Annotated in this window: 46 protein-coding genes, 1 pseudogene and 1 riboswitch; of the genes and pseudogenes, 29 read left to right on the forward strand and 18 right to left on the reverse strand. The window is 40.7% G+C overall.

The window, feature by feature from the left end; all coding sequences use genetic code 11:
• The first annotated feature begins 81 nt into the window (after positions 1 to 81).
• Positions 82 to 172: riboswitch (TPP riboswitch) on the forward strand.
• 77 nt (positions 173 to 249) lie between these two features.
• From BKK47_RS00495 to BKK47_RS00530, 8 genes are read left to right on the forward strand one after another with little or no spacing between them, the layout of a single operon-like run.
• Positions 250 to 984, forward strand: a complete 735-nt coding sequence (locus BKK47_RS00495; protein WP_077492997.1) for an ABC transporter ATP-binding protein — start codon at positions 250 to 252, stop codon at positions 982 to 984.
• Positions 981 to 1733: an ABC transporter permease gene (locus BKK47_RS00500; RefSeq protein WP_077492998.1), complete on the forward strand. Its 753-nt coding sequence runs from the start codon at positions 981 to 983 to the stop codon at positions 1731 to 1733. Before BKK47_RS00495 ends, BKK47_RS00500 begins: the two co-directional genes overlap by 4 nt.
• Positions 1734 to 1745: 12 nt before the next feature.
• Positions 1746 to 2690, forward strand: coding sequence for an ABC transporter substrate-binding protein (locus BKK47_RS00505; RefSeq protein WP_077492999.1), 945 nt, complete (start codon positions 1746 to 1748; stop codon positions 2688 to 2690).
• 9 nt (positions 2691 to 2699) lie between these two features.
• Positions 2700 to 3347: a thiaminase II gene (tenA, locus tag BKK47_RS00510; protein WP_077493000.1), complete on the forward strand. Its 648-nt coding sequence runs from the start codon at positions 2700 to 2702 to the stop codon at positions 3345 to 3347.
• Positions 3348 to 3368: 21 nt separating this feature from the next.
• On the forward strand, positions 3369 to 4160 hold the full coding sequence (gene thiM, locus BKK47_RS00515; protein ID WP_077493001.1) for a hydroxyethylthiazole kinase: 792 nt from the start codon (positions 3369 to 3371) through the stop codon (positions 4158 to 4160).
• Entirely contained in the window at positions 4153 to 4968 is an 816-nt protein-coding gene (gene thiD / locus BKK47_RS00520) for a bifunctional hydroxymethylpyrimidine kinase/phosphomethylpyrimidine kinase (RefSeq protein ID WP_077493002.1), read from the forward strand. The genes thiM and thiD overlap by 8 nt, the downstream gene beginning before the upstream one ends.
• 14 nt (positions 4969 to 4982) lie before the next feature.
• Positions 4983 to 5651 (forward strand): thiamine phosphate synthase, encoded by a 669-nt coding sequence (thiE, locus tag BKK47_RS00525; RefSeq protein ID WP_077493003.1) that lies wholly within the window; start codon positions 4983 to 4985, stop codon positions 5649 to 5651.
• Positions 5652 to 5682: 31 nt separating this feature from the next.
• Positions 5683 to 6990, forward strand: a complete 1308-nt coding sequence (locus BKK47_RS00530) for an MFS transporter (protein WP_143529554.1) — start codon at positions 5683 to 5685, stop codon at positions 6988 to 6990.
• A gap of 88 nt (positions 6991 to 7078) precedes the next feature.
• Here the strand turns inward: BKK47_RS00530 and BKK47_RS00535 are convergent, their stop codons facing one another.
• A complete protein-coding gene (locus BKK47_RS00535; protein WP_077493005.1) occupies positions 7079 to 8473 on the reverse strand; it encodes an MATE family efflux transporter in 1395 nt (464 codons plus the stop codon).
• Between the two features lie 41 nt (positions 8474 to 8514).
• Between BKK47_RS00535 and BKK47_RS00540 the strand changes: the two genes are divergently transcribed.
• A complete protein-coding gene (locus BKK47_RS00540) occupies positions 8515 to 9126 on the forward strand; it encodes a riboflavin synthase subunit alpha (RefSeq protein WP_077493006.1) in 612 nt (203 codons plus the stop codon).
• Positions 9127 to 9351: 225 nt separating this feature from the next.
• On the opposite strand, the gene BKK47_RS00545 is transcribed toward BKK47_RS00540, so the two are convergent.
• Positions 9352 to 9957 (reverse strand): DedA family protein, encoded by a 606-nt coding sequence (locus BKK47_RS00545; RefSeq protein WP_077493007.1) that lies wholly within the window; start codon positions 9955 to 9957, stop codon positions 9352 to 9354.
• Between the two features lie 211 nt (positions 9958 to 10168).
• Here BKK47_RS00545 and rplY point away from each other — a divergent pair, with 211 nt between their 5' ends.
• The 10 genes and pseudogenes from rplY to tnpA form a co-directional block, all read left to right on the forward strand.
• Positions 10169 to 10456 (forward strand): 50S ribosomal protein L25, encoded by a 288-nt coding sequence (rplY, locus tag BKK47_RS00550; protein ID WP_077493008.1) that lies wholly within the window; start codon positions 10169 to 10171, stop codon positions 10454 to 10456.
• Between the two features lie 67 nt (positions 10457 to 10523).
• Positions 10524 to 11318, forward strand: coding sequence for a tRNA pseudouridine(38-40) synthase TruA (gene truA, locus BKK47_RS00555; RefSeq protein WP_077493038.1), 795 nt, complete (start codon positions 10524 to 10526; stop codon positions 11316 to 11318).
• Between the two features lie 84 nt (positions 11319 to 11402).
• Complete coding sequence (accD, locus tag BKK47_RS00560) at positions 11403 to 12323, forward strand: acetyl-CoA carboxylase, carboxyltransferase subunit beta (RefSeq protein ID WP_077493009.1); 921 nt, start codon at positions 11403 to 11405, stop codon at positions 12321 to 12323.
• Position 12324: 1 nt separating this feature from the next.
• Positions 12325 to 13629 carry a bifunctional tetrahydrofolate synthase/dihydrofolate synthase gene (folC, locus tag BKK47_RS00565; RefSeq protein WP_077493039.1) on the forward strand — a complete coding sequence of 435 codons (1305 nt, stop codon included), beginning with the start codon at positions 12325 to 12327 and terminating at the stop codon, positions 13627 to 13629.
• Positions 13611 to 13955, forward strand: coding sequence for a hypothetical protein (locus tag BKK47_RS00570; RefSeq protein WP_143529556.1), 345 nt, complete (start codon positions 13611 to 13613; stop codon positions 13953 to 13955). The genes folC and BKK47_RS00570 overlap by 19 nt, the downstream gene beginning before the upstream one ends.
• A gap of 89 nt (positions 13956 to 14044) precedes the next feature.
• The gene (locus BKK47_RS12755; protein ID WP_279626152.1) at positions 14045 to 14173 is read left to right on the forward strand and encodes a hypothetical protein; all 129 of its coding nucleotides are present in this window, start codon (positions 14045 to 14047) and stop codon (positions 14171 to 14173) included.
• A 128-nt stretch (positions 14174 to 14301) separates the two neighbouring features.
• Complete coding sequence (locus BKK47_RS12760) at positions 14302 to 15162, forward strand: hypothetical protein (RefSeq protein ID WP_077493011.1); 861 nt, start codon at positions 14302 to 14304, stop codon at positions 15160 to 15162.
• Positions 15159 to 15731: a hypothetical protein gene (locus BKK47_RS12765; RefSeq protein WP_077493012.1), complete on the forward strand. Its 573-nt coding sequence runs from the start codon at positions 15159 to 15161 to the stop codon at positions 15729 to 15731. The genes BKK47_RS12760 and BKK47_RS12765 overlap by 4 nt, the downstream gene beginning before the upstream one ends.
• A gap of 155 nt (positions 15732 to 15886) precedes the next feature.
• Entirely contained in the window at positions 15887 to 16201 is a 315-nt protein-coding gene (locus tag BKK47_RS00590; protein WP_077493013.1) for a YadA-like family protein, read from the forward strand.
• A 191-nt stretch (positions 16202 to 16392) separates the two neighbouring features.
• Positions 16393 to 16853 (forward strand): annotated as a pseudogene (tnpA, locus tag BKK47_RS00595) (IS200/IS605 family transposase); the annotation flags it as partial.
• 116 nt (positions 16854 to 16969) lie between these two features.
• On the opposite strand, the gene matP reads toward tnpA, so the two are convergent.
• The gene (gene matP / locus BKK47_RS00600) at positions 16970 to 17416 is read right to left on the reverse strand and encodes a macrodomain Ter protein MatP (RefSeq protein WP_077493014.1); all 447 of its coding nucleotides are present in this window, start codon (positions 17414 to 17416) and stop codon (positions 16970 to 16972) included.
• A gap of 128 nt (positions 17417 to 17544) precedes the next feature.
• On the opposite strand from matP, the gene BKK47_RS00605 reads away from it, so the two are divergent.
• Complete coding sequence (locus tag BKK47_RS00605) at positions 17545 to 19305, forward strand: AAA family ATPase (protein WP_077493015.1); 1761 nt, start codon at positions 17545 to 17547, stop codon at positions 19303 to 19305.
• Between the two features lie 183 nt (positions 19306 to 19488).
• Positions 19489 to 20022 (forward strand): bifunctional 3-hydroxydecanoyl-ACP dehydratase/trans-2-decenoyl-ACP isomerase, encoded by a 534-nt coding sequence (gene fabA / locus BKK47_RS00610; protein ID WP_077493016.1) that lies wholly within the window; start codon positions 19489 to 19491, stop codon positions 20020 to 20022.
• A 111-nt stretch (positions 20023 to 20133) separates the two neighbouring features.
• On the opposite strand, the gene ybaK is transcribed toward fabA, so the two are convergent.
• A complete protein-coding gene (ybaK, locus tag BKK47_RS00615; protein ID WP_077493017.1) occupies positions 20134 to 20613 on the reverse strand; it encodes a Cys-tRNA(Pro) deacylase in 480 nt (159 codons plus the stop codon).
• Between the two features lie 57 nt (positions 20614 to 20670).
• Here ybaK and BKK47_RS00620 point away from each other — a divergent pair, with 57 nt between their 5' ends.
• From BKK47_RS00620 to BKK47_RS00630, 3 genes are read left to right on the forward strand one after another with little or no spacing between them, the layout of a single operon-like run.
• Positions 20671 to 21645 (forward strand): oxidoreductase, encoded by a 975-nt coding sequence (locus BKK47_RS00620; RefSeq protein WP_077493018.1) that lies wholly within the window; start codon positions 20671 to 20673, stop codon positions 21643 to 21645.
• A complete protein-coding gene (locus BKK47_RS00625; protein WP_077493019.1) occupies positions 21639 to 22934 on the forward strand; it encodes an NCS2 family permease in 1296 nt (431 codons plus the stop codon). The genes BKK47_RS00620 and BKK47_RS00625 overlap by 7 nt, the downstream gene beginning before the upstream one ends.
• 57 nt (positions 22935 to 22991) lie before the next feature.
• A complete protein-coding gene (locus BKK47_RS00630; protein WP_077493020.1) occupies positions 22992 to 23348 on the forward strand; it encodes a DsrE/DsrF/TusD sulfur relay family protein in 357 nt (118 codons plus the stop codon).
• 32 nt (positions 23349 to 23380) lie between these two features.
• Here BKK47_RS00630 and BKK47_RS00635 read toward each other — a convergent pair whose 3' ends face one another.
• Both BKK47_RS00635 and BKK47_RS00640 read right to left on the reverse strand, forming a co-directional pair.
• A complete protein-coding gene (locus BKK47_RS00635; RefSeq protein WP_077493021.1) occupies positions 23381 to 23575 on the reverse strand; it encodes a YnbE family lipoprotein in 195 nt (64 codons plus the stop codon).
• Positions 23559 to 26294, reverse strand: coding sequence for a YdbH family protein (locus BKK47_RS00640; protein ID WP_077493022.1), 2736 nt, complete (start codon positions 26292 to 26294; stop codon positions 23559 to 23561). Before BKK47_RS00640 ends, BKK47_RS00635 begins: the two co-directional genes overlap by 17 nt.
• Before the next feature lie 134 nt (positions 26295 to 26428).
• On the opposite strand from BKK47_RS00640, the gene recB reads away from it, so the two are divergent.
• From recB to grxB, 3 genes are read left to right on the forward strand one after another with little or no spacing between them, the layout of a single operon-like run.
• A complete protein-coding gene (recB, locus tag BKK47_RS00645; RefSeq protein ID WP_077493023.1) occupies positions 26429 to 30043 on the forward strand; it encodes an exodeoxyribonuclease V subunit beta in 3615 nt (1204 codons plus the stop codon).
• Complete coding sequence (gene recD / locus BKK47_RS00650) at positions 30043 to 31983, forward strand: exodeoxyribonuclease V subunit alpha (protein WP_077493024.1); 1941 nt, start codon at positions 30043 to 30045, stop codon at positions 31981 to 31983. The genes recB and recD overlap by 1 nt, the downstream gene beginning before the upstream one ends.
• A 1-nt stretch (position 31984) precedes the next feature.
• Positions 31985 to 32632 carry a glutaredoxin 2 gene (grxB, locus tag BKK47_RS00655; protein WP_077493025.1) on the forward strand — a complete coding sequence of 216 codons (648 nt, stop codon included), beginning with the start codon at positions 31985 to 31987 and terminating at the stop codon, positions 32630 to 32632.
• Between the two features lie 48 nt (positions 32633 to 32680).
• Here grxB and BKK47_RS00660 read toward each other — a convergent pair whose 3' ends face one another.
• Positions 32681 to 33163 carry a Dps family protein gene (locus tag BKK47_RS00660; protein ID WP_077493026.1) on the reverse strand — a complete coding sequence of 161 codons (483 nt, stop codon included), beginning with the start codon at positions 33161 to 33163 and terminating at the stop codon, positions 32681 to 32683.
• Between the two features lie 293 nt (positions 33164 to 33456).
• Between BKK47_RS00660 and cdd the strand changes: the two genes are divergently transcribed.
• Positions 33457 to 34335: a cytidine deaminase gene (cdd, locus tag BKK47_RS00665; RefSeq protein WP_077493027.1), complete on the forward strand. Its 879-nt coding sequence runs from the start codon at positions 33457 to 33459 to the stop codon at positions 34333 to 34335.
• Between the two features lie 40 nt (positions 34336 to 34375).
• Here the strand turns inward: cdd and BKK47_RS00670 are convergent, their stop codons facing one another.
• The 11 genes from BKK47_RS00670 to purE form a co-directional block, all read right to left on the reverse strand.
• The gene (locus tag BKK47_RS00670) at positions 34376 to 35182 is read right to left on the reverse strand and encodes an urease accessory protein UreD (RefSeq protein WP_077493028.1); all 807 of its coding nucleotides are present in this window, start codon (positions 35180 to 35182) and stop codon (positions 34376 to 34378) included.
• Positions 35183 to 35442: 260 nt separating this feature from the next.
• Complete coding sequence (gene ureG, locus BKK47_RS00675) at positions 35443 to 36078, reverse strand: urease accessory protein UreG (RefSeq protein ID WP_077493029.1); 636 nt, start codon at positions 36076 to 36078, stop codon at positions 35443 to 35445.
• 186 nt (positions 36079 to 36264) lie between these two features.
• A complete protein-coding gene (locus BKK47_RS00680) occupies positions 36265 to 36972 on the reverse strand; it encodes an urease accessory protein UreF (RefSeq protein ID WP_077493030.1) in 708 nt (235 codons plus the stop codon).
• A complete protein-coding gene (ureE, locus tag BKK47_RS00685) occupies positions 36957 to 37514 on the reverse strand; it encodes an urease accessory protein UreE (RefSeq protein ID WP_077493031.1) in 558 nt (185 codons plus the stop codon). Before ureE ends, BKK47_RS00680 begins: the two co-directional genes overlap by 16 nt.
• 225 nt (positions 37515 to 37739) lie before the next feature.
• The gene (gene ureC, locus BKK47_RS00690; RefSeq protein ID WP_077493032.1) at positions 37740 to 39458 is read right to left on the reverse strand and encodes an urease subunit alpha; all 1719 of its coding nucleotides are present in this window, start codon (positions 39456 to 39458) and stop codon (positions 37740 to 37742) included.
• 9 nt (positions 39459 to 39467) lie between these two features.
• Positions 39468 to 39773: an urease subunit beta gene (ureB, locus tag BKK47_RS12640; protein WP_077493033.1), complete on the reverse strand. Its 306-nt coding sequence runs from the start codon at positions 39771 to 39773 to the stop codon at positions 39468 to 39470.
• A gap of 110 nt (positions 39774 to 39883) precedes the next feature.
• Entirely contained in the window at positions 39884 to 40186 is a 303-nt protein-coding gene (ureA, locus tag BKK47_RS00700; RefSeq protein ID WP_059366413.1) for an urease subunit gamma, read from the reverse strand.
• Between the two features lie 21 nt (positions 40187 to 40207).
• A complete protein-coding gene (locus BKK47_RS00705; protein ID WP_077493034.1) occupies positions 40208 to 41107 on the reverse strand; it encodes an urea transporter in 900 nt (299 codons plus the stop codon).
• A 215-nt stretch (positions 41108 to 41322) separates the two neighbouring features.
• Positions 41323 to 42513, reverse strand: a complete 1191-nt coding sequence (locus BKK47_RS00710; RefSeq protein WP_077493035.1) for an amino acid aminotransferase — start codon at positions 42511 to 42513, stop codon at positions 41323 to 41325.
• Between the two features lie 139 nt (positions 42514 to 42652).
• Positions 42653 to 43741: a 5-(carboxyamino)imidazole ribonucleotide synthase gene (gene purK, locus BKK47_RS00715; RefSeq protein ID WP_077493036.1), complete on the reverse strand. Its 1089-nt coding sequence runs from the start codon at positions 43739 to 43741 to the stop codon at positions 42653 to 42655.
• Between the two features lie 68 nt (positions 43742 to 43809).
• A complete protein-coding gene (gene purE / locus BKK47_RS00720) occupies positions 43810 to 44307 on the reverse strand; it encodes a 5-(carboxyamino)imidazole ribonucleotide mutase (protein WP_077493041.1) in 498 nt (165 codons plus the stop codon).
• 158 nt (positions 44308 to 44465) lie between these two features.
• On the opposite strand from purE, the gene pepN reads away from it, so the two are divergent.
• Positions 44466 to 47075: an aminopeptidase N gene (gene pepN, locus BKK47_RS00725; protein ID WP_077493037.1), complete on the forward strand. Its 2610-nt coding sequence runs from the start codon at positions 44466 to 44468 to the stop codon at positions 47073 to 47075.
• Positions 47076 to 47174: the final 99 nt, after the last annotated feature.

The raw sequence follows: 47174 nt of genomic DNA on the forward strand, positions 1-47174 counted from the left end.
TTTTTAGTTAAAAATAAAAATTTAGAGAAAAATAACCGTACTTTTGCTTGTTTTTTCTTCAGCGGCGGTATAGACTCTTAGCCACTTTAGTCGGGGTGCCACATGTGGCTGAGATGATACCCGTGAACCTGAAACAGTTAGCACTGACGTAGGAAACTAATATGCCAAAATATCCTTTCATTTCTCATTTCATTCTTAATTTTTCATTCTCGCCTATTCAAATCTCTTGTTAATTTTGAGAGGTGGGCGATGGTACATATCCAGAATTTAAGTCTTAATTTTGGTGGTCAACCCTTATTTGAGCGGCTTAATTTATCCCTTTTTCAAAAAGAGTGGGTAAGTCTATTAGGTTCATCAGGCGTCGGTAAATCGACTTTGTTACGTCTGATCGCAGGCATTGATACTCAAGGTTCGGTGCAAGGACAAATCAATGTTGAGCCTAATGTACGTATAGCATGGTTGCCGCAAAAAGATACGCTTTATCCGTGGTTGTCGATAGTCGATAACGTGCAGTTACACGCAGTCTTATACGGGCAAAAATCTGCCAAAACGACCGAACAAGCCAAATTGCTGTTAGATAAAGTAGGAATGTTTTCTCATTTGCATAAGGCTTGCTCGCAATTATCAGGCGGACAGCGACAACGTGTGGCACTTGCCCGTATCTTAATGCAAAACGCAGATCTGGTTTTACTTGATGAACCCTTTTCCGCCTTAGATGCGATTAGTCGCCATCAAATACAAAATTTGGCGTACGAATTGCTGCAGGAAAAATCCGTTTTATTGGTTACTCACGATCCACAAGAAGCCCTACGATTAAGTCAGCGTATTTTTGTCTTACGTTCTTTGCAAGTGAATCAGCCTGCAATATTCTCTGACACCATCATCCCCACAGGTAAAGCGCCGCGTGAATTCGAACAAGGGGAGCTATGGGGATTGCAACAACAATTATTGCTGGAATTATCAGCGAACATGGGGGAGAGATGAAAAGCGTCTTAAAACCCGTGATGATTGGGGTTGCAATGTTATTGATATGGCAACTGGTTGTGGTGATTGGCAATTTTCCGCATTACATTTTACCATCACCCCAATCGGTTGGATTACAGTTGATTTCTCATTTCAATTTGTTATGGCAACACACAAAAACAACTCTACTTGAAATTGGAGTGGGTTTATTTTTTGGCTTTTTGTGCGGTTTAAGCTCGGCATTATTGCTGTCGTTTTCAAAAAAAATTTCTACCTTACTATTACCGATTTTGGTTATTTCACAAGCCATTCCGGTATTTGCCATTGCACCATTACTGGTATTGTGGTTTGGCTATGGAATGGCATCGAAAATTGTGATGTCCACATTGATTATTTACTTTCCTGTTACCGCCGCCTGCTACGATGGTTTGCGCAATACACCACAAACTTGGCTGGATTTAGCTAATACCTTCCAACCTTCTCTCTTGCGCTTGTTACTTAAAGTTCGGCTACCTGCCGCATTACCCGCTTTTGCCTCAGGGCTTCGCATCGCCGTTTCTGTTGCTCCTATTGGAGCAGTTGTTGGAGAGTGGATTGGTTCTTCGCAAGGCTTAGGTTATTTAATGATTCATGCTAATGCGCGAATGCAGGTCGATTTAATGTTCGCGGCATTACTGATTCTAGTCGGCATCTCCCTCTGTTTGTATTTTGGTATTGATTGGCTATTACGCCGATTTATTCCTTGGGGAAACGCTATTCATTCATCATAAAAGGGGACACAAATGAAAAAAATAGTTCGTTATTTAAGTGTGATTATTGGATTAACAAGTAGTTTTTCTGCGCTAGCTAAAGAGAAGCTGACATTGCTATTAGATTGGTATGTCAATCCTGATCACGCAGCCATTATTGTGGCGCAACAAAAAGGCTTTTTTGCGCAAAACGGCTTGGAGGTAGAAATTATTGAACCAGCCGATCCTTCCCTTCCCCCTAAATTAGTGGCAGCAGGGCAAGCGGATTTAGCCATTGACTATCAACCCCAACTTTATCAACAAGTTGCGGAGGGTTTACCCCTAATAAGAATTGCGACATTGGTTTCAACGCCACTGAATAGCGTGGTGACGTTACAAAAAAGTGGCATTAAAACCTTAGCAGATTTGAAAGGTAAGAAAGTGGGGTATTCGGTGAGTGGTTTTGAAGATGTGTTATTAGAAACGATGCTTCATTCCGTGAAACTTACCAAGGAAGATATTGAGTTGGTGAATGTGAATTGGTCACTTTCACCCTCGTTATTAACGGGACAGGTCGATGCGGTTATCGGGACTTTTCGTAATTTTGAATTAAATCAACTGCGTTTAGAAAAGCAAGAGGGGGTAGCGTTTTACCCTGAAGAATCGGGCGTACCAGCTTATGATGAACTTATTGTAGTGGCGAATAAAGACAAATTAGATTTTGCAAAATATTCGGCATTTTTGACCGCACTTGAGCAAGCAACAGTCTATCTCATCAATCATCAAGAAGAAGCGTGGCAAGCTTTTGTCGATTACAAACCGAATGAATTAAATAATGAGCTTAACCGTTTGGCTTGGAAGGACACCTTACCTCGTTTAGCGCTACGCCCAAGAGCGTTAGATCGTCATCGCTATCAACAAATGGCGCAATTTTTACAGCAAAAAGGGCTTGTGAAAACCTTGCCTGAGCTGAAAACGTATGCACTAGAACTGCAATAAGGTGGCAAAATGATTACGAAACTGATTGAAGGTGCGCAACCTTATTGGCAACGCTATATTGAGCATCAATTTGTGCGGCAAATGGCTCAAGGTACATTACCTAAACGCTGTTTCCAACACTATCTGAAACAAGATTATCGCTATCTTTTCCATTATAGCCGTGCTTTTGCGTTGGGCCTTTTCAAGGCAAAAAACTTTGCAGAAATGGCTGTACCACGCAGAACGTTGGATATTCTTAGCCAAGAAATTCAATTACACCTCAATTATTGCAACCAGTGGGGAATAAGCGAACAAGAGATGATAAACACACAAGAAAGTGCTGCTTGTGTGGCTTACACCCGCTATTTATTAGATGTTGGAATGGCAGGGGGATTAGCCGAGCTTTATGCCGCTATTGCGCCTTGTGCGGTGGGGTATGCCCAAGCTGCCCGCTATATCACAACGCATTATCCACGCTTAGCGAATAATCCTTATCAGTCTTGGATCGAAACCTATGCCAGTGCTGAGTTTCAACAATCTGCAACAGAAACGGCAGATTTTTTAACCGCACTTTGTCAACCACTAAACTCAAATCAACTTGCCCATATTCAGCACATTTTTACCACCGCAACGCGTATGGAAATCAATTTCTGGCAAATGGGCTTGGACTTATCTTAACCACTAAAAAAGGAGATGATGATGAAATCTATTTATCTTACAAAAATTCGTGAGCAAAACCCGCTTATTCATAATATTACCAACATTGTTGCGGCGAATTTTAATGCCAACGGATTATTGGCATTAGGCGCTTCACCGATGATGTCGGCGAGCGAGGAGGAAATGGTTGAAATGCCCAATTTAAGCCAAGCTCTTGTGATCAACATCGGCACGCTAATTGGCAAAGAGCAGAAAGCCATGTTATTGGCGGGGAAAACGGCGAATGCGAAAGGGATTCCCGTAGTGCTTGATCCTGTGGGTGTGGGGGCAACGAGTTACCGCCGAGAAACCGTTCGTCAGCTTTTGTCTGAAATAAAATTTGCACTGATTCGTGGGAATGCGGGTGAATTGGCAACGATTGCCGGTGAAACGTGGCAAGCAAAAGGCGTAGATGCCGGACAAGGCGATGTAGATTTGAAAACCGTTGCTCAACGTGTCGCCAAACAGTACGGCTGTGTCGTATTGATTAGCGGAGCGGTTGATGTGATCAGCGATGGGGTACAAACCGCAACTGTGCATAACGGCACACCTTTGTTTCCTAAGGTGACGGCATCGGGTTGTTTACTCAGTGCCGTTTGTGGTGCGTTTTTAGCGGTAGATGAGGGCGAACATTTTGCAGCAACGTTAGAAGCCTGTGTGGCTTATACCGTTGCAGGTGAACTTGCCGCTCAAGGTCTGACGACTCAAGTAGGGCAATTTCAAATACGTTTATTAGATGAACTGGCGGCACTTAGCCCGGAAATGATCGTACAAAAGGGGCGTATCAATGAATAACATTCCCCAAGTGCTAACGATCGCAGGCTCGGACAGTGGCGGTGGCGCAGGTATTCAAGCCGACCTGAAAACCTTCCAAATGCAAAGGGTATTTGGTACTTCTGTGTTGACTGCCGTTACCGCTCAAAATACGCTGGGCGTATTGGATATTCACATGATTCCGCTGAAGACGATTCGCTCACAACTGCAAGCGGTCAAAAACGACTTCAACATTGCAAGTGTGAAAATTGGTATGTTGGGGACGGCAGAGATTATTGAATGTGTGGCGGAGTGCCTTAAGGATCGCCCATTTGGCAATGTAGTGCTTGATCCTGTCATGTTCGCCAAAGGAGGCGCACCGCTATTACAACCGCAGGCGGTTTCGGCGCTTATTGATCATTTACTTCCATTGGCTGATGTGATCACGCCTAACCTTCCTGAAACAGAAGCCTTAACGGGCGTGGTGATTTACGATGAAATGAGTATTAAAAAGGCAGCAAAATCCCTGCAAATGCGAGGGGTGCGTAATGTGATTATCAAAGGCGGACATTCACTTAACTCGCAGAGCGAGCAATGCCAAGATTGGATTTTCCTTGATGATGGACGTGATTTTGTGTTGGCGCGTCCACGTTTTCACACACCGCATACGCACGGTACAGGTTGTACCTTTTCCGCTTGTTTAACCGCTGAGTTGGCAAAGGGTAAAACGTTGCAAAGTGCGGTCGAAATTGCCAAAGATTTTATCACGGCAGCGATTAGCCACCCGCTCGATATCGGTCATGGACACGGACCGACAAATCATTGGGCTTATCATGATTTTGTCAACTAAAGGGGAATAATGAAATGCAAAAAATTCGAGAAATTCTACCGCTTTACTTTGTTGCAGGAACGCAAGATTGTCGGCATCTGGGGCAAAATGGCGCACAAAATTTACTTTCAGTGTTAAAACAAGCATTAGAGGGGGGAATCACCTGCTTTCAATTTCGGGATAAAGGCAAATTCTCCCTTGAACATTCGCCGGCAGCACAAAAAGCGTTAGCCATTGCCTGTCGGGATATGTGCCGTGAATACCGCGTGCCGTTTATCGTCAATGATAATGTGGATTTAGCCTTTGAACTTGAGGCAGATGGTGTCCATGTTGGGCAAACGGATATGGCGGTAGAGGTTATTCGGGCAAAAGCGAATAAAGCAATGATAGTGGGTTGGTCGGTGAATTTATTGGAGGAAGCCAAGATAGGTGAGGCGATGGCGGAAATTGATTATTTTGGCATCGGGCCAATTTTTCCCACAAAGTCTAAGGAAAATCCAAAACCAACGCGCGGTATGGCATTTATTCAACATTTGCGAAAATCAGGCATAACAAAACCGCTTGTTGCGATTGGGGGGGTGAAGTTAGAACACGTCCGCACTTTACGGGAATTTGGCGCAGACGGTGTGGCAATGATTTCAGCTATCAGTCAGGCAGAAAATGTTGAAGCGATGACCAAAGCGTTAAGGGAAGCCGGTCGGTAAATGGCGGATTAAAAAGAGATATTGGAGGAAAATAATGAAACAAAATAGCCCTAAACGAGTCGCTATGGCAACCATGATTGGAACGGCGATTGAGTATTTCGACAACTATATTTACGCGATGGCAGCTGTGTTGGTGTTTAACCATCAATTTTTTCACGCAACGGATCCCCTCTCCGGGCAGATTGCCGCCCTTTCTACACTGGCGTTAACCTTTATCGCTCGTCCTCTTGGTGCGGTTTTGTTTGGGCATTTTGGTGACCGAATAGGAAGAAAAAATACTTTTGTGATGAGTTTGTTGTTGATGGGCATTTCTACGGTCGCTATCGGGCTGTTGCCTACTTATGACTGTATCGGCATTGGGGCAACGATTTTGCTCTGTTTATGTCGTGTCGGGCAAGGGATCGGCTTAGGTGGCGAATGGGGCGGTGCCGCATTAGTCGCCGTTGAAAATGCGCCGGAGGGCAAACGCGGTTGGTATGGTACTTTTCCACAACTTGGTGCGCCGTTAGGTCTATTATTGGCGAACGGTGTATTTTTACTAATTGGGGGCATTTTCGGTCAAGCGGCTATGTTAGATTGGGCATGGCGTATCCCATTTTTATCTTCCATTCTATTGGTTGTCATTGGGTTGTATGTACGACTAAAACTCACCGAAGCACCTATTTTCCTCGAAGCGTTAAATAAGCCACAGCCTAAACGCTTGCCAATGTTAGAAGTGGTCACCACCCACTTTAAACCGTTTTTCTTGGGGATGTTGATTTGTATCGCAGGTTATGTGTTGTTTTATATCATGATCGCTTTTAGTCAAATCTATGCCAAATCTGCACCAACCGTGTCAGAGGCTGGCTATGTTATGGGGTTGGGCTTTTCCCCTCAAGTGTTTACCGCGTTATTGATGACAAGTGCAATCTCTTTGGCGGTGACGATTGCTGCCTCCGGTAAATATATCGACAAAGTGGGTCGCCGAGTTTGGTTGATCTGGACGACAGTAGGGGTCGCAATTTTCGGTATCACATTGCCCTTTTTCCTTGAAAATGGCACAACGACCAGTCTATTTTGGTTTTTAGTTATCGGCATGGGGTTAATTGGCATGGGATATGGACCGCTTGCCAGTTTTTTACCTGAATTATTCCCAACTCACGCTCGCTATTCAGGCGCTTCGCTCACTTATAATGTTGCAGGTTTATTTGGTGCAAGTGTAGCTTCAATTATCGCGTTACCATTGAATGCCAATTATGGCTTAAAAGGCGTAGGGATTTATTTAGCGTTTAACGCAGTATTAAGTTTAATTGGGCTATGGTTTATTCATGAAACGAAAGATAAAAAATTAGAAGGTTAATTCAGAATAAAGTGCGGTTATTTTCTCAAGATTTTAAAAACACAGAAAAATTTGACCGCACTATTTTTTGAATTCGAAAGGTAGAGCGTTATTTCAGTTTTTCTAATCGAGCCATCAACACATCATCATTCAAACTTTGTATTTTTCTCATTCGATAAAATAATAAAATAGCAGCAAAGGTCAGTGCGACCACAAAAGCAATCCAGAAACCTCGTGCACCAATGTTTGGCATCAGTAAATCAGTTCTTGCCAGCGTATAACCTAATGGCACGCCGATTACCCAATAAGCAAAAAGAGTGATATATAGGATCACTTTAGTATCTTTGTAACCGCGTAACACGCCACTCACAACCACTTGAATGGTATCGGAAAATTGGTAAATAGCGGCAAGTAAGAGTAAACCGGTTGCCATACTAATGACGATTTCATCTGTCACAAAAATGGAGGCAATTTCATAGCGGAAAAAGATTGTGACAAATGCGGTGATGGCAGTGATTGTTAAGCCGAGTATTAGGGCTGCATAGGTGATATTTTTGGCTTTTTCAGGCGAACCTGAGCCTAATGCTTGCCCTACAAGGATTGTGGTTGCCATACCGATTGACATCGGAAACATAAAAATAAAGGAACTGGTATTTAAGGCAATTTGATGGCTTGCCACAATGGTTGCACCAAGTGGGGAAAGCAATAACGCAGTAAGAGCAAAAAGCGCCACTTCGCAGCAAAGTGCGATAGCAATGGGTAAACCAAGTTGTAAGAGTTTTTTTAATGTTGCTACATTGGGTTTTTCAATAAGTTGAGTGAATACTTTTAATTGACGCTCTTGACGATTAAAGTAAGAATAAGTAATCATCATTAAACACATCGACCAGTTCACGATTGCAGTTGCCACACCACAACCCACCGCCCCAAGCGCCGGAATGCCGAGTTTACCGTAAATAAAAATATAGTTGAGGGGAATGTTAAGCATTAGCCCGAGAAAGGTAATCACCATTGCTGGCTTGGTTTTTGCAATACCATCATTTAAGCAACGGAAATTGACGAGCAATAAATAAGCCGGTAATCCCCAAAGCATCGCGTGTAAATAATCTCGGGCAATTTGTGCCATATGCGATTCCATTTGCATAAATTGCAAGACAAAATCGCTGTGATAAATAAATAATCCAAGAGGAATACTGCTTGAAAGGGCAATCCAAATACCTTGTCGAACTTGATGTGCGATGCGATGGCGTTGTCCGGAACCATTTAAATAGGAAATGGTTGGGGGTAAGGCAAGTAATAAGCCATGCCCGAAGAGAACTAACGGTAGCCAAATAGAAGCACCGACAGAAATGGCAGCCATATCCGTAGAGCTTACCCGCCCTGCCATAATGGTATCTACAAGCCCCATTGAATTTTGAGCGACTTGTGCCAGCAAAATAGGGATAGCAATTTTAATTAGTTTTTTAATATCAACGTGATACTCGGATAAAAGACGAAAATTCATAAATTTGATATACTACGCAAAAATTTGATTGAGGGAAATTTATGTTTACAGGAATTGTACAGGGCATAGCCCCGATTCATTCAGTTACAGAAAAGACACATTTTAGAACACAGGTCGTAAAATTACCACCTGAAATGCGCAAAGGGTTAGAAATTGGTGCGTCTGTCGCGAATAATGGGGTGTGTTTGACTGTGACTCAAATTCATGATGATTTAGTCAGTTTCGATTTAATGCAGGAAACCTTACGAATTACTAATCTAGGCGAATTAAAGGCAGGTGATTTCGTTAATATTGAACGCGCCATGCAAATGGGCGATGAGATTGGCGGGCATATTTTATCCGGTCATGTGTACTGTACTGCGGTGATTTCAGACATCATCGCAACAGAAAACAATCGCCAAATTTGGTTTGAATTGCCGAATATGGAAGTTATGAAATATATTTTAACCAAAGGTTTTGTTGCGGTAGATGGCATTAGTTTGACCATTGGTGAAGTGAAAGACAATCAATTTTGTGTGAATTTAATCCCTGAAACATTACAAAGAACCTTGATGGGGCAACGTAAAATGGGGGATGTGGTCAATATTGAAATTGATCCGCAAACCCAAGCGATTGTGGATACGGTAGAACGTTATTTGGCGGCTCGTCCTTAAAAGAAAAGTGCGGTCAAAAATCTCGGTATTTATGTACAATCGCACAAACCTATTTTTTGGTTAGCTTGTAGGGACACACTGCGTGTGTCCGAATTTTAACCTATTGAAATGATTTTATAACGGACACACGCAGTGTGTCCCTACATGTCGTTGAAATTTCTGTTTTTGTGCATTTGCTAGATAATATCGAAAAATCTTACTGTTTTTGACCGCTCTTTTATAAAATTAATTTTTTTGTTTTTTCGATTTTTTCCACTTCCAAAATAAGAATAGGGCAAGAGCAGCAACCAATATGTAAATAACTATTTGACCTTTCTGAATTTGCTCATGCAACCAATCTAAATTTCTCGCGCCAAATTCGCCAAGATAAACCCAAATCGGTACGGAAATAACGGCAGCACAAAAATCAATTAAGAGAAAGCGGGTATAACTTACACGTCGTGTAATGCCTGAAACCATATAAATCGGTGCTCGTAGTCCGGGTAAAAAACGGGCGACAAACAATACACGGTTGCCGTATCGAGCAAATTTTTCACGGACCATTTTTAGACGTTGTAAGGTAATGATCTTACGCATTGGGCGAAAACGTAAAATTTTTGTACCGTAAATGCGACCGAGCCAGTACATACAAGAATCGCCTGCGAGTACGCCGACCATACTAACGAATAACATGAGATGGGAATTAACGCTTTCGGGATAAAGTCCGGCAATCACGCCTCCTGAAACAAGAGTAATATCTTCAGGGATGGGTACACCAAAGCCACAGATGATCAAGACAAAAAATACAGCCCAATAGCCGTAGTCAGTGAAAAAATGAATAAGAAATTCCATTTGTGCCTGCTATTTCAATTCTCTTAATGGATAAAAAATAGGGAAGTATTCTAATCTTTTCTGACTGAATATCCTAGAAAAAGTTTGCCTTGATAGATTGGATCTTTTATAATCGGCACCCTCAAAGCCAAGACTTTGAGTCAATTTAGGAAAATTGCTGGGTCGCCTGCAATTTTTTATTTTTTTAATCTTACTTAAAGAGAATACTAAAATGGCATTTAAATTTAACGCTGAAGTTCGTACAGCGCAAGGTAAGGGTGCGAGCCGCCGCCTGCGTCACAACGGTCAAATTCCTGCAATCGTTTATGGTGGCAGCGAAGCACCGGTTTCAATCATCTTAAATCATGATGAATTAAACAACGCACAAGTTCACGATTCTTTCTACTCTGATGTAATTACACTTGTAATTGATGGCAAAGAAGTGGCTGTAAAAGTGCAAGCAATGCAACGTCACCCGTTCAAACCAAAATTGGTTCACATTGACTTCAAACGTGTATAATTTTTGATTTTGATGAAAAACACCAAAGAATCTTCTTTGGTGTTTTTTTATGGAAAGCGAGGTGAAAATGAAAATTGCCTTAGGAATTGAATACAACGGACAACATTATTTCGGTTGGCAACGACAAGAAAAATTGAGAACAGTACAGGAAGAGTTAGAAAAAGCCCTGTCTTTTGTTGCAAACGAAAAAATTGACGTATTTTGTGCGGGAAGAACGGATTCCGGTGTGCATGGTACAGGACAGGTTGTGCATTTTGAAACGGATGCAGTCCGTCCTGAAAAGGCTTGGGCGTTTGGTACAAATGCAAATCTGCCTGATGATATAGCGGTGAAATGGGCAAAAGTCGTGGATGATGAATTTCATGCCCGTTTTTCTGCTACTGCACGTCGTTATCGCTACCTTCTATATTGTAATAAATTACGATCCGCCATTTTACCAGCCGGCATTACCCATTGCCATTTGGAATTAGATGCGGAAAAAATGCATCAGGCAGGGCAATTTTTATTGGGCGAGCATGATTTTTCTTCTTTCCGAGCCGCGCAATGCCAATCAAATACACCGTGGCGAAATATCCATCATCTGAATGTTGCTCAAAAAGGCGAATATATTATTGTCGATATTCAAGCTAATGCTTTTGTTCATCATATGGTGAGAAACATCGTTGGGAGTTTAATTGAAGTGGGTGCAGGGAATCAGCCAGTTGAATGGCTTAACTGGCTGCTTGAACAGCGAGATAGAAAACTTGCTGCTCCTACGGCAAAACCGGACGGGCTTTATTTAGTGAATGTAATTTATCCTGAAAAATTTGCCATTCCTCAGAATAAATTGGGGCCGCTTTTCCTTGAAGATAAGCTGATTTAGTTTGATGAGCTTGTCTGACTAGCAAGGCTCGCCGAATTATGGTTTAATACGCTGAATTTTCTAGTGGATAAATAGGTAAAAATAATGAGCTGGATTGACCGAATTTTTAGTAAAAGCCCTTCTTCTTCAACACGCAAATCTAATGTGCCGGAAGGGGTTTGGACAAAATGTACCTCGTGCGAACAGGTACTTTATAGTGAAGAATTAAAACGTAACCTTTATGTATGCCCTAAGTGTGATCATCATATGCGTATTGATGCGCGTGAACGTCTTGTTCGTTTATTAGATGAGAACTCAAGCCAAGAAATAGCGGCTGATTTAGAGCCAAAAGATATTTTAAAATTCAAAGATTTAAAGAAATATAAAGATCGTATTACGGCGGCACAAAAAGAAACTGGTGAAAAAGATGCACTCATTACTATGACAGGCACACTTTATAATATGCCGATTGTGGTGGCAGCTTCTAACTTTGCTTTTATGGGCGGCTCAATGGGATCTGTTGTAGGCGCAAAATTTGTAAAAGCGGCTGAAAAAGCCATTGAATTGAATTGTCCGTTTGTGTGTTTTTCTGCCAGTGGTGGGGCGCGTATGCAAGAGGCATTATTTTCATTAATGCAAATGGCAAAAACCAGTGCAGTGCTTGCCAAAATGCGTGAAAAAGGTGTGCCTTTTATTTCAGTTTTAACCGATCCGACTTTAGGTGGCGTATCGGCGAGTTTTGCTATGTTAGGTGATTTAAATATTGCCGAACCGAAAGCCTTAATCGGTTTTGCCGGTCCACGAGTGATTGAACAAACTGTTCGTGAAAAATTACCGGAAGGTTTCCAGCGTAGTGAGTTTCTATTAGAAAAAGGGGCGATTGATATGATTGTCAAACGTGGTGATATGCGCCATACCTTGGCAAGTGTATTAAGTAAATTAACCCATCAGCCTTCACCCTTTAGCGAACCTGAGTTAATTGAAGATGACATTGAAGTAAATGAAGAACATCATGAAGAAAAATAATATGAATTTAAAAGCCACTTCGCCACTCGCTGAGTGGCTTTCTTATTTAGAAAATAGCCATTTTAAAGCCATCGATCTTGGCTTAGAACGAATTAAATCTGTTGCAGAAAAGATGGATATATTACACCCTGCACCTTATGTGATCACCGTTGGGGGAACGAATGGCAAAGGAACAACTTGCCGTTTATTAGAAACGATTTTGCTCCGACATGGTTTGCGCGTAGGCGTATATTCCTCTCCCCATTTATTACGTTATAACGAACGTGTACGTATTCAAAATCAGGATTTACCAGATGAAGCCCATACAGCATCCTTTGCCTTTATTGAAGAAAATAAAACAGAATCTTTAACTTATTTTGAGTTCAGTACTCTTTCTGCCCTACATTTGTTTAAACAACATCATCTTGATGTCGTGATTTTAGAAGTGGGTTTAGGTGGACGTCTAGATGCCACCAATATAGTAGATAGTAACTTGGCAGTGATTACTAGTATTGATATAGATCATACGGATTTTCTGGGGGATACAAGGGAAGCTATCGCCTTCGAAAAAGCCGGTATTTTTCGTCAAAACTGTCCGGTTGTGGTTGGAGAGCCAAATGTACCCAATACGATGCTGGAGCAAGCCGCTCGTTTAGGCTGTCAGGTATCACGCCGTGATGTGGATTGGTCATTTCAAGTTAATGCAAAAAATTGGCAATGGCAAAGCCGAAAAGTGCGGTTAGAAAACTTACCGTTTTGCCAAATTCCATTAATGAATGCTGCCACTGTGTTAGCAGTGGTTGAACAACTACCTTTTGAGATTCAAGAGAGCACTCTCCGCCACGCATTACAAAACGTAGAATTAGTCGGGCGTTTCCAGACCATCCAAGGGGATAAGCGTGAAAAGTTGGCAAGTCTTTTTGATCAAAAACTGGATGATCTACCAACGGTGATCGTTGATGTGGGGCATAATCCCCATGCTGCGACATATTTAAGTGAAAAATTGACCGCACTTAAAGCTCAAAATCAAGGAAAATTGATCGCCGTGTGCGGAATACTAAAAGATAAAGATGCTCAAGGGGTTTTTGCACATCTTGTTCCTCTTGTAGATGAATGGCATTGTGTGACTTTAGACGGCTATCGAGGGCAAACGGGGGAAGAATTGCGTCTGAAACTCACAGCGTTTTTCCCTAATGCTAAAGTAAAATCACTAAATTCAGTGATGAATGGCGTACAGGTTGCATTAAAAAGTGCGGTTAAAAATGACCTTGTTTTAGTGTTTGGGTCATTTCATACGGTGGCAGAGTTTTGGCAGGAAATAGAATGATCGCAATGGGATTTCAATCTGTTGCTAATGGAACTGTCGCTGTTGCGATAGGTCGTGAGAGTAATGCGACTAATACTCAAACAATCGCAATTGGTGATAAAGCAAAAGCACTACAAAATAATGCGATCGTGATGGGGCAACTTGCTAATGCGAATGACACCCAAGCAATTTCAATTGATGATCGTTCAAATGCATCCGGGAATGCGAGTGTTGTAGGTCCATCCACTAATTCTACAGGTGTAAGCTCAACAGCATTAGGTCATGGTTCTCAAAGTATGAACAACTATGCTACGGCTGTGAGGCTTTTGCAAAAGTACGGGGAGTAAGTTCTATTTCATTAGGACATGATGCCAATGCGACCCATGTAAATTCTGTTGCACTTGGAAGCAATTCTCTTTCAACTGCGGCAAATCGAGTGTCATCAGTAAACCTAAATGGATTAACCTATGGAACGTTCGCCGGTATCACCCCAACTTCGACGGTAAGTGTGGGTTTGAGTGGTAATGAACGCCAAATTGTTAATGTAGACACAGGTCGTAATTAGATACCTCTACTGATGCCATTAATGGTTAACAACTTTATATAACAAATTTAGTATTAGGTAATTTAGCTAATTCACTTAAAACTATTTTTGGTGGTGATGCGACGTTGTTAACAAATGGTACTATTATTATGAGTAATGTTGGTAATACTACGCAAAATAATATCCACGATGCAATTAATGCTATTAAAACTCAAATTACTAATAATGCAGAAGAACCACAAGCCTATTTCCACGTCAATAATGGCACAAATGCTGGCACAGGTGATGCGACAACCAACTTAGGTAAGGTTAGTGAGGCAGTCGGGGCATTATCGCTCAATTCTATTGCAATTGTTACTAATGCGACTGCTACTTCACAAAGTATTGCTCTTGGTAACCTTGCAAATGCTTCATCATCTAGATTATCAATAGTAATAGGTTATAACTCTCAAGCAACTGGTGGTTATTCGTATGCAATGGGGTCTAATAGCCTGGCATCCAATCAATCGTCAATAGCACTGGGTCAAAATGCTGTTTCATCAAATGTAATCTCAATAGAAATAGGGGATAGCGCTGTTTCAACTGGCGAGTATGCATTAGCTTTCGGTAGTGGGGCAAATGCCTCGAAGATAACTGCTATAGCAATAGGTGCTTCAGCACAAGCCTCTCATGATTTTAGTGTTGCATTAGGGGGTGAGGCGGCAACCGGTGAAGTGATTGGTACAAAATTAGCCGAAGTTAATGGCATTACATATGGTGATTTTGCAGGAGATACTCCATTTAGTATGGTTTCTGTTGGTAATGAGGAGTATGAACAGACATGTACTGTTACTAATGTTGCTGCGGGACGTATTAACAAAAATTCTAGTGATGCGATTAATGGTAGCCAGTTATATATGGTTGCAAATAAATTGTCTGCTGGCTTTACTTTAAAATACTCAGCAACAACTGATGGTGAAAAAAACGGTATTGCTGAGGAAAAATCAAGCCTGGTGATACAGTTGAAATGATTGCCAGTAAAAACTTACAAATCAAGCAAGAGGCTGACGGTAAGGTTACTTATGTAACAAAAGATAACGTGACTTTTACCGCTGTGAATGCAATGACCGTTAATGTTGGTGATACAACCATTAATAATGATGGGCTTACAATCCAAAATGGTCCAAGCATTACAAAAGGTGGATTGAATGCCGGTAATAAAGTGATTGGCAATGTATCGAAAGGTGTAGCAGATAACGATGCGGTGAATGTTAACCAATTAAAAGAGGCAACATCAAATATCACCAACAATATTAATAATTTGGCAAACAACACCATTGCATTAGGCGGTGATAATGGAACAACGACTAGTGCGCAAGCCTTAAATAAAGAAGGTGGTTTGCAATTTGACGTAAATGGTGGAAATGGCATTAGCACAACGGCAAATGGCTCAAGTATCACTGTAACCGCAAAACCGATGGTACAACAATTAAGATTGATGTTTCAGGTAATATTGCAGCGAATACAGGTAATGTTATTATCGCATCTAATGTTGATACTACAGATGCAGCCGGTAATGTTATCCCTGCAGGTAAAGTGAGTGTTGCAGCTGGCGAAGGTAGCAAAGTGGCAACAGTTCAAAATGTAGCTGATGCCATTAACAGTGTTGGTTGGGTAGTCAATACCGAATAGTATCACCATTAACAATGGTCCAAGTATGACAACGGATAGTATTAATGCAGGGTAGCCCCAGGTGTGAAAGATAGCGATGCGGTAAATGTAAGCCAACTTAAAGGTGCAGTGAATAGTATTAATTCACAACTTAATAAGGTGGATAAACGTCGTAAAGCAGGTCACGCTTCAGGATTGGCAGTTGCTGGCTTAATGCAAGCATATCGTGGAGGTCAATCAGCAGTGACTGCAGGTGTTGGTCAATACCAAAACCAAAGTGCGGTGGCAGTAGGTTATTCTCGTATTACTGATAGTGGTAAATACGGTGTGAAAGCAGCCTTTACTGCGAATACACAAGGTGAAGTAGGGGGAACATTAAGTGCAGGTTACTTTTGGTAATCTAACTTCCTCTTAGCTTCCTAAAAACTAAAGACCGGTTTTAATAATAAAATCGGTATAGGCAAGCTATGTTTGCCTATAAAAACCATACGCTATGAGTATGGAATCAAAAAGCTTAAGAGGTGAACAAAAAAATCCTCCTATAATGAATAAGGCTGACAACCCAAATTCAACACATAGGAGGATTAGTTATGGCAAGTAAATCTAATGATGATTCAAGTCTATCACACACAAGATGGAACTGTAAGTATCATATAGTCTTTATCCGAAGTATCGAAGAAAGCCAATTTATGGAAAATTGCGAGTAGATATCGGAGGAATATTAAGGCAGTTGTGTAGTTATAAAGAAATCGAAATTCTAGAAGCTCATGCAATGAAAGCTCATATTCGTATGCTTTTGAAGATTCTCCCGAAATTGGCCGTATCAAGTTTTATGGGATACCTGAAAGGTAAATTTTCGCTGATGATATTTGAAAGGCAGGCGAATCTGAAATATCAATATGGAAATAGACACTTTGGGGCGCAGGGGTACTATGTAAGTACGGTAGGGTTAAACACAAAAGTGGTCGAAGAATATATAAGGAATCAAGAAAAAGAAGATATGATTCAGGATAATTTATCAAAGAAAGAATATGTAGACCCCTTTATAGGGGTAAAGTATAGAGTTATTGTACGGTTGTCAGTCTTTTCACATGCCCCTCAAGGGGCATGTGAAGCACTAGGTCCTTATAGGGTCGCTTAAAAACCGCCCGTTTTACGGGCGGATTGTTATTTTAATAAATTTTTAAGGCTATCTTTCATTGCCGACATTTGGCTTTCATATAGCGCTTTGCTTTCACGTTCATCAATCATATAAGTGATTGTTTCTGAAAGAGTCATATTCATTTTACGTGAATATTTTGAAAGTCGTAGCCAAACCGCATATTCCAAGTCAATGGATTTCTTTTTTGTGGATTGTTTTTCGGCATTGAAAAAACGTTTTCTTCTTGCTCGAATAGCTTGATCCAATTTAACAGGTAATGCCGTAGAAAGATGCTGCTTAATCCAATTTTCAATCTTTTGCGGATAATTCTGACTTTCTAATAACTCTGCCACAACAGATTCTTGTAAGCTTTTTTCTTCGTAGCGCGTGATATTTTCACCTTCACGATATTTTCGGATTAGGTAAATCCATTTCCAATTAGCTTCTTGGTTTTCTAACTTTTGATATTTCATGATATATAAGGGTTAGTGACGTGGTAACTCATTTAATATACGTGTTTTAAATTAATTTTTCCAGCTGATTTTTACAATATACATAAATATGAGATAATGCGCTCAATTTTACTAATGAGAAATCGCCAGTGAGTTCATCTTTCTTTCAAGAACAATCCCTTAATTGGGAATCGCTACAACCCCAATTAAGTTATACTGAACAACCCACTCAACCCCTTGATTTTTGGGCATTACAGCCGAATATCACAAATGCCCTTTCTTTGTTTTTGCGCAATCCAAATCGTTCCCTCATGGTGTTAAAAGCAGATGATCAGATTGATTATGCTGCCTTGCTTATGCCGTTAGTCCGGAAAATGCTACCCCAAGTGCGGTCGATTTTTGGGGTAAATTACATTGTGGAACAGGGAGATTCTTTTTCATTTCCTCGAATAGTGGTTGAGCCGGCAAAATCGTTGGAAGATAATTTCGCTGCTTCAGGAGAGGTGCTAAGCGCATTATATTGCGATCAATTTCAGCTCTTTGGTAGTGTGAAAGTGCATCCGGGTTCGCAAGATATTCAACTTCATCCGGGACTAGTTCACCGTGCTAATGGGGGCGTATTGATTTTGAGTGCTTCAACATTATTGGCACAATTTGATTTGTGGCAGCGTTTAAAACATATTTTACAAACCAAACGCTTCGATTGGTATTCTGCACATCCCTTTAAAACACTATCTTGCGAAATTCCGAGTTATCCGCTTGATGTCAAAGTGATCGTGTTAGGCAATCGCACAGAACTTGCCACATTAGGAGAACTGGAAGAAAATTTATACAATTTTGCGGATTATGCCGAAATTGAAAGCTATCTTTCGGTAACCGATATTGATGAGCAAAAAAATTGGGTTAGCTATGTTCAAGGTGTAGCGGAAGAAAATCAGCTCGCTTTGGATTTTTCAGCATTGAATAAATTGTATCAATTTCTTGTAAGAGAAAGTGAGAATCGATTTTTAATTAATGCTTCTCCCGCAATATTGAAAAATATACTACTTAATACCGCGACACTTGCACAAAAAACATCACTAAGTGCGGTTGATTTTGAGGCATTTTTTCAACAGCAAAGACTACAACACGGCTTTTTAAAAGAACAAACCTATGCCGATATTCTCAATGAACAGGTTTATGTGGAAACAGCAGGTGAAATTGTCGGGCAAATTAATGGTTTATCCGTGATTGAATACCCCGGTACACCTGTGGTCTTTGGTGAGCCTTCACGTATTAGTTGCGTAGTGCAATTTGGTGAAGGGGAAGTGGTGGACGTAGAACGTAAAAATGAACTCGCCGGAAATTTACACGGTAAAGGAATGATGATTGCGCAAGCCTGTTTGTCGAATATTTTGGAATTACCTTCACAGCTCCCTTTTTCCGCCTCCCTTGTTTTTGAGCAATCTTATGGTGAAATTGATGGAGACAGTGCATCGTTAGCAATTTTTTGCGTGCTCGTCAGTGCATTGGCTGAATTGCCCTTGCCACAACATATCGCAGTAACCGGTTCAATTGATCAATTTGGACTTGTACATGCAGTAGGCGGTGTGAATGATAAAATTGAGGGTTTTTTCACAATTTGCCAACGGAGAGGGCTTACCGGAAAGCAAGGAGTCATTATTCCGGCAACAACCATTCAGCAATTGAGCCTTTCTGATGAAGTAGTAAGTGCGGTCAAAAATGGCGAATTTTTTATTTTTCCGGTAGAAGATATTTATCAAACCTGTGAATTGATTTTCCAACGGGATCTATTAGAAGAAAATCAAATTTACGAAGATAGCAAAACGCCGATTTCTCGTCTTATCCAGCGACGAATTGATTTTCGTGCAGAGCCACCGAAGAAAGGCTTGTTTAATTTTTTCAGATAGTTACAAGTTAAAGAGCGAACAAATGTTCGCTCTTCTTTTTACATGATGTCGATGGTTCCATCATTGCAAAACTGATCGGACAAGTTCAGCTAACAAGTGTTTTCTATTTACAGTATTTCTTATTCCTTTTAAAATGCTTAATATCAGTGATTCACTGGAATAAAATAAATTATAGGAAGAAAAATGCAAAACACTTGTACACCAAATAAGAAAGAAAGTTACAGCTATGAAGATTTACTTGCATCCGGCCGTGGTGAACTATTTGGTGCTGAAGGGCCACAACTTCCCGCCCCAACAATGTTAATGATGGATCGTATTGTGAAAATGACGGAAGACGGTGGCACTTTTGGAAAAGGCTATATTGAGGCAGAATTGGATATTCATCCGGATTTACCTTTTTTTAGCTGCCATTTTATTGGCGATCCGGTGATGCCGGGATGTTTAGGTTTAGATGCGATGTGGCAGCTGGTCGGCTTTTTTCTAGGTTGGAGCGGCGGTAAAGGAAAAGGTCGTGCATTAGGTGTTGGGGAAGTCAAATTTACCGGTCAGGTTTTACCCACAGCAAAAAAAGTGATTTATCGGATTAATATGAAGCGGGTGATTAATCGTAAATTAGTCATGGGAATGGCTGACGGTGAAGTCGAAGTCGATGGACGCATTATTTATACCGCTACGGATCTGAAAGTCGGGCTGTTTCAAGATACCTCTACTTTTTAATGGCAGGAAAGCGATAAAAAATATCGGTCGTAGCGATTTAAAGCTGTAGGATATGCTTAATTGATTTTGAGGACAAGCTGATGGCTTGTCCTTTTTCATTATTCCCAATTCTTATTCTTCATCAATTATATTCACAAACTTAGCATTTAATAAATTGGCTAAATCTCTAGGCGCAAGCTCTACACTTAATCCTCGTTTTCCTCCGGAAACATAAATGGTTTCAAATTCAAGTGCGGTTGAATTTATAACTGTTTTTAAACGTTTCTTTTGTGCGAGGGGGCTAATTCCCCCTAACAAATATCCACTGCTTTTTTGAGCAATATCTTTGTCTGCCATTTCTAGTTTTTTGACGTCAATCGCTTTAGCGGCTTTTTTTAAATTCAGCATATCGGATGTGGGTAAAACAAAACAGGCAAGCTTTTTTTGATCACCGTTCTCAGCTACAAGTAAGGTTTTGAAAGAACGATGGGGATCTATACCTAATTTTTCCGCTGCTTCTTCGCCGAAATGGGTATTATTGGGATCGTGCTCATAAGTATGAAGAATAAAAGGAATTTTTTGTTTTTTAAGTAAATCGATTGCCGGTGTCATTTTATTTTTAGCCCTTTTTTTGTAGAATGGGGCGCTTATTTTATAGCGGAGAAAAAAATGGATGCAAGCCTAAATATTGCCATTGCGGCAGAATTTGAATTATGTGAGAAAATTGCTGAAGCTCTTGAAGAAAGTAAACTAACGATAGGTAGCATATCAATTGTAGAAATTTCCCCTTTTGATGAAGAACAAGGTGTGCGTTTTAACAATAAAAGCGTTGTACAGCGTTCTGCGCAAGAAATGGATTGGTCTGAGATTAATTACCTCTTTTTTTCCGGTGATGTCGAACAGTTAGCCTCTATTGCGATTGCTGCTGAAAGCGGTTGCGTAATCATTGATATGAAAGGCGTATGCGCTGCACTTTCCGATGTACCTGTTGTAGTACCGACAATTAATGAGGGTGATTTAGTTGAATTAAGACAACGTAATATTGTGAGTTTGCCGGATCCTCAAGTTAGCCAACTTGCTTTGGCGATTTCGCCAGTATTGCAAACAACTAATATTACTCAAATTTTTGCGACTTCCTTGCTTCCTGCTTCTTATCAAAATGGTGAAACTGTCAGTAAATTAGCAGGACAAACAGCACGTTTGTTGAATGGTATCCCGTTAGATGACGATGAAAAGCGGTTAGCATTTGATGTCTATTCACAAAAAACAACAGCCTTGTCAGAACAATTTCAAAAGATTTTTCCTCAATGTAATTCTGTGCTATTTCATGCTGTGCAAGTACCGGTATTTTATGGTATGGCGCAGAAAGTGACCGTACTTTGGGATTATGAGACGGATTTCCAACCGCAAGATAATGAACTTTTACAATACCATGGTACAAGTATTACACCAGTAATAAATGGGGAAAGAGAAAGTGGGGAAAGACAGGTAAAACTACATATTAATCTGTTAAGTGCGGTTGAAAACGGCATGGAATTTTGGACGGTAGCGGATGATCAACGTTTTAATCTCGCTTATCTTGCTGTCAAATTACTCGAAGCTATTTATCATCAAGGTTATAATTTTAAGGAACAATTATGTTAGAACGAGTCTTTAAGTTACGTGAAAAAGGTTCAACCACAAAAACTGAAATTATTGCGGGTATCACCACCTTTTTTACTATGGTTTATATTGTATTTGTTAATCCATCGATATTAGGTGATGCAGGAATGGACAAACAAGTTGTCTTTGTTACCACTTGTTTAATTGCGGGTATTGGCACGATGGCAATGGGGTTATTTAGTAATTTGCCGATCGCCCTTGCGCCGGCAATGGGGTTGAATGCCTTTTTCGCTTATGTAGTTGTTGGGAAGTTGGGCTATTCTTGGGAAATCGGAATGGGAACCATTTTTTGGGGTTCTGTCGGTTTATTCGTCCTAACGCTTTTACAAATTCGTTATTGGTTAATGGCGTCCATTCCGTTAAGTATTCGTGTAGGAATTGGAGCCGGGATCGGTTTTTTCATTGCATTAATTGGTTTTAAAAATATGGGGCTTGTGGTGGCTAATCCGGCTACCTTAGTGGCGCTTGGTGATTTGCATGATCCTACGGTGTTACTTGGCGTACTTGGTTTCTTTATTATCGTTGTATTGGCTGCCCGTAATATTTTTTCCGGTGTATTGATTTCTATTGCGGTCGTCACGGGGCTTGCGCTTTGGTTGGATGAATCGGTAATGTTTCACGGTGTGATTTCAATGCCGCCTGCATTAGATGCCGTAGTTGGCAAAGTGGATATTGCCGGTGCGTTGGATACCGCATTGCTGGGGATTATTTTCTCATTTTTATTGGTAAACCTATTTGATTCTTCCGGTACATTATTGGGTGTAACCGACAAAGCAGGCATTAGCGATGAAAACGGACGTTTCCCAAAAATGAAACAAGCCCTATTGGTTGATAGTATCAGTGCGGTGGGCGGTTCATATATCGGTACTTCCGCAATCAGCACTTATATCGAAAGTGGCGCAGGGGTCTCCGTGGGCGGACGCACAGGTTTAACGGCAGTAACCGTCGGCGTGTTATTTTTATTGACGATTTTCTTCTCACCACTTACTGCCGTCGTGCCAACTTATGCGACTGCCGGCGCATTGGTCTATGTGGGTATTTTAATGGCATCCAGCCTCATTCGTGTGTCATGGGATGATTTAACAGAAGCAACGCCGGCATTTATTACCGCAGCCATGATGCCTTTCACTTATTCCATCACGGAGGGGATCGCCTTTGGTTTTATCAGCTATTGTATTATGAAAGCCAGCACCGGCCGCATTAAAGAAATCAATGCACCTGTTTGGGTCGTATCGCTTTTATTTATTGCGAAATTTGTTTGGGTAGGTTAATGACAGGGCGAGCCTAAGGTTCGCCCTTTTTATATTCAAAGAAATAAAGGACATATTATGCAAAATATTCTTTTCATCATTCATTCCTCGCCTTATGGGGACGAACATTTTTTTAGTGCATTACGTTTGGCATTACAATTGCAGGAACAGCATAAAAGTGCGGTCAATTTAAAGCTGTTTTTGATGTCGGATGCGGTGAACGGGGGGCTGGCAAAACAAAATCCGGCGGAAGGGTATCATTTACAGCAAATGCTGGAAATTTTAACGGCTCAAGGGGCAACCGTAAAACTTTGTAAAACCTGTACCAATGCACGTGGTATCACCGAATTACCTTTAGCGGAAGGGGTCGAAATCGGTACTCTCGTTGAGTTAGCGGATTGGACTGTTGAGGCGGATAAAGTGTTAAATTTTTAATCAATATGAATGGCTTACATGATGTAAGCCATTTATTTTTTCTCTGATACGGCTTTAGCCTTTTCATCCATCGTGACATTAATATTGTGATCCACCACCACATTCATATTAATGGTGATCCCTTCTTTTGGTGTATCAAGTTGAATGGTCGGTGTGCAACCTGCCAATACATTAAGGAAAAATAAAGCAACAAAAAAGTGCGGTCGATTTTTAAGGTGTTTTTTCATGTTCTAAATTTTGATAAAGCCGATATTGTAAATTTTGTTCAAACTGAGCGCCGTAGTCAATCATATTCCATAATTCAAACATATTTTCTTGGTGATGATAATTTAATGTAATTGGGTGATGTGTTGGTTTGTTGACATTGAAACCTTTGATTGTTGCGTTCAAATTCATTTGTCCGTTAGAGGTAAGATTAAGACTGGCATGGGAATGGCCAAGTTCCATTTCTTTTAATAAATCCACGATAATACTTTCGGTCCAGCCACCTTTTTTTAATCCCTTTGTCACTTCATCGTTTAATTTAATACGCATTTTACCGCTTTGTTGCAATGTACCATTGCAAATAAGACAGGTGTGATTCTTTAACCAAAAAGGCAATGTCGCATTCATCCGTCCTTCTAAATGGATTTGGTTATATTGTGCCATCGCCATAACCCGACTGAGATCAATGTGATGTAATTTGAGCGTAGCCATTTCACTTTGAGGGAAATTAAGTTTATCTAATGTTACCTCACCATCAAATAATCCGATTCTCACCTTGCTCAAGGTAAGCGGTTTTAGTTTAGAATACGGATAAGTACCGGATAAATGAAATACAACGTCATTCAGGAATAATGCGCCTTTACGCATATTGTGAACAGAAACCTTAATGGGTTTTTTTGTTGAATTTTGTAAAAGATTATTCTGATAATTTAGCGGAAAATGAATGTCTAAATCCTCAATTTCCCCATCAGGAAAAGAAAGTCCGACCTTATAAAGTTGCAGATTCCCCTTCATTGCAATTCCTTCGTGATCGATATTAAAATTGCCTATGCCTTTAATGTGACCATGATGAATTAACCAGCCCCACTGTTGAGGAAAAAAGGATTGGAATACGTTTACCGATTGTTTTTTCCAGCTAATTTTTCCTTTTAGTGTTTGATTTTCATAGTGGGCAAGTAAGTCGATAGGACCAAGGGTGCCGGTCTTTAAATCTCCGGCAATATTAAAACGTTCTATACTTTCCCCATCAACACCGACACTAAAAATCGGCTTGGTAAAATGTCCGCCGTAATCAAAGGTAATCCGCTCACTTTTGACTTGTAATAAACCTCGAATGTGTTCTTTCTCATAATCCCAACGTAGTCGATCTTTCAGCTCTAGAAAAAGTGGTGCCATTTTTATACCGTTAGTTTGTATTTTATTTGAAGAAGCCGTGAGTTGATTTAATTCAATATGGCTGCCTTGCCAAAAACCAGTACCTTGTAGATTCACCGACGTTTTTAAGGTTTTCCAATAGGCCTTGCCTTGAATCGTCCAATCCCAGCGGTTATTGGCATTGCTTTCCGCATTGTGTAATTTATGTTGTGGATCACGTAGTTCAAAAACGGTTTTGATCCCCGCAATAAATTCATCGGCTTGCCCGTCCAGCTTCACATCAATATCAGAAAATTGTGGTGTGAAACCTTGTAATGTTGCCAATAATCGACCATCTAACCCATATTTACTGATTTGTACATTATCTAAAGGTAAACGCATATGAATACTTGAACCTTGTTGCTGATTATCCATTTTAAAAAGAGATCCCGTATTGAAACGAAGTAAAGGGTCATTAAATGAGCCACCGAGATGATAGCTTAAATTCGTGTGTGCAACCGTGTTGTTATAGCGTAAATCACCACGCGTTTTTAAATTAAAATGGATCTGATCTTGTTTTTCTCCACCACCAATTTCGCCATTTTCCCCAGAAATCACTATCTCGCCTTTACCATACTCACCAAAAGTTTGTACGATGATATTGGTATCAATCCCAAAGGGTAGCCAGCCTTTTTGTGGTGTGCGTAACGACAAGCCTAAAAATCCTTTAATAGGCTGATAACCGTCAAAGGTCCAATAAAATGTTCCCCAAGAAATTTCCAGCCCGTTCCTAGTAAAAATAAATGGCACATCCAATAATGGCGATTTTCTTGTGAGATCTTGTGCCTTGATTACGCCATTTTCGCCTTCCCAAGACAATGTTGCTTCGCCGTTATTGACAGAAAAATGAGGGGTTTCCCATGCTAAGGTCATTTCTCCTTTTGGCTGTATTTGTAGAATTTCATCATTTAATTGAAGGTTAAAATCGGATTGATAAGATTGATTCTGTTCCGGTTGATAATTGATTTTTCCTTGCCAAATAAAGTGATTATCCTGAGGGGAAAGAGTGGATTGATGATGTAATGTTAATCCTTTGTCATTTTGAGCGGATAAATTCAGCTGAAATTGATCCTGGTGACGATTTACCATTGCGGAAATATTGGCATTGAGAATGTCCTGCAAAACGAGGGGAATAAGATGGTTACCATTTGAAACTTGAAATTGCTTAATATTAATTTCAAAGCTCGGTATTGTCGCAAAAAGTGCGGTCAATTTTATCGGTGTTTTATCATGGCTACTGGGTATAGTTTGAATACAAGCATAATCGACCACGGCATTTTCAACCGATAAATGGGGTGAAAACCAATCGGTGAGCTGAATATCATGTAGCTTTGCCAGCGTACATTTTCCTGAATTGACTTGCAAAGTAGGGAGTGTTAATGCTTCACTGTTTATTGTCCAATCATCAGATAATTGCACAGAATAATTTGGCGTAAGGAAATAATTTACCACCCGTTCAATTTGTTTTGGCGCAATCCACCAAGGTAAAGAAATTGTTCCGATTAAAAGTATCAACGCCAATAAGGCACAATAGCGACCTTTTCGCATATTTCCCCAATTATCCTGTTTTTGTCGCGGCTTATTGTAACGAAATAATTGCCATTAAAAAATCAATTTAATACATAGCCAAAGCAACAATTCCCCCCTACAATAACGCTATTTAATCCCACATTTGCGAAACTATGACAACATCAACGCCGCTTAATCCTGTCGCATTACCTTTAAATCAAGTGAATTTGATCGAGGCCTCAGCCGGAACGGGGAAAACTTATACCATTGGTTCTCTCTATCTTCGCCTCTTATTACAAGCAGGAGAAAAGAATTTTTCACGCCCGTTAAATGTCGAAGAGATTTTAGTGGTCACTTTCACGGAAATGGCGACGGAAGAACTAAAGCAAAAAATCCGTGAACGCATCATAGATGCCATTCAAAAATTGTCAGTTTATGCGGAAACGCAGTCAGAAAGCGCTTTTAAAGATGATGATTTTCTGACCGCACTTTCTCAGCATATTGATGATCTTCCCCTTGCTATTCAGCGATTAAAATTGGCGGAACAAAATATGGATCTTGCGGCAATTTTTACCATTCATGGTTTTTGTCGCCGAATGTTAATGCAGTATGCTTTTTATTCCGGTGTCCATTTCAATTTGGAATTAGTAAAAGATCAGTCTGATTTATTGAAGCAATTTGCCAATGAATTTTGGCGTGAACATTTTTACCCACAGTCTTTTGCGGTCGCAAATTTTATTGCACAAGAGTTGAAATCGCCGGATAGTGTATTCGCACTACTTAAAAATGATATTGGCAAAAATTTCGATGTTGAATTGGAACATCAAGATCTTCTCGTCTTACCTCTTGAAACGCTTTTAGAAAAAGTGGTGGTGCAACGCAATATCATTGATAAATTGAAACAAACATGGCAAGAAAATGAGGGGGAAATTAAAGATTTCATCGCACAGGAACTGCAAGATAAGCGATTAAACGGCAATAAATATCGTGCCAATAATCTGCCCGGTTATTACGCACGAGTGGCGACTTGGGTGAAGAATACAACAGCACATTCATTGAGTGAAGATATTGTAAAATATTTTACGCAATCAGCAGTGAATGCTAATTCAGCCAGGGACAAAAAGCCAAATTGTTCCACTATTTTAGAAAAATTGGATCACTTGGTTGAAGAATTTGAACATACGCTTTCCCCAGAATTGCTAAAGAAACTTATTCTCTATCATTACCGGCAAGGCGTTCAACAAAAACTCCTTGAATATAAACGTAATCATCAAGAAAAGTCTTTTGATGATTTATTACGATTACTTTGTGAAGCCTTACAAAATGAACAGGGCGATCAACTCGCTGAAATGATCCGTTTTCAATATCCCTTTGCCATGATCGACGAATTTCAGGACACGGATGCACAGCAGTATGAGATTTTTTCCAAAATTTATCGAGAAAATCGGCAGAATAATACCGGCTTTATTATGATAGGTGACCCTAAACAGGCGATTTATCGTTTCCGTGGTGCGGATATTTTTACCTATTTAAAGGCTGCCAAGCAGGCGGATGAGCGTTTTAGTTTAATGAAAAACTATCGTTCCGAGCAACGAATTGTGGAGGGGATAAACAAATTATTTGATTTTCCTAAATCCCCCTTTATTTATGACAATATTGAATTTACATCGGTAGGGGCAAAAGCGGATCATCGCCAATTTTATTTAAATGGTGAACAGGAACCGGCTTATCGCTTTTATTTGACGGAAAAAAATGATGGAAAATTAGATAAAACAGTACTTGCCCAAACTTGTGCGGTTTCAATTCAACATTGGCTAAAAAGTGCGGCTGAAAATCAGGCAGTTTTTAAGGGGGATGAGGATAGCCAAATTTTACAGGCTGCCAATATTGCCGTTTTGGTGCGTGATAGAAATGAAGCCGCATTAGTGAAAACGGCCTTACAAAAATTAGGCATTGCTTCAGTATTCCTTTCTGATCAAAGTAGCGTGTTTGATAGTCGGGTTGCGAAAGAATTGGTACGAGTTTTGAAAGCCTGTTTGAATGTGACGGAACGATCTATTTTAAATGCGATTGCTACTGCACTTTTTGGTTTAACGGCGGCAGAAATTCACCAAATTCATCATAACGAACAAGATTGGCAACGATGGGCGGATAGTTTTGAGCTATATCAGCAAATTTGGCAACGACAAGGCGTCTTACCCATGTTGCACCATCTTTTACTTGAACAAGGCATCGCCGAACGTTTATTGGGTTTACCTACCGGAGAGCGTGATTTAACGGATTTTTTACATCTTGCTGAGATTTTACAGCAAGCCTCTACATTAAATAACAGTGAAGCGGCATTACTGAGTTGGTTTGAAAAACAAATTCGTGGAGAGGGCAGACAAGAAGCACAAATTCGTTTAGAAAGCGAACGTCAGTTAGTCAAAATCGTGACGATTCATAAATCGAAAGGATTGGAATATGATTTAGTTTGGTTACCGTTTTTGGCTGTGCCAAGCCGTGATCTCAATCAATTCGCTAACATGAATCTCTATTACTCAAAAGATAAAGATCGCGTTTTATGGGATATGGAGAATCGTCATTTAGATGAATTGGCAGAGGAAACTTTTGCAGAAGAGCTACGTTTGCTTTATGTGGCATTAACCCGGGCGAAGTATCAAATGGCGTTTGCCTTGCCGGCAGAATTTGATAAAAAATGGAATCCGTTTCTTTATGTACTCAGTCGTGGGGAAATTGGGAAGAATTTAGCCCTGTTACAAACTTATTCAAGTAGCTCATTACTTAATGAATTTAAAGTGAATATGTCGAGCATTGTCATTGAACCTGCAGAAAAATTAAATGAATTGCCCTCTCTATCCTTTTCTTTACCTCAGAATGAGCTTGCTGTCTCTTCTTTTCACGGTGAGATCGAGCAAAATTGGCATATCACCAGTTTCACAAGCATAGAGCAAAAACATCGTTGGAGGAATTATCTGAATGACAGCGTGGTAAAAAAATCCGCTGTTTTTGATGAGGCAAAAGATTACGATACACAGATAATCTTGCAAAATTCTTCTGAAATATTAACCGCACTTTCCAATGACAATCGGTTGCTCATTGCTGAGTTTCCTCATGGCACGCAAGTGGGAACATTGTTACATCGTTATTTAGAAAAAAATGATTTTAATGCACTAACTAATGATGTCGCCCTTGAAAAACTTTGCCAAGAATTGCAGGTGGAAACAGATTTCATCACATTATTACAGCAATGGTTTGAGCAAATTGTGCATACTCCCTTGTCGGCATCTCATGGGATCAAATTAATTGATTTGGCAAAATCCGATTATATCAAAGAGATGTCCTTTTATTTATCCATTCAGGATCATTTTGACGTAGCGGGCTTTAATAAAGCCTTACAATCCTATCATCACTTACCAATTGACATGCTGCAATTTGAAGATATCCAAGGCATGATCCGTGGCACCATTGATTTGGTTTTCCGCCATCAAGGCAAGTACTATTTGTTGGATTATAAATCTAATTTTCTTGGTGAAAATTGGGCGGATTATTCGCCTAACACCTTAGAAAAAGCGATGTTACATCATCACTATGATTGGCAATATTTGCTTTATACTTTGGCATTACACCGTTATTTAAAAACCGTAGATAACAATTATGACTATGAACGAGATTTCGGTGGCGTATTTTATCTTTTCTTGAGAGGAATGAATGGTGAGCCTCAATCCGGTGTGTTTTTTGATCGCCCAAGTGTGCAACTCATCAATGAATTAGAGGAGGTGTTTTAATGTTAATGCTCTTACAAACATTGAATGAACAAAATATTATCAGTTTAGGCGATTATTATTTTGCCAAACTGATTGCAGATAAACAGCCGGAAGATCTTCCTGAACCCACTAAAAATTTAGCGGTTTTACTGGCAGCACTTTGTAGTTGGCACTATGCACAAGGTAATACTTGCGTTGAATTGGATAAAGCATCAGAACGGAATTTATTCGGTTTGGGCTATCGTGCCACAGAGCAGGATTATTTAACTGAAATTCAACAAAAAATAGACTTTTTACCTGTGGCACAATGGCAATCTCATTTACGAGGACATCTAGCATTTACGCAAGATCCGATTTCACACATTGCTCCGATGGTTTTTCAATTTAATGTACTGTATTTTTATCGTATCTGGCAAGATGAATACCGTGTAGTGCAATATATTAAAAACACCTTAAAAAATCACCGCACTTTGGCTTTTTCTCCTGATGAAATTCGAGAAAAATTAGCGTTATATTTTCCTCAAAAATCGGTAGAGATTGATTGGCAAAAAGTGGCGGTGGCAACGGCGATTAAAAGTCCATTCACGGTGATTACCGGCGGACCGGGCACCGGAAAAACCACCACCGTGACAAGGCTGTTATTAGTTTTGCAAGAATTATACGAACATCAATTACACATCAAACTCGTTGCGCCGACGGGCAAAGCAGCTTCAAGGTTGGAAGAATCCCTCCAAAATGCTTTAGGATTTTTACAACAATCTATGGGATTATCCGAAGCATTGGTACAATCCATTCCGCAAAAAGCCGAAACATTACACCGTTTGCTTGGGGTGAATGCCTTTAACGATCATTGTCATCACAATGAAAGAAACCCATTACAACTTGATGTTTTGGTGGTGGATGAAACCTCGATGATCGATCTCCCTCTGATGGCAAAATTGATCAATGCCCTCAAACCGGAAACCCGCTTGATTTTATTAGGCGATCAAGCACAACTTGCTTCTGTGGAGGCTGGGGCGGTGTTAGGCGAACTGGCACAATGGGTAGAAGAGCCTTATAGCGAGGAACAAGCGAATTATTTACGCCAAACCACAGGGTATAATGTGCCAAATGCCACAATCACGAATCCAATGCGTGATAGTTTATGTCATCTCACCTTTAGTCGCCGTTTTGATAAAGATTCCGGCATTGGTAAACTTGCCGAGCAAATCCAATGTGGCAATGGGGAAGAAAGCCTTAAGCTATTTTCATCTTTTCCTCAGGAATTATATTTTAATTCGTTTAATGCACAACAAACTGAAGCCGATTGGGTTCAACAAGTAGTGCAAAGTGCGGTTGAAAATTATCGTCTTTATTTAACGGAATTGCGGGAATTACAAAGGCAGGGCGTGGATTTCAATCAATTGAATGAAGAAGGTAAAACCTATGCGGAGGTGATTCAAGCCCGTTTTAATTCAATCCGATTTTTGACCGCACTTCGTAGCAGTCCGTTAGGTGTGGAAAATCTGAATAAAGAAATCGCTTTAGCATTGCGTCGAGAGCATTTGCTTTGGTTTAGAAATGAGCAAGATTGGTATCTTGGCAAACCGATTATGATCACGGAAAACGATCATAATGTGCGTTTATACAACGGGGATATTGGCTTGTGTTTGACAAATGGAAAAGTGTGGTTTGGCAATCGTGAAGTGCTAACCAGCCGTATCCCTGCTCATGAGTCGGCATTTATTATGACAATTCATAAATCGCAAGGCTCGGAATTTGATCACACGCTAATGGTGCTACCGACAGAGCCTAATCCTGTGCTTTCCCGTGAATTGGTGTTTACCGGGGTGACCCGTGCAAAAAAATCACTCAGCGTTTTTGCCGATGAAAAAATCTGGAAAATGGCAGTACGACAAACGGTAAAACGGCAGAGTGGGTTAGGTAAATTATTAGAAAATTTCACTCAAATAGGAGACTAATATGAAATTATATGCTTATGATCATTGTCCGTTTTGTGTGCGTGCAAGAATGATCTTTGGATTAAAAAATCTGCCTTTTGAACTTGTTATTCTCGCCAATGATGACGAAACAACACCGATTGGTTTGGTGGGTAAAAAAGTGGTGCCGATTTTAATTAAAGAAGATGGCACGGCAATGCCGGAAAGTTTGGATATTGTCCGTTATGTGGATGAGCATTTCGGTAGAAAAATACTTTCTGAGCAACTTCGTCCTGAAGTTGAGGAATGGGTAAAAACGGTCGGTCGTTACTATAATCATTTGCTCATTCCACGTTTTGCTAAAATGGATCTAGCGGAATTTAAAACCCAAAGTGCGGTGGATTATTTCACTAAAAAGAAAACCGAATCAATCGGGGATTTTCAGCAAAATTTAGATGAAACAGCAAACTATCTTCTGCGCTTACATCAAGATCTGGAAAAGCTTGTGCCTCTGATTAAATCCCCTTCAGCGTTGAATGATGGGCTTTCTTTGGAAGATATTGTTGTTTTCCCAATGTTACGTAATTTAACGTGTGTACGTGATATTCAATTCCCACCGGAAGTGGCGGCATATTTAGAGAAAATGTCCGAACAGAGTGGGGTGGAGTTGTATTTTGATAAGGCGATTTAATCACAAAAAAACCTGCCAACCGGCAGGTTTTCTTTTTATTAGATTGAATTACGCATGGCAAGTTTGGCAAGCGGCTTTGAACATCCATACCAATTTTTCTTGCTCTTTGATGTAGTCGCTCATTTGAGAAGCGGTACCTTCATCATCGGCATCGCCGGCAAGAGCGAGGATTTCACGTTGTTGATCAAGCAATACTTTTAAGCCTGATAATGTACCAGATAAACAGTCTTGCGCATTGCTTACCGCAATGTCTTCTTGAATACGAGAAACTTTTAAGTATTGGCTATAAGCGTTGTTTGGTGTGTGACCTAAAGTGAGAATACGTTCTGCGAGTTCATCAATTTTAGTGATTAAATCTGTATAAATTTCTTCAAATTTTGCATGTAATTCAAAGAAGTTTACACCTTTAATATTCCAGTGATAACCACGCACGTTGGTGTAGAAAATTTGATAAGTGGCAAGTAAATCATTTAATTTGTTTGCTAATTCTGCGGATTGTTCTTTATCTAAGCCGATAGATGTTTTTGACATAATGTTTTCCTCTACATTGTTGATAAACTTTTTACAGACAGAAGCCATCTCGCTTCAAGTGTGGCTATTATACATAATAAAAGTAGGGAATAAAGCCACTTTGTTAGATAGAATTGATAGATTATTTGTATCAATTCTATGTTTTTAAAAAGATTTAACGATTGATTAACAAAATGCCTTTATAACTTCAATTGTGATCTTTTTCACAGATTTTATAAATAGTCGATTGATCCGTTGAGTTTTGATCTACAATAAGTGCGGTTAAATTTTAAGATATTTTTTAAGGAGAGAATATGCAAGAGTTAATTAAACACGCATTGCCACGGGATATACCATTGAATCAGGCTATTGTCCAAGAATTGGAAGCAGGGAACTGGGGCGGCTTTTTGGCAGCTCAACAAGTGGCGCGGCTTTGTTTGGATTTTACATTAGAGCCTTGGCAATTAGCCATACATCTACTTCCTATCGCCGCTTGTTATAGTCATACCGCTGTTTCTCATTTTAATGTCGGTGCGGTGGCAATTGGTCAAAAGGGTGATTTCTATTTTGGAGCGAATCAAGAATTTGCGAATGTAGAAATTCAGCAAACCATTCATGCCGAACAAAGTGCGATTAGCCATGCGTGGTTGCGCGGTGAAACACAAATTGCTCATGTGGTTGTTAATTACACGCCTTGTGGACATTGCCGCCAATTTATGAATGAATTGCAAGGCGCTGAAGAATTGCAGATTCATCTTCCCCATCGTTTAAATAGCCCATTACATCATTATCTACCGGATTCTTTTGGTCCAAAAGATCTTGATATTACGGCTCATTTATTAGCAAAAGAAGAGCATCATTTGATTGCCGATCATTCTGATGAATTGATTAATCAAGCGATCTTAGCGGCGAACCAATCCCATTGCCCTTATTCCGAAAGTCCACATGGCATAGCGATGTTGTTTAAAAATGGGGAAATTATTACTGGGCGATATGCGGAAAATGCAGCCTTTAATCCAAGTTTACCCGCATTACAAACCGCATTGAATTTTGCCTATTTGAATGACAAAACATTAACAGATATTCAGCGGATTGTGATGGTGGAAAAACCGGTAAAATTGAGCCATAAATCAATGGCAGAAAAACTTTTACAGGCATTGAGTCTGCCTGTTTTAGAATATGTAGAGGTATAAAAAATAGGGCAGAATAATCTGCCCATTTTATATGCTTTTTTTAGAAAAATTTGGCAAGATTTTGAAAAAGCACTTGAATTTGCTCGGCACGATGTCCGAGTACACGTACCATTATTCCACCACTGTTCAAAAGGGAAGCACCAACCAGCATGTTTTTTTCCTCCGTAATATGCGTGTGAATAGTTTGTAAAATTGCCTTTAATTCGACCGCACTTTTACCTAGGTTTAGATAAATTAATGATCCTTGGTGAGAATAGTTTTCCATTTGGCTCAATGCGGTGAGATTCGTTGATGAAGGCCGCCATTGAATACAATCCGACACAAGCGGACGTTTTTGACCATTATTTTGTAATGCATAAATTTTCAAATGGGATGAAAATTGGCGGAAAGCAAAACGTTCATCATTTAACACACGCCCAATGGCGATAATCTCACCGTAAATCAGCTCGCTGTTTGGCTGCATTTCAATGAGGGTTTTCTGTTTAAATGCAGCATCTTTATGGAGCACCAATGGATGTGGCAAATAGAATAAACGGCTTCCTTCTGCCAAATTAATTTGTGTGATTTGTTCGGCGCTTTCGTTTTCATTCATGGCTTGCACACGGGTGAATGCCTGAGTATGAAGTGAAAGTGCGGTCGATTTTGCCAGTGAAATTTGGATATCCAACAGATCGCCAGCCAGCACACCGGGTGAGGAGGACATTTGCATAGCATTCAATCCCAGCTGCCAAATGTCTGAATAATGAGGCAAAACCATCACTTTAAAGGGGGGCGTGGCAAAATATTCGGCAAGTTGGGTTTTGCCGTTTTGGGCGAGTTTGGTGGAAAGTTTGAGTTTACTGTTCATTGTTTAAGTCTTAAGCCTTTCTCTTTTAAAAGGGCTAGGGGGGAGATTTTACCATTCTCCTCTCTCTCCTAAAATCCTATGGATTTTCTCTCCCCCTCTCCCGTAAACGAGTGAGGGGATTATCACGAAATAAATGAATTCGGGTTTGGGCGATGGCAACATAATATTGAATTTAATCTTGATATTAAATTGCTTATGAGCTAGATTCTTTTCTGCCAAATCTCCCTTGTCCCTCTTTGCTAAAGAGGGGGGATTATTTTTTATCTCACCAATGCTTTGGGTTCTTCAACATCTTTCAATAAGGCATATTTCTCAATCCAGCCAATTACTCCCTCTAAATTTTCTTTTTTCATTAGATTGGTGAAAATAAACGGCTGACCGTTACGCATACGACGGGCATCACGTTCCATTATGCTTAAATCTGCCCCCACAAAAGGCGCAAGGTCGGTTTTATTAATCACCAATAAATCCGAACGGGTGATACCCGGTCCGCCTTTACGTGGAATTTTTTCGCCTTGTGCTACGTCAATAACGAAAATCGTCACATCCGCTAAGTCCGGGCTAAAGGTTGCAGAAAGATTATCGCCGCCCGATTCGATAAAGACGATTTCCACATCAGGAAAACGAGCGACCATTTCATCGACTGCCTCTAGGTTCATTGAGGCATCTTCACGGATTGCGGTATGAGGACAGCCACCGGTTTCTACGCCCATAATACGCTCAGGCGGAAGCAGACTGTTTTTCGTTAAAAATTCCGCATCTTCTTGGGTGTAAATATCATTGGTGATCACCGCCACACTGTATTTGTCGGCGATTTCACGAGTGAGCTTTTCAATTAATGCGGTTTTACCCGCCCCAACAGGACCGGCTACACCGATTTTAATGTAATTACGCATTTTATTTCCTTTTTCTAATTATTCCCCTCTCCCATTTATGGCAGAAGAGGGAGAAATCCAAAGTATTTCGGATGGGGAGAGAATTGTAAAATCTTTATAAAAAATAACCGAACTTCCCCTCTTTACTTACGAAAATTGCCGAACTCAATTTCTGTCTCTCTCCCCAAGCGGGAGAGAGGATAATTTTTACGACATATAAAGTCTTGTATAAAGTTGTTCGTGTTGCATTGCCCGAATATCGTTGGCAAGTGTGGCTGCTCCGAGCCAGTCAGGATCCGGATTTAAACTTAATTCTACCGCTTGTTGTAAGGGCTGGCGTAAGCTGAATAAAATATCCTGTCCGTCCATTTGGCTTAACGGAATTAGTTTTACTCCATTGGTGATCGCCCCTACTGCCGCATTGTAATAAAAGGCATAGAGCGTATCGGCTTTGGTAAGCCCCATTGCTTGGGCAATCATGGCGAATACGATAGGGAAGTAGCCTTGTACCAGTTTTTCGGTGATGGCTTGCTGATATGCCATGAGAATAGGATGATTTTCATAGCGAATGAAAATTTTTAGCAACCGCACACCGAGTTTAAAACTTCCTTCACGGCTCTCACGAGCAATCTTCGTGGCAGAAAGTTCCCAATCCAATTCGCATAAACGGTTGAAATTGTGATTTTCCATGGTATCGAAAGCGAGGGAGAGATAAGCCCCGTCATTGTAAACCCAGTTTTGTAATAGCTGGGTTTGAACATATTCTTCGAGGGTTGCTTTACTTACCACAATTCGTTGCTGAACAAAGGTTTCTAAACCGTTGGAATGGTTAAAGCCACCAATAGGCAAGGTTGGATCAACCAAGTGGAGCAATGCACCTAAATCAGCCAAACTACGGTCTAATGTTGATGCCAATTTCCATCTCCGTGGTGGTGATAGCTGTGATGATCGTGACTATGTGAATGGCTGTGCGAATGCCCTTGTGCAGAATTGGCTCGTAGCGCTTGGCTTAAACGGCGTTCTGCTTTTTGTGGGTTAAAGCCTGCTGATTGTAGCCATTCAAACATTGGTTTGTCGTAAGGTAGGGTGACTTCATCACCATCTAAAAAGAGCGGTGAATGTTTGTTGCCGATTTCATAACAGGCTCGTGCCATTTCCGGTAGTGTTTTTGGCGAAAGGACGATCACTTCACTCGGTAAAATTTCGATCACTATTGCTCGTTCATCGCTGATAAACACTACATCATTATGTTTCAAGCGTTGCCCTTCTTTGAGTAAACGAAATGCCACTTCACGCCCGGTATTGGTGGTTTTCCGTAAAATATTGCGTTCACTTTCATACCATTGCAACGCCACCCGTTCGATCGCTTGAGTGGTGATTTTACCTTCACTGCGAAGAGTAGTTAAACTACCCAAAATGCTGTCTATAATGGGGAGGATTGGATTAAGAATTTTCATTTTTGTTATCGACCTTAGGTAATATTTTGGTTATTTCGGCTAATTATTTTTCTGTTCTGTTTAGCCTTGTAAATTAGTTTGTTACGTATTCTGATTTGTCATTTCTATTGCAAACTATTTTGGAAGTACTCGTTAAACATAATTTAACTCCTTTGGGATTATTATTACTGCTTTTCCAAAGGAGAGTCGCTATGTCTAATGCAATTTCTCACTCTCCTCAGGTAATTAGAACATAAAATACCGCTGAGCCAATGGCACTTTCTCTGCGGGTTCGCAGGTGATTAATTCTCCATCAACCCGAACTTCATAGCGTTCCGGATCTACGGTAATTTCAGGTGTGGCATCATTATGAACCAAGTCTTTTTTGCCAATATTACGGCAACCTTTTACCGCAATGAGCTCTTTTTCGATACCGAAATTTTCTTTAATATTCGCATCGACACCGGCTTGGGACACGAAGAACACCGCGGTTTGGGCGGTGGCTTTGCCTTGGCTGCCATACATTGGACGGTAGATTATCGGTTGTGGTGTTGGAATAGAGGCATTTGGATCACCCATTTTAGCATAGCTGATAAACCCTTTTTTGATTACGGTTTCAGGTTTTACACCAAAAAACATCGGTTTCCATAAGACGATATCGGCAATTTTACCGACTTCTAATGAGCCAACGTGATCCGCAATACCGTGAGCAATAGCCGGGTTGATGGTGTATTTAGCAATATAGCGTTTAATGCGGAAATTATCGTTGCCTTCCGAACCCAGTTCGCCACGTTGTGCTTTCATTTTGTCTGCGGTTTGCCAAGTACGGGTGACAACTTCACCGACACGCCCCATTGCTTGCGAGTCGGAACTCATAATTGAGAACACGCCAATATCATGCAGAATATCTTCTGCGGCAATGGTTTCAGGGCGGATGCGACTGTCTGCGAATGCGACATCTTCCGGTACACACTTATCTAAATGATGACAAACCATCAACATATCCAAATGCTCGTCAATGGTGTTTACCGTGAACGGACGGGTCGGGTTGGTGGAAGCGGGGAGTACATTCGGATACATTGCCGCTTTAATGATGTCAGGAGCATGTCCGCCGCCTGCACCTTCGGTGTGGAAAGTGTGGATCACTCGTCCGTCAATGGCTTTCATCGTATCTTCTAAGAAACCGCTTTCATTGAGGGTATCGGTATGGATCGCTACTTGTACATCCATTTCGTCTGCGACTTTCAATGCTGCATCAATGACTGCCGGTGTTGCCCCCCAGTCCTCATGAATTTTTAACCCTAATGCGCCGGCACGGATTTGTTCTCTTAATGGCTCAAGTGTAGAGCAGTTGCCTTTTCCGAAAAAGCCAACATTAACAGGTAAGGCTTCAGCCGCTTGGAACATGCGTTGTAGATTCCATGCGCCGGGCGTGCAGGTGGTAGCGTGTGTGCCGTCAGCCGGTCCTGTACCGCCGCCAATTAATGTTGTTGTACCGTTTTCGAGGGCGTGTTGGGCTTGTTGTGGGCAGATAAAGTGAATATGGGTATCAATTCCCCCCGCGGTTGCAATTAAATTAGCGCCATTATGGACTTCTGTACTCGCACCGATAATCATATTTGTGGTAACGCCATCCATTGTATCGGGATTGCCGGCTTGACCTATGCCAACGATTCGCCCATCACGAATCCCAATATCTGCTTTGATAATGCCAAGTTTTGCATCAATAATCATCACATTGGTGATGACAAGATCAAGAACATTAGGATTATCACGCGTTGCCGTACCGGATTGTGCCATACTGTCACGGACACTTTTTCCACCGCCAAACTTACATTCATCACCTTTAGTGAGTAAATCTTGTTCAATAGTCGCCCATAAATCCGTATCGCCTAAACGCACGCTATCGCCCACTGTTGGGCCATAAGTTGCGACATATTGGGCTCTTGGAATTGTTAATGCCATTATTTCCCCCTACAATTTGCCGTCAATTTTATTATGGAAACCGTAAATCACTTTGTTTCCGCCAAATTCTACTAACTCCACGGTTTTGACCTCACCCGGCTCAAAACGCACAGCATTGCCTGAGGGGACGTTTAAACGCATACCACGGGCTAAAGTGCGGTCAAATTCAAGGGCGTTATTGGTTTCAAAAAAGTGGTAATGTGATCCAACTTGAATTGGACGGTCGCCTTTATTAACGACATCGATTTTTACGGTTTTCCGCCCAATATTCGCGTGAATATCACCGTTTGCTAATTTATATTCGCCTGGGATCATTGTGTTATTCCTTTATTTTGTTTCGTTTACAAAGGGAGAAAAGAGCGGTTATTTTTCATTGATTTTTGCCACTTCACTACAATTCTTCCTTCAGTCGTATTTAACCTGAATTATCTGATCGGATTGTGCACGGTAACGAGTTTTGTACCATCGGGAAAGGTTGCTTCAATTTGTACTTCGTGTACCATTTCGGGGATGCCTTCCATTACATCATCGACAGTTAAAAGTGTTGCACCGTACTGCATTACTTCCGCCACCGTCATGCCGTCACGTGCCGCTTCTTGTAGGTGGCTGGCAATATAAGCGATAGATTCAGGATAGTTTAATTTTACGCCACGGGCTTTGCGTTTTGCCGCAAGCTCACCCGCAAGAAAAAGCATCAATTTTTCTTGTTCTCTTGATGTTAAATGCATAGTTATTTTCTCTCTCTTTTATTATGGATTGAATAAATTACTGAGTTTTTCTGAACTTACTTTGTTGTGATCGACTTTGCCCTTAATCCATAGAACAAGCCAAGCCGTAACAATAAAGCCGATGGTGTAAGGGGCTAAACCGGTTTTTTCCACGCCAAATTGGATACAAATTGCAAGCGTAATGCCAAAAATCACATAAACAAGGTCTCGGAATCGATTGCCGAAAAAGGCACAGGCAAGCAAAATTGCAGAGAAACTATAAATGCCGTTTGCCAGTTGATTTGGTTCGATATCAAACAGAAAACCCGCTAATGTAGGGCTAATGATCGTTGCACTCATTCCCCAAATCGCGACATTAGGCGAGCTGATGGCGATAGCGATAAATAACAGAATACCGGTGATGAGGCTTCCACCAAAATTGACTTCTGCCCAAGCATAAAATGGTTGTTTAATCGAATCTAATGTGGCGGTGTGATCAACAAGGTTTGGGGTGGTTTGTGATAATCCGAATAAACCGATTTGTGCTATACCCCAGCAAAAAATCCAACAGGTGAATACGAAAGGAAAAGTGTAGGCAACCCAATTTCTTTTGGTAAATTCTCGCATAACCAAGGTTGCGACAACTGCACTGATAACCCCTAACAGAAAGACTAGGATTGAAACGCCTTTTAGCCCAAAGGTGAACATGGTACACATAAAGGCAAGGCTGGCATTAAAACCGTATAAACCTTGTTTGATTTCCTCTTTAGGATAATTGAGTTTAATTGCTGTTAATGTGCCGATGATTGCACCAAGTAAACAACCGATTCCTAGTGCCCAATGGCTGAAAAACATGGCAATGCAGATGATGAGACCTGATAAACCGTTTTTTTGTAAAAAAATTTGCCCGATTCCAACAAGGACAATTTTTATAAATTGCATAAAAAATACCCTCCCCGATAAAATAATGTCCTTATATTCTAAAGGGATTTTTTAAGATTCAAAGTATTAATCTATATTTTTTCAATAATTTGAATGTTAAATTGAATAACATTTAAAGTATTGGCTTGTGTTTTAAATGTTATTTTATCGCAGTGTTCTTAAGATGATAGATATAAAGGCGTATATAAGATACGCCTTTTGTGATGGGAGAAGGGTTAAAGCACCTTCACAATACTTTCACATAAATAACGGATATTATCTTCAGTAATACCTGCCACGTTAATGCGACCTGACCGTACCGCATAAATGGCAAATTCGTCTTTCAAACGATCGACTTGTTCTGCGGTTAAACCGCTGAAAGAGAACATGCCGTTTTGTTCAATGATAAAACTAAAATCTTGTTGAGCACCAAATTCTTTTAATAATTGCACGAATAAATGGCGCATTTTCTTAATTCGTTCACGCATTTCGGTGAGTTCATCATCCCAAGATTGGCGAAGTAGCGGACTGCTTAGCACTTGTACTACCGTTGCCGCACCATGAGAGGCAGGGTTAGAGTAGAGGGTGCGGATAATAGATTTCACTTGGGTTAATGCGGTTGAAGCAATGTCTGAATTTTCAGCCACTAACGTAAATGCCCCGACACGTTCATTATATAAACCGAAATTTTTTGAGAACGAGCTGGCAACCAATAATTCTTTATGATTTGCGGCAAAGGTGCGTAAACCAAGGGCATCTTCATCTAAGCCGTTTGCTAAGCCTTGATAAGCAAAATCGAATAATGGCAACCAGCCGTTTTTTGCAGAAAGATCAGCAAGTTGTTTCCATTGTTCTGGTGTTGGATCGATGCCGGTCGGGTTATGACAGCAACCGTGTAGAAGCACTACATCGCCTTCGTTTGCATTGCTTAAATCGGCGATTAAATTATCCCAATCTAGCGTTTTGTTTTCTGCATCATAATAGCGATATTCACGAATTGTCATCCCTACCGCATTGAAAATCGCATTGTGGTTTGGCCAAGTCGGTGTGCTGATCCAAACATTTTGTGCTTTGGTTTGGCGTTTTATAAACTCTGCGGCAATGCGTAATGCCCCGGTTCCGCCAAGACTTTGTACGGTTCTAGCACGTTGTTGTTTAATAATATTGCTGTCTGCACCAAATAAAAGTTCTTGGGTTAATCGGTTGTATTCCGCTATACCATCAATCGTGAGGTAATTTTTAGTATTTTCTTTGTCGAGCAAGCGTTTTTCGGCTTCTTTTACCGCTCGCATGATAGGGGTTGCGCCTTGTGCGTCTTTATAAACTCCAATACCAAGATTGATTTTATTGGCTCGGGTTTCGGATTTGAATGCTTCACCTAAGCCAAGGATTGGATCAGCAGGGGCGGCTTTGATATTTTCAAACATAGCGTTTTCCTTTTTTAATGGATTTAGGTCTGTTGTTTTATACTGCAAGCTTTTATGTTTAGCAAGTAAAAACACGATAAAAATTAACCGCACTTTTGTGTTTTGTTAATTACATCAAAAAGTGCGGTTAAAAATGAATTTATTTTAATTGTGCGACTGTCCAGTCCAAACCGGATTGGTAATCTTCCGGTAAAGTATGTCGAAGTTTTTCCAGTTGTTGAATAATAACGGATTTATTCGGGTGAGAAAGGTTAATATGGCCGACTTTCCGCCCTGCACGCACTTCTTTGCCATACCAGTGGAGTTGGGCAAACTCTGTCTCTAGCCATTGCGGGTTATGATCTGTGCCAATTAAATTCACCATGACACTTGGAGCAAAGGTTTTCAAGTTTGGTGTCGGCAAATCCAGTAAAGCACGCAAATGCAATTCAAACTGGCTAATGCTGCAGCCAAGCTGTGTCCAATGGCCACTATTGTGTACACGTGGGGCAAGCTCATTAATCAGAAGTTTATCGCCAACCACAAAACATTCCATCGCCATGACGCCCACATAATTGAGCTTGTCCATAATTTTACCCAACATCATTTCAGCTTGAGTTTGCTGACGGGTGTGTTGAGGGAAAGTGGTGTCCATCACGCTATAACGTAAAATCCCATTTTGTTGAAGATTGTGTGTCACAGGATAAAAGCGTTTTTCACCATTTTTGAAACGAGCACCGACAAGTGATACTTCATCATCAAAAGGAATAAATTGCTCTGCAATCACTTCACCGAATAAATCATCTGTAATTTCAGTGTTGTTTTCATTGGTGATAATCCATTGTCCGCGGCCGTCATAACCACCGGTACGGCGTTTTACCACGACTTTTTCACTAATGTTTTGGAACACCTCTTGCCATTGATCTTTATTTTCTAATAAGCACCAAGGCGAGGTAGAAAGCCCAAGTTCATCCAAGAGTGATTTTTGCGTTAAACGATCTGCTAACAAGCCAAAGATGGATTGATTAACAAAATGAGGATGGTTGGCGAGTAATTCGGTAAGGGGGGTTTTTTCCCAACGTTCGATTTCAGCTGTGATAATCGCAGTTTTCGGTAAGTCAAAAATAGGGGCATTGAAGGCTAAAGGTTTGACTTGAATATCTAAAGGTGCGCCGGCATAGCGAAGCATTCTGCCTAATTGACCATTGCCAAGAACATAAACCGTAGGGTAGAGGGAAGACTGTTGCATTTTATTTCTCGTTAAAATAATCGAAAAAAACAACCGCACTTTTTTAAGTGCGGTCAAATTTTTGAGTGTTATATGCGCGGATCAGGATTATCTAATACCGCATTCGTTTGTTTTTCACGGAAAGCCTGTAAACGGGAAAGTAAGTCGTGATCCCAAGCAGCTAGAATTTGTGCCGCAAGCAGAGCGGCGTTTGCTGCGCCGGCAGGTCCGATGGCTAATGTACCGACCGGAATGCCCTTTGGCATTTGTACGATAGAATGAAGGCTATCTACGCCGCTTAACATTGAACTTTTCACCGGTACGCCAAGCACGGGAACAAGGGTTTTTGCCGCAATCATGCCGGGTAAATGCGCCGCACCGCCTGCGCCGGCAATAATTACTTTATAGCCGTTTCGCTGTGCATTTTCGGCAAAATTAAAAAGTTTATCAGGGGTTCGGTGGGCTGAAACGATTTCAACGTGATAAGGTACGTTGAGTTCATCTAAAATTTGCGTGCTTTCTTGCATGGTCGCCCAATCGCTTTTGGAGCCCATAACAATAGCAATTTGTGCTTGTGTTGCAGACATTTTTGCTCTCAAAAAAACTAAAAACGGTGCGTAGAATAGCATAAATAAAGGGATCAAAGCAAACGTTTGCTCCAGCGTTGAAAGAGAAAATCTCATTGCAACTTTTGACGTAAAATCATATCCTAATGGGCGATTTTTTCTTAAAAAAAGAGCAAATTATGTTAGCCAAAGCAAAATATCGAAAAGATTATAAAACTCCGGATTTTACTGTTACGGACATTCATTTGGATTTTCAGTTAGATCCGAATCACACCGTTGTAACAGCAACCACAAAATTCCAACGCTTAAATGACGAAGTAACCAGTTTGCGTTTAGACGGTCATAGTTTCCAATTTTCTTCCATTAAATTTAACGGTACACCGTTTACCGCTTATCAACAAAACGGTGAAAGTTTAACTTTAGATTTAAGTGATAAAAGTGCGGTTGAATTTGAACTGGAAATAGTCACTATTCTTGTGCCGGCAGAAAATACCTCTCTACAAGGTTTGTATCAATCGGGCGAGGGTATCTGCACACAATGTGAAGCGGAAGGTTTTCGCCAAATTACTTATATGTTGGATCGTCCTGATGTTCTCGCGCGTTACACCACAAAAATCACGGCAGATAAAACGAAATATCCTTACTTACTTTCCAATGGAAATCGTATTGCTGAAGGTGAATTAGACAACGGTCGCCACTGGGTTGAGTGGCGTGATCCTTTCCCGAAACCAAGCTATTTGTTTGCCTTAGTGGCGGGTGACTTTGATCTTTTGGAAGATAAATTTACCACAAAAAGCGGACGGGAAGTGGCGTTAGAACTTTACGTGGATCGTGGTAATCTTGATCGTGCCGGTTGGGCGATGGAAAGTCTGAAAAAATCCATGAAGTGGGATGAAGATCGCTTTAATCTCGAATACGATTTGGATATTTATATGATCGTTGCGGTGGATTTCTTCAATATGGGGGCGATGGAAAACAAAGGATTGAATATTTTCAATTCTAAATTTGTATTAGCGAATCCACAAACGGCAACGGATGAAGATTATCTTGCTATTGAAAGTGTGATCGCACACGAGTATTTCCATAACTGGACGGGGAATCGTGTAACCTGTCGTGATTGGTTCCAATTAAGTTTGAAAGAAGGCTTGACGGTATTCCGTGATCAAGAATTTTCTTCCGATACCGGCTCTCGTGCGGTAAACCGTATCAATAATGTAAAATTTTTACGCACTACACAATTCGCTGAAGATGCCGGCCCAATGGCGCATCCGATTCGTCCGGAAAAAGTGATTGAAATGAATAACTTTTATACGGTTACCGTGTATGAAAAAGGCGCAGAAGTGATCCGTATGTTGCATACTTTATTGGGCGAGGAAGGATTCCAAAAAGGGATGGCGTTATATATTGCGGAAAATGATGGCAAAGCCGCTACCTGTGAAGATTTTGTCTCTGCAATGGAGAGGGCGAACGGGCTTGATTTAACTCAATTCCGTCGTTGGTATAGTCAATCAGGCACCCCGGAATTGTTGATTAGCGATGCTTATGACGAACAAACCCACACCTATCGTTTAACCGTTTCTCAATCTACCCCGCCAACAGCCGATCAAATGGAAAAAGTCAATCTCCATATTCCACTAAAAATGGTGTTGTATGCTCAAGACGGTACGAAACAAATGCTGCAGTACAACGGTACACCATTAAGCGGGGTATTAAATATTACGGAAAAAGATCAAGTGTTTGAATTTCACGGCATTTATGGTCGCCCTGTTCCGGCATTGCTGGAAGATTTTTCCGCACCGGTGAAATTAGATTACGATTACACCACGGAACAACTTCTTACTTTATTAAAATTTTCCGAAAATGCTTTTGTGCGTTGGGATGCGGCACAAATGTTATTGACGAACGAGTTACGACGTAACGTGACTCACTTCCAACAAGGAGAAGATTTCGAAATTTCACCTCAAATTTTGACCGCACTTTTATCAGTGTTGGAAAATTATGAAGACGATATTGAATTGGCAACCCTAATCCTTACCTTACCACGGGATATTGAATTTGCCGAAAGTTTTAAAACCATTGATCCCGATGGTATTGTAGCTGCACGCTCGTTTATATTGAAGACCATTGCCGAATATCTGAAAGAGCCACTGCTTAAAGCTTACAACCATATTCGTTTGGATGAATATCGTATCACTCAACAGGATATTGCTCTACGTGCAATGCGAAACCTTTGCCTAAATTATTTGGCTTATACCTCCTTTGGCAATAATCTCGTTCATAAGCATTACAATGCGGCGAATAATATGACGGACACTCTCGCGGCACTGGCTGCGGCAACCAAAGCTTCTCTTCCGTGCCGTGATACCTTGCTCGCAGATTTTGAGCAAAAATGGCAACACGATGGCTTAGTGATGGATAAGTGGTTTGCATTACAAGCCACCCGACCGGATGAAAATGTGTTAGACATTGTGAATCATCTAATGGCTCACCCAAGTTTTAATTTCAACAATCCAAACCGTCTTCGTGCTTTAGTGGGGAGTTTTGCTAATCAAAACCTTAAAGCTTTCCATGAAATCAGCGGTTCAGGTTATCGTTTCTTAACAGATGTATTAATCCGCCTCAACGACAGCAACCCACAAGTTGCCGCTCGTCTGATTGAACCCTTGATCCGTTTCGCCCGCTACGACGCCCAACGTCAAACCTTGATGAAACGGGCATTGGAGCGTTTAAGCACTGTTGAAAATCTTTCTAGAGATTTATTTGAGAAGATTGAGAAAGCGTTGCGCTAGATTATTTAAAATGTAAGGACACACGCAGTGTGTCCCTACAAATATCACTTGACATTCTTAAATAGGAGCAAAAAATATGCTTGCCTTGCCTTGCCTTGC

The organism is Rodentibacter mrazii (assembly GCF_001998825.1).
GTDB classification, from domain to species: domain Bacteria; phylum Pseudomonadota; class Gammaproteobacteria; order Enterobacterales; family Pasteurellaceae; genus Rodentibacter; species Rodentibacter mrazii.

Coding starts and splice junctions, on each gene's coding strand:
- BKK47_RS00495 (WP_077492997.1), top strand. CDS start 250: ATGGTACATATCCAGAATTTAAGTCTTAATTTTGGTGGTCAACCCTTA.
- BKK47_RS00500 (WP_077492998.1), top strand. CDS start 981: ATGAAAAGCGTCTTAAAACCCGTGATGATTGGGGTTGCAATGTTATTG.
- BKK47_RS00505 (WP_077492999.1), top strand. CDS start 1,746: ATGAAAAAAATAGTTCGTTATTTAAGTGTGATTATTGGATTAACAAGT.
- tenA (WP_077493000.1), top strand. CDS start 2,700: ATGATTACGAAACTGATTGAAGGTGCGCAACCTTATTGGCAACGCTAT.
- thiM (WP_077493001.1), top strand. CDS start 3,369: ATGAAATCTATTTATCTTACAAAAATTCGTGAGCAAAACCCGCTTATT.
- thiD (WP_077493002.1), top strand. CDS start 4,153: ATGAATAACATTCCCCAAGTGCTAACGATCGCAGGCTCGGACAGTGGC.
- thiE (WP_077493003.1), top strand. CDS start 4,983: ATGCAAAAAATTCGAGAAATTCTACCGCTTTACTTTGTTGCAGGAACG.
- BKK47_RS00535 (WP_077493005.1), bottom strand. CDS start 8,473: ATGAATTTTCGTCTTTTATCCGAGTATCACGTTGATATTAAAAAACTA.
- BKK47_RS00540 (WP_077493006.1), top strand. CDS start 8,515: ATGTTTACAGGAATTGTACAGGGCATAGCCCCGATTCATTCAGTTACA.
- BKK47_RS00545 (WP_077493007.1), bottom strand. CDS start 9,957: ATGGAATTTCTTATTCATTTTTTCACTGACTACGGCTATTGGGCTGTA.
- rplY (WP_077493008.1), top strand. CDS start 10,169: ATGGCATTTAAATTTAACGCTGAAGTTCGTACAGCGCAAGGTAAGGGT.
- truA (WP_077493038.1), top strand. CDS start 10,524: ATGAAAATTGCCTTAGGAATTGAATACAACGGACAACATTATTTCGGT.
- accD (WP_077493009.1), top strand. CDS start 11,403: ATGAGCTGGATTGACCGAATTTTTAGTAAAAGCCCTTCTTCTTCAACA.
- folC (WP_077493039.1), top strand. CDS start 12,325: ATGAATTTAAAAGCCACTTCGCCACTCGCTGAGTGGCTTTCTTATTTA.
- BKK47_RS12760 (WP_077493011.1), top strand. CDS start 14,302: ATGAGTAATGTTGGTAATACTACGCAAAATAATATCCACGATGCAATT.
- BKK47_RS12765 (WP_077493012.1), top strand. CDS start 15,159: ATGATTGCCAGTAAAAACTTACAAATCAAGCAAGAGGCTGACGGTAAG.
- matP (WP_077493014.1), bottom strand. CDS start 17,416: ATGAAATATCAAAAGTTAGAAAACCAAGAAGCTAATTGGAAATGGATT.
- fabA (WP_077493016.1), top strand. CDS start 19,489: ATGCAAAACACTTGTACACCAAATAAGAAAGAAAGTTACAGCTATGAA.
- ybaK (WP_077493017.1), bottom strand. CDS start 20,613: ATGACACCGGCAATCGATTTACTTAAAAAACAAAAAATTCCTTTTATT.
- BKK47_RS00620 (WP_077493018.1), top strand. CDS start 20,671: ATGGATGCAAGCCTAAATATTGCCATTGCGGCAGAATTTGAATTATGT.
- BKK47_RS00625 (WP_077493019.1), top strand. CDS start 21,639: ATGTTAGAACGAGTCTTTAAGTTACGTGAAAAAGGTTCAACCACAAAA.
- BKK47_RS00630 (WP_077493020.1), top strand. CDS start 22,992: ATGCAAAATATTCTTTTCATCATTCATTCCTCGCCTTATGGGGACGAA.
- BKK47_RS00635 (WP_077493021.1), bottom strand. CDS start 23,575: ATGAAAAAACACCTTAAAAATCGACCGCACTTTTTTGTTGCTTTATTT.
- BKK47_RS00640 (WP_077493022.1), bottom strand. CDS start 26,294: ATGCGAAAAGGTCGCTATTGTGCCTTATTGGCGTTGATACTTTTAATC.
- recB (WP_077493023.1), top strand. CDS start 26,429: ATGACAACATCAACGCCGCTTAATCCTGTCGCATTACCTTTAAATCAA.
- recD (WP_077493024.1), top strand. CDS start 30,043: ATGTTAATGCTCTTACAAACATTGAATGAACAAAATATTATCAGTTTA.
- grxB (WP_077493025.1), top strand. CDS start 31,985: ATGAAATTATATGCTTATGATCATTGTCCGTTTTGTGTGCGTGCAAGA.
- BKK47_RS00660 (WP_077493026.1), bottom strand. CDS start 33,163: ATGTCAAAAACATCTATCGGCTTAGATAAAGAACAATCCGCAGAATTA.
- cdd (WP_077493027.1), top strand. CDS start 33,457: ATGCAAGAGTTAATTAAACACGCATTGCCACGGGATATACCATTGAAT.
- BKK47_RS00670 (WP_077493028.1), bottom strand. CDS start 35,182: ATGAACAGTAAACTCAAACTTTCCACCAAACTCGCCCAAAACGGCAAA.
- ureG (WP_077493029.1), bottom strand. CDS start 36,078: ATGCGTAATTACATTAAAATCGGTGTAGCCGGTCCTGTTGGGGCGGGT.
- ureE (WP_077493031.1), bottom strand. CDS start 37,514: ATGAAAATTCTTAATCCAATCCTCCCCATTATAGACAGCATTTTGGGT.
- ureC (WP_077493032.1), bottom strand. CDS start 39,458: ATGGCATTAACAATTCCAAGAGCCCAATATGTCGCAACTTATGGCCCA.
- ureB (WP_077493033.1), bottom strand. CDS start 39,773: ATGATCCCAGGCGAATATAAATTAGCAAACGGTGATATTCACGCGAAT.
- ureA (WP_059366413.1), bottom strand. CDS start 40,186: ATGCATTTAACATCAAGAGAACAAGAAAAATTGATGCTTTTTCTTGCG.
- BKK47_RS00705 (WP_077493034.1), bottom strand. CDS start 41,107: ATGCAATTTATAAAAATTGTCCTTGTTGGAATCGGGCAAATTTTTTTA.
- BKK47_RS00710 (WP_077493035.1), bottom strand. CDS start 42,513: ATGTTTGAAAATATCAAAGCCGCCCCTGCTGATCCAATCCTTGGCTTA.
- purK (WP_077493036.1), bottom strand. CDS start 43,741: ATGCAACAGTCTTCCCTCTACCCTACGGTTTATGTTCTTGGCAATGGT.
- purE (WP_077493041.1), bottom strand. CDS start 44,307: ATGTCTGCAACACAAGCACAAATTGCTATTGTTATGGGCTCCAAAAGC.
- pepN (WP_077493037.1), top strand. CDS start 44,466: ATGTTAGCCAAAGCAAAATATCGAAAAGATTATAAAACTCCGGATTTT.